General features: G+C 40.0%; 32 protein-coding genes (2 of these 32 cut by a window edge). 18 read left to right on the forward strand and 14 right to left on the reverse strand.

Features of this window, described 5'->3' with window-relative positions:
• A protein-coding gene (locus BLU80_RS13005; RefSeq protein ID WP_091399179.1) for a BspA family leucine-rich repeat surface protein crosses the window boundary here: on the reverse strand, positions 1–1,111 show its beginning. It extends 1,652 nt beyond the left edge of the window; the window shows 1,111 of its 2,763 coding nt (coding positions 1–1,111); it begins with the start codon at positions 1,109–1,111; the stop codon falls past the left edge of the window.
• 1,215 nt (positions 1,112–2,326) lie between these two features.
• Positions 2,327–3,544, reverse strand: coding sequence for a glycoside hydrolase 5 family protein (locus BLU80_RS13010; RefSeq protein ID WP_244518908.1), 1,218 nt, complete (start codon positions 3,542–3,544; stop codon positions 2,327–2,329).
• A 315-nt stretch (positions 3,545–3,859) separates the two neighbouring features.
• On the opposite strand from BLU80_RS13010, the gene BLU80_RS13015 reads away from it, so the two are divergent.
• Both BLU80_RS13015 and BLU80_RS13020 read left to right on the forward strand, forming a co-directional pair.
• Positions 3,860–7,177, forward strand: coding sequence for a ligand-binding sensor domain-containing protein (locus BLU80_RS13015; protein ID WP_262482929.1), 3,318 nt, complete (start codon positions 3,860–3,862; stop codon positions 7,175–7,177).
• A gap of 42 nt (positions 7,178–7,219) precedes the next feature.
• Positions 7,220–8,032, forward strand: coding sequence for a response regulator (locus BLU80_RS13020; RefSeq protein WP_091399185.1), 813 nt, complete (start codon positions 7,220–7,222; stop codon positions 8,030–8,032).
• Positions 8,033–8,213: 181 nt separating this feature from the next.
• Here the strand turns inward: BLU80_RS13020 and BLU80_RS13025 are convergent, their stop codons facing one another.
• Both BLU80_RS13025 and BLU80_RS13030 read right to left on the reverse strand, forming a co-directional pair.
• Positions 8,214–10,010 carry a RagB/SusD family nutrient uptake outer membrane protein gene (locus BLU80_RS13025; protein WP_091399188.1) on the reverse strand — a complete coding sequence of 599 codons (1,797 nt, stop codon included), beginning with the start codon at positions 10,008–10,010 and terminating at the stop codon, positions 8,214–8,216.
• A gap of 26 nt (positions 10,011–10,036) precedes the next feature.
• On the reverse strand, positions 10,037–13,102 hold the full coding sequence (locus BLU80_RS13030; RefSeq protein WP_211481839.1) for a SusC/RagA family TonB-linked outer membrane protein: 3,066 nt from the start codon (positions 13,100–13,102) through the stop codon (positions 10,037–10,039).
• Positions 13,103–13,684: 582 nt separating this feature from the next.
• Here BLU80_RS13030 and BLU80_RS13035 point away from each other — a divergent pair.
• The 7 genes from BLU80_RS13035 (at position 13,685) to BLU80_RS13065 (ending at position 25,469) form a co-directional block, all read left to right on the forward strand.
• Complete coding sequence (locus BLU80_RS13035) at positions 13,685–14,827, forward strand: glycoside hydrolase family 88/105 protein (RefSeq protein WP_091399194.1); 1,143 nt, start codon at positions 13,685–13,687, stop codon at positions 14,825–14,827.
• A gap of 389 nt (positions 14,828–15,216) precedes the next feature.
• Positions 15,217–17,637, forward strand: coding sequence for a TonB-dependent receptor (locus tag BLU80_RS13040; protein WP_091399197.1), 2,421 nt, complete (start codon positions 15,217–15,219; stop codon positions 17,635–17,637).
• A gap of 37 nt (positions 17,638–17,674) precedes the next feature.
• Entirely contained in the window at positions 17,675–18,448 is a 774-nt protein-coding gene (locus BLU80_RS13045; protein ID WP_091399200.1) for a hypothetical protein, read from the forward strand.
• Positions 18,449–18,729: 281 nt separating this feature from the next.
• Positions 18,730–19,272, forward strand: a complete 543-nt coding sequence (locus BLU80_RS13050) for an RNA polymerase sigma factor (RefSeq protein ID WP_091399203.1) — start codon at positions 18,730–18,732, stop codon at positions 19,270–19,272.
• A 58-nt stretch (positions 19,273–19,330) separates the two neighbouring features.
• Complete coding sequence (locus BLU80_RS13055) at positions 19,331–20,389, forward strand: FecR family protein (protein WP_091399205.1); 1,059 nt, start codon at positions 19,331–19,333, stop codon at positions 20,387–20,389.
• A gap of 80 nt (positions 20,390–20,469) precedes the next feature.
• Positions 20,470–23,646, forward strand: a complete 3,177-nt coding sequence (locus BLU80_RS13060) for a SusC/RagA family TonB-linked outer membrane protein (RefSeq protein ID WP_091399208.1) — start codon at positions 20,470–20,472, stop codon at positions 23,644–23,646.
• 8 nt (positions 23,647–23,654) lie between these two features.
• Complete coding sequence (locus BLU80_RS13065) at positions 23,655–25,469, forward strand: RagB/SusD family nutrient uptake outer membrane protein (protein ID WP_091399213.1); 1,815 nt, start codon at positions 23,655–23,657, stop codon at positions 25,467–25,469.
• 295 nt (positions 25,470–25,764) lie between these two features.
• Here BLU80_RS13065 and BLU80_RS13070 read toward each other — a convergent pair whose 3' ends face one another.
• The 5 genes from BLU80_RS13070 to BLU80_RS13090 all read right to left on the reverse strand — a co-directional run bounded on the left by BLU80_RS13070 (position 25,765) and on the right by BLU80_RS13090 (position 33,876).
• On the reverse strand, positions 25,765–29,016 hold the full coding sequence (locus BLU80_RS13070; protein ID WP_091399216.1) for an efflux RND transporter permease subunit: 3,252 nt from the start codon (positions 29,014–29,016) through the stop codon (positions 25,765–25,767).
• Between the two features lie 100 nt (positions 29,017–29,116).
• Positions 29,117–30,232 (reverse strand): efflux RND transporter periplasmic adaptor subunit, encoded by a 1,116-nt coding sequence (locus BLU80_RS13075; RefSeq protein WP_170831238.1) that lies wholly within the window; start codon positions 30,230–30,232, stop codon positions 29,117–29,119.
• Between the two features lie 128 nt (positions 30,233–30,360).
• Positions 30,361–31,656: a TolC family protein gene (locus tag BLU80_RS13080; protein WP_091399222.1), complete on the reverse strand. Its 1,296-nt coding sequence runs from the start codon at positions 31,654–31,656 to the stop codon at positions 30,361–30,363.
• A 118-nt stretch (positions 31,657–31,774) separates the two neighbouring features.
• Positions 31,775–33,169 (reverse strand): sensor histidine kinase, encoded by a 1,395-nt coding sequence (locus BLU80_RS13085; protein WP_091399226.1) that lies wholly within the window; start codon positions 33,167–33,169, stop codon positions 31,775–31,777.
• Positions 33,166–33,876 (reverse strand): response regulator transcription factor, encoded by a 711-nt coding sequence (locus BLU80_RS13090; RefSeq protein ID WP_091399229.1) that lies wholly within the window; start codon positions 33,874–33,876, stop codon positions 33,166–33,168. The genes BLU80_RS13085 and BLU80_RS13090 overlap by 4 nt, the downstream gene beginning before the upstream one ends.
• Before the next feature lie 370 nt (positions 33,877–34,246).
• On the opposite strand from BLU80_RS13090, the gene BLU80_RS13095 reads away from it, so the two are divergent.
• The 3 genes from BLU80_RS13095 (at position 34,247) to BLU80_RS13105 (ending at position 40,533) form a co-directional block, all read left to right on the forward strand.
• Positions 34,247–35,440, forward strand: coding sequence for an aminotransferase-like domain-containing protein (locus BLU80_RS13095; RefSeq protein ID WP_091399232.1), 1,194 nt, complete (start codon positions 34,247–34,249; stop codon positions 35,438–35,440).
• Positions 35,441–35,784: 344 nt separating this feature from the next.
• Complete coding sequence (locus tag BLU80_RS13100; RefSeq protein ID WP_091399236.1) at positions 35,785–37,794, forward strand: glycoside hydrolase family 97 protein; 2,010 nt, start codon at positions 35,785–35,787, stop codon at positions 37,792–37,794.
• A gap of 216 nt (positions 37,795–38,010) precedes the next feature.
• Positions 38,011–40,533, forward strand: coding sequence for a phosphocholine-specific phospholipase C (locus tag BLU80_RS13105; protein ID WP_244518909.1), 2,523 nt, complete (start codon positions 38,011–38,013; stop codon positions 40,531–40,533).
• Positions 40,534–40,986: 453 nt separating this feature from the next.
• Here the strand turns inward: BLU80_RS13105 and BLU80_RS13110 are convergent, their stop codons facing one another.
• Both BLU80_RS13110 and BLU80_RS13115 read right to left on the reverse strand, forming a co-directional pair.
• Positions 40,987–43,419 (reverse strand): TlpA family protein disulfide reductase, encoded by a 2,433-nt coding sequence (locus BLU80_RS13110; protein ID WP_091399241.1) that lies wholly within the window; start codon positions 43,417–43,419, stop codon positions 40,987–40,989.
• A gap of 548 nt (positions 43,420–43,967) precedes the next feature.
• The gene (locus BLU80_RS13115) at positions 43,968–44,672 is read right to left on the reverse strand and encodes a hypothetical protein (RefSeq protein WP_091399244.1); all 705 of its coding nucleotides are present in this window, start codon (positions 44,670–44,672) and stop codon (positions 43,968–43,970) included.
• A 392-nt stretch (positions 44,673–45,064) separates the two neighbouring features.
• Here BLU80_RS13115 and BLU80_RS13120 point away from each other — a divergent pair, with 392 nt between their 5' ends.
• The gene (locus BLU80_RS13120; protein WP_091399247.1) at positions 45,065–46,561 is read left to right on the forward strand and encodes an NAD-dependent succinate-semialdehyde dehydrogenase; all 1,497 of its coding nucleotides are present in this window, start codon (positions 45,065–45,067) and stop codon (positions 46,559–46,561) included.
• A 188-nt stretch (positions 46,562–46,749) separates the two neighbouring features.
• Here the strand turns inward: BLU80_RS13120 and BLU80_RS20010 are convergent, their stop codons facing one another.
• Positions 46,750–48,738 carry a glycoside hydrolase family 32 protein gene (locus BLU80_RS20010; RefSeq protein ID WP_091399251.1) on the reverse strand — a complete coding sequence of 663 codons (1,989 nt, stop codon included), beginning with the start codon at positions 48,736–48,738 and terminating at the stop codon, positions 46,750–46,752.
• 394 nt (positions 48,739–49,132) lie between these two features.
• Here BLU80_RS20010 and BLU80_RS13130 point away from each other — a divergent pair, with 394 nt between their 5' ends.
• Positions 49,133–49,813, forward strand: coding sequence for an MgtC/SapB family protein (locus tag BLU80_RS13130; RefSeq protein ID WP_091399256.1), 681 nt, complete (start codon positions 49,133–49,135; stop codon positions 49,811–49,813).
• Positions 49,814–49,815: 2 nt separating this feature from the next.
• Positions 49,816–50,541, forward strand: a complete 726-nt coding sequence (locus BLU80_RS13135; RefSeq protein WP_211481840.1) for a uracil-DNA glycosylase family protein — start codon at positions 49,816–49,818, stop codon at positions 50,539–50,541.
• Between the two features lie 105 nt (positions 50,542–50,646).
• On the opposite strand, the gene BLU80_RS13140 is transcribed toward BLU80_RS13135, so the two are convergent.
• Positions 50,647–53,244: a polysaccharide lyase family 8 super-sandwich domain-containing protein gene (locus BLU80_RS13140; protein WP_170831239.1), complete on the reverse strand. Its 2,598-nt coding sequence runs from the start codon at positions 53,242–53,244 to the stop codon at positions 50,647–50,649.
• A gap of 354 nt (positions 53,245–53,598) precedes the next feature.
• Between BLU80_RS13140 and BLU80_RS13145 the strand changes: the two genes are divergently transcribed.
• A complete protein-coding gene (locus BLU80_RS13145) occupies positions 53,599–54,342 on the forward strand; it encodes a carbonic anhydrase family protein (protein WP_091399262.1) in 744 nt (247 codons plus the stop codon).
• Positions 54,343–54,402: 60 nt separating this feature from the next.
• Here the strand turns inward: BLU80_RS13145 and BLU80_RS13150 are convergent, their stop codons facing one another.
• Positions 54,403–55,308 (reverse strand): DUF6624 domain-containing protein, encoded by a 906-nt coding sequence (locus BLU80_RS13150; RefSeq protein ID WP_091399265.1) that lies wholly within the window; start codon positions 55,306–55,308, stop codon positions 54,403–54,405.
• Between the two features lie 587 nt (positions 55,309–55,895).
• Between BLU80_RS13150 and BLU80_RS13155 the strand changes: the two genes are divergently transcribed.
• Both BLU80_RS13155 and BLU80_RS13160 read left to right on the forward strand, forming a co-directional pair.
• The gene (locus BLU80_RS13155; RefSeq protein ID WP_091399268.1) at positions 55,896–56,807 is read left to right on the forward strand and encodes an endonuclease/exonuclease/phosphatase family protein; all 912 of its coding nucleotides are present in this window, start codon (positions 55,896–55,898) and stop codon (positions 56,805–56,807) included.
• Positions 56,808–57,095: 288 nt separating this feature from the next.
• On the forward strand, positions 57,096–57,671 hold the beginning of the coding sequence (locus tag BLU80_RS13160) for a lipid A deacylase LpxR family protein (protein WP_091399271.1). The gene runs 726 nt beyond the window's last position; the window shows 576 of its 1,302 coding nt (coding positions 1–576); it begins with the start codon at positions 57,096–57,098; its stop codon lies off the right edge, out of view.

Below are 57,671 nucleotides of genomic sequence, written 5' to 3' on the forward strand. Positions count from 1 at the left end.
TCCAAATCATTGAAAACGCCTCAATTGGTAAATTATAGTTACTTGACGGTGCATCCAATAACTCCCCCTGAGCAACCGCTGTTCCAAAATCCGGCGTTCCATCTGAATTCCAGCTAAAGGGCTGAATCCTGACATTTCTTGGGTTATTGGATCCCCCATTGGGATTTGAACGTGCATGATAAACAATCCAGTCTTCTGTACCATCTGGCGACTTAAAAAATCCATTATGGCCTGGTCCATAAACCTGTCCCGCATCATTGCGACTAAAAACCGGGGTGGCATTCTTTGTCCAACTGGTAGCCACCATGGGGTCGGCTCCAGGGGTTAAAGTCAATAATCCCAAACAATAATTATCTGTGGAATACAAACTCGCTGAATAAGTAACATAGACATTCCCATCAGGATTAGTTATTGCTTCTGGTCCTTCATTTAAAGCCAATCCATGTCCTTCCCAATCATATTCGGGCGTGCTTATCAAAACACGATTACCGTCAACGGTCCAGGGATCGCTTAATTTGGCGATATAAATACTTTGCACGTGTTCCGTAGTTGAGGTCCACCCTGACCATAACATGTACAATTGATTATTATAGGCCATTACCGTTCCATCAATAGCCCAGTTATTTGTTGCATCACCTACCTGTCCCTTTAATGTCCAGTTACTAGTCGTTGGGTCTGTATCTGAATTTTCAATAACATACATTCTGTGATTAGCATTAGTTCCATCATCTGCAGCAAAGTATACATACCATTTACCATTAATCTTATGCAATTCGGGAGCCCAGATATCTTTCATCGTTGGAGGAGGCGTATATACCGTTGCGTAAGCGGGGGCAGAGGCCACAACATCTCCTAAATGGGTAATGTCTCCAGTACGGTAAATTACAATTTTACTTCCCTGAGTATAAGTAAAATAATAGAGACCTCCTTCCTGATAAATCCATGGATCTGCGCCCCCTGTTGCCCAAATTGGATTGGTAAATTGTGGCAGCGTCCCTGAAGTTCCCTGAGCCTCTAAGCAAGGTAATCTACCAGTTAACATAACCAATAAAATCAACATTAAACGCCACATTTGCGTTTTTGATTTTTTAAGTAAAATTTGATTATTCATACGCAATGATTTTTGATTTTGATTGTTGAATTTAATTTTAACGAATTAGTCCCTTGCAAGAAAGAATCTTACCAAGGAGTACCATCTATGCCACTTCCATTATCTCCGCCCAAGCTATTTTTGATATAACATTCAACTTCCTCAGTTACATTAGAAGACTGTAAATTAGACACGGGAATGCATATTATTCCAAAGAAGGTTCATCCTGTTTAATTAAGCGTAATGATATAATTGCCACTGGGGCTGCATATTGTTTACCTAGAAGATCCTGTGTCAGCAGCAAAATGCAATACGCCCCTCAAACAGCAAGATCTTCAGTGCACCCCTCTCCCCCATTACTCAAGATATTGGTCAATTCAGTTAATTGCTAATAGCCACTATATTCGATTGACCTATGAGTAATTAAATATGAAAGAAGCTATCAGGGCCATCCAGATTCGCTCCATTAGATACTGATATTCTCAAAAAGTAAAACCATCGCAAAACACCTACAAATCCCGAGGTTAGTATAATACAATTCTGACCCCTCTTTTCATAAGACTAGCATTTGTTTATTCGTTCCATAATCTGCCCTTGTTTTAAATCATGATGGATGGTAGAAAAAAAAACAGAAGTTGAATTGAAAATATCATAAACAATAGATTGTAAATCATTACGATATTTACCGCTAGGAATGACAATTGCCGTCGCAATTATCATCCGTCACGCTATTCTACTTCTTACCATCCATTACTATCAATAAAATTGGTATTAATTTAATTATATTAGACAAACTTGATTATCTAATGAGTTTTGGCAATAAAACCACTTAATGCCGGCTACTAAATCCTTACAGATATTAAGCCGTCTTCCATTTTTCCTCACCGGATTAAACATTTAAAATGTACTTGAACTTTTAGTCAATAAACTTAAGAGAAATTGACCTTTAAATATATACTAATTTAACTGTTCCATTATTTGGTATTTACGTTGGCAATGTATTTAAAGAGACATAAATCATTACCCAGCCCCATACAATTAGAATTAAAGCATATTGCCCAATGTAAGCAAAGCTCCATTTTAGATATTTAAATTGGGTGTGCTAATAATTTAGAACATCCAATTAATTACAACCTTTAAACCTAATCGTATTAAACAAGAGGCATACCTAAATACAACTTTTTATCTATTGTTTTAAGCGTATTTCAGGCCTTAAAATCAGTATAAACAATTTATTTAATTTGATTTTCCATTCAATTTCTTAATAAGCTCTACCTCATCTTGCTTATAGGGTGTAAAATTCTTTCTAAAAATCTCGTGGAACCAAACAGTCGGGTCTCCGCCATCAGGCATTGGTGAATCCCAGGCATATTTTGTATTAGTCTTCCCTTCAACAAATCCCCAGTTAATCGCACCCACATTTTCATCCTTAAGCATTGGAAGAGTATTACTAAATAAACTACCTCTAGTCCTAGCCATATATTCTGTACAAATTAGAGGTTTGCCAAAAGTCTTTAAAAGCTGCACCACTCTTTTATGCCACTCTGGTTTCTCATAATCGTGATAAGTAATGATGTCAGAATTAGTTATTTGGAATTTATTTAGATCCTCGAATCCCCAATCCCAAAGACCTGCTGTAATGGGCTGATCAGGACGCACTGTTTGAGCCCAGGAAAAAACGGCTTTTAACAATGGCAATGATTTATTCTTTTTTCCGCTATTCCCCGGTTCATTATATAAATCCCAGGCCAGAATACGCTGGTCATGCTTAAATGTATTGAGAATATCCGTGACATATTTTTCCAATTCGGGGAAATTGGTAGTATCTTCTGACGCTGGCTGACCTGGATCTTGCACCCACCCTGAATTGTGAACACCAACTTTGGGCTCAGGTTGTTTACCTGGATGTGCCTCTTTATTCCAACAATCATCAAAAAAAACAAACATCGGCTTTATATGATGTTTTTCTGCAATAGACAGGAATTCATCAATTCTCTTCTTAAAACCTTCTGCATCCTCTTTCCAGACCAGGCTATGTAAAAATACACGCATGGTGTTAAAGCCAATGCTTTCTGCTAATTGAAATTCTTTATCAATTAATTCAGGGCTAAAGGTTTCTTTTTGCCACATTTCCAATTGATTGATGGCATTACTTGGGATATAATCTGCCCCGGTCAACCACCCTTGTTTAGCGTACCATTCATTTGCCTTTTTAGCTGGCCATACAACTGAATTCATATCACCAGTTGCTACGTTACTACCAGTACTATCAGAGTTACTACTGGCAGCAGTTCCGCTTTGTTGACAAGAGGCAACCATTAAGCCCATTAAGACTATTAGGCCACTCAATTTCAGAATTCCAACGAATTTATTAAAGCTTTTCGTTCTGGGATTTTTTTTAGAAATTTCAAGCGTTTTTTTATTCATAGCATTATAAGTGTTTTCTCTGGTCATATTTACTTTATTTAATATATGTCTTTATTTATGATCGGGCATTTAAATTCCAACAATAAGTTTCCTGAATGAATGAACTTATTACAATCTACTATAAAAGTACTTATTAAAAGTTATAAGATGTAATTCCTTGATTCAGTTAAATCAATATTTGAAACAAATTTGATTGGACAAATATGTAACATTATAATATTTTAAATACTACAAATTGTCTCATAGATTCAACAAATTTTATCATTTTATTAATTTTTCAAATGCAAAACTGTTAAATCCCTAACTTCGTTAACAGCAAAATTTGTAATGAGCCATAACCAAATGAGGATATTTAAACCAATCATCAGAGCTACTTTCATTAAAAGTCTGCTCCAAACCCCCATTCCATCCACCTACAGATTTTGTTATTTAATAACCTACTACATCTGTTTCCTCTATCTTGTTTTATTTTCTTTATCAGGCAATTCACTATTTGCCCAATCCTATTATTTTCGTCATTATCAGGTCGAGGATGGTCTATCTAATAATACAGTATATTGTTCTGAATTGGATCGTCATGGATTTTTATGGTTAGGGACCAAAGATGGGCTAGACTGTTTCAATGGGTATAATTTTAAAGAATACAGAAGCGGTGATAGTACAAAAGCGCTCAAAGACAGTTACATCAGAAGTTTATATATAGATACAAGCTCTCAGCGCGATATCCTATACATTGGTACCAGAATCGGAGTTTTCCGATTTGATCCATTAAAAGAGGAATTTGATTACCTGCTTAAAACAAAGGCAGTCGTTAATGGTTTAACAAAAGATAATAATGGCAGACTATGGATGATTTCTAATAAAAAGGTCATCTGCCTGGATCTGGAAAAAAGAAAAGTATTGCCAATTGATGCCGTCAAACGACTGGAAGCAACCGCTGTATGCAATACACCTGATGGTAACATCTGGATCGCCACTGCCGCAGGAACCATACATAAAATTACCACTCATACCACTGGAAATATATCAATTGAAAATCATAATGTTTTTGAAAATAATCCACAATTAGGTCCAAAGTGGATTGAGCGCATTTTTTCTTTACGAAACGGGAAAATATTGATTGGAACATCAAATTTTGGTGCAAAATTATTCGACCCTGATTCTAATAAGTTAAAATCACTTATTACATACAATAGCGAACATAATGGAATTTTCGCAAGAGATTTCAAAGAAATCGGAGATTCAGTTATTTGGATGGCCACGGAGTCAGGTATCTATATATATAATATCCAGACAGGAACTTATCAGAATATAACGCAAAAGACTGGAGACTCCTATTCTTTAAGTGACAATGCTGTTTATACTCTTACCATAGACAAGGAAGGTGGCGTATGGGCTGGCACATATTCTGGTGGCTTGAATTATTATGCTCACCCATATAGCAATTTTGAAAAATATTACAGTGGACAACAAACGGATGCAATTTCAGGAAATGTAGTAAGAGAAATAGCACAAGATAAATATGGAGATTTATGGATCGGGACAGAGGATGGTGGATTAAACCGAATAAATTCCAGAACCGGGAAAATAAAACGATTCATTGCCACGGGAAAATCCACTGATATATCCTACCCCAATATCCATGCGCTATTGGCATTTGGAGACACTTTAATAATTGGCACATTCGAGCATGGATTGGATATTATGGATTTAAGAACTGAAAAAATCGTAGGACATTTCCCGGAAAAGACAAAAACGTCCGATGAGCAATCATCTTTAAAAAGTACTTTTATAGTCAGTCTTTGCAGAACTCCAGACAAAAATATTTATGTAGGCACAAGACTTGGAATCTACCAATTTTATCCGCATAAGGATGTGAATGGTAGAAATTTTGAACCTATTATACCAGAACTTTCAGGTGCATTTATACATACCATGATGTTGGATAGTAAAGACCGGATCTGGATTGGGACAATGGGAAATGGATTATATTGTTATACACCATCAACAGGCTCTTTACAAAAATTCACGCACGACCCCGACCGTGAAACATCAATAGGAAACAATTGGATTACTTGCACTTACGAAGACAATCTAGGAAGAATATGGATTGGAACAGAAGGAGGAGGTTTATGCCTACAAAACTTGAACCCGGATAGCACGGATGTATTTAGAAAATTTACTGTTCAAGATGGTATGCCAGCAAATACTGTTTATAAAATACTTCAAGATGATAAGGGGTTTCTATGGATTAGCACTTCAAGAGGATTGGTTCGCTGGAATCCTTTATTCACTAAAAAAGACATTTATACTACTGCAAATGGTCTATTAAGTGATCAATTCAACTACAACTCCGGATTTAAAGACGCATCAGGAAAATTATATTTTGGCTGTGTCAAGGGAATGATTTGTTTTAATCCAAATAGTTTTTCTGATTCAAAATTCACAGCGCCCCTCTATATTACTTCTGTCCAGGCAGAAGGAAAGGAAATCGCAAACTGGAATAATATTTTAGAAAATCAATTTCTGGAAGATAAAAATAGGGACAAAACACCGCATTATATTGATATTCCACATAAAAAATCTTCTATTACCATTGAATTTGCGGCATTGTCCTATACAGCACCAGAAATGATTCAATACCAATATAAATTAGAAGGATTGGATAAAAACTGGACATATCTAAGCAGCAATCGTAAGGTTTATTTCACAAATCTGTCTCCAGGCGAATATAAATTTAGAGTCAAAGCAACAAATGTCAGTGGAAAATGGAACGATAAAGAGACCACATTATATATTAGAATTTTGCCAACATTCTGGGAAAGTAATATGGCTATGGTCTTATATACGATAATCGGTCTTGCTATTGTTGGATTTTTGTTCAGAAGTTATCATGACCGTCAAAAAGAAAAGAATAAAAGAATTGTCGAACATATGGCATATATCAAAGAAAAAGAGCTTTACGAAGCAAAGCTTGATTTTTTCACTCATGTCACTCATGAAATAAAGACGCCCCTCACTTTAATTAAAGCTCCCTTAGAAAAAATCACTAAACAAATTGATTCATATCCAACAATTAATAAATACGTGAAAATGATACAGCGTAATACCGCCAGGCTAATTGCGCTCAGCGAGCAATTGCTGGATTTCAGAAAAACAGAAGTCGCTGGATATAAATTAAATATTAAAAAAATAGATATTAGACATCTTCTTAAAGAATTACAACCTGATTTTAAGGCCCTTGCCAAGGAAAAAAATATCAAATTCAAAATGATTCTTCCTGATGAAGAAGTAATTATTGAGGCTGACAAAGACGCGCTAACTAAAATCCTCACAAATTTATTAGATAATGGAACTAAATATGCAGAATTCAAATTGGAAAGCGGCTTAGAAAAAGACGAAGTTTCAAATAATATTATTTTCTATACCAAAAACGATGGTCCTCTTATTGATGAGGAAAACAAGGACCGAATATTTGAGCCTTTTGTCAGGATGGAAACTGCACAAAGTAGTTCAGGCGCAGGCCTAGGATTATCCCTATGCAGAAGGCTTGCTGAGTTACATCAAGGCAGCCTATATATCGACACCAAATTGCAAGGATTCAATAAATTCATATTAACTTTACCTATAACTCAAAAAGCAATACAGAACCAAATATAAAATCAATAATTTATTATAATTTTCAAAGAAACAAAAGAAGTCATGCAAGAACCAATAGACAATATTAATAATGTATCAATTGCCAATATTCACAAGCAGACTATTTTAATTGTTGATGATAATCAGGAGATTTTAGAGTTTTTGGCGGACGACCTGGAGGATATTTACAACGTCGTTACGGCTACTTCTGTAAAAAAAGCTTTACCCTGTTTTGAGATGGAAATGATTGCCCTGGTTATCAGTGATATTTTAATGCCAGAGACAGATGGCCTTGCCTTTTGTAAAATGATTAAAACAAATATGGAACTCAGCCATATTCCGGTCATTCTATTAACTGCCAAGAATGGCATTCCAGCACAAATTGAAGGTTTGGAACATGGAGCGGATGCCTATATTGAAAAACCATTTTCACCAGAATACTTACAGGTACAAATAGCCAATTTATTGAGTAACCGAAGCAGACTCCGCTCCTACTTTTCTAGTTTTCCACTTGCTACCATTCATAGCATGGCACACAACTCAGCCGACGAGGAGTTCCTGAGTAAACTCCATCAGGTTATCGTCCAACATCTGGATGATCCAAAATTAGACGTAGATCAATTATCGAATAAACTCTATATCAGTAAGCCTACCCTGTATCGAAAAATCAAGTCAATTACAGACATGACCCCAGGGGAACTCATTACTGTCACCAGGTTAAAAAAATCTGCTGAATACTTATCCGAGCAGAAATACAGCATTCTGGAAGTATCCGTAATGGTTGGTTTTAATTCAGCGACCCATTTTGGACGCTGTTTCCAAAAACAATTCGGCATGAGTCCCAGTAAATTTCTTTCCAAAAACCCAGTTGAATAATACGAACTCAGCCAATCCAAACAATAAGTTTAAAGTAGACGTATAATTAAGAAGCAACGAAAAGCAATATCATTTTCAAGACTACCAAACAAAAAGAGGAGCTCAAGGTCATTACCGGCTCCTCTTTTTTTAACAATGGCAATTTCTTAAATCAACTATTTTTCAATCAGTTGTATAAGTTTTACTGTTCAGGCGCAACATTATTTTCAGCACCCGGGTATCCTATATTCTGATTAATATGCCCTTCAGAATTGGCCAATATCCAGTTTTCCGGTATAGGCCAAAGTACATGATATGGTTTCATCACGTAAGAATTCGTTGAATAGAAATACTGGGTACCATAAAAATTATTTTTTGCCATTACTCTGTCATAATACCAGTTCTTTTCGCTAAAGTTACTTATAGAGTATCCATTCTTGCCTTCCTGGGCCATTAAAAATGCAACCCTTGTCAATTCTGATTTACGGTGCTCTTCCAAAAACAGCTCTCTGGCCCGCTCATCAAATATATCATCTATGGTGACATTTGATAAAAGAGGGGCATTGGCTCTAGCTCGGATAGTATTTACATCCTCAGTTGCTTTAGGGATATTATTCAGCCACCAATAGGCTTCCGCACGTATTAAATAGGTCTCTGCCAGTCTAAATACATAGGAATCAGTGTAGCCACCGGAAGGGCTTCCTCCAACATTAATATCATCCTTGTAAATCAACACTTTAACCGTTGGGAAAGAAAAATAGCATCTGATTGTATCACTAACAAATGCGGCCTGAATGGGTTTACCAAACCAAGTAGCACTCCCCCCCTTTGCCGCAGGACGGTTATAATATAATCTGGATTTATCAAACCAGTTATTGGAATTATGGCGCATATCCGTCCCGCTATTTGCCCAAACTTCATATTGATAATAATTGGATGGACGAATTTTTGCAATGCCGCGACCAAGCTTTGCAACTTCATCATAACCATCATAAGGAGAAACATCATAAGTGGTACCTTGCTTACCATCTGGCGTTTTTACAGAACTACCATTACTCCAGTAGGGAACCAAATTTCGCATTCTATAAGAGCCATTCTCTGATCCATTTCCTGTAATGCCATAGCGCTCTTGAACAACATATAGCCCTTCCTTATTTTCCGAAGCACTTATATTATCTGGATTAAAAAGATCATTAAATACATCTAAACTGTCTACGTTTGCATTTACACCAAATCTGGATGTCATCAAATGATTACCGTAATTTTCAATACAACGAGTCGCCGCATCAATAGCATCCTGAAAATCACCCAGAGCCAAATCAATTTTAGCAAGCATATGTTCCCCAGCAGCCCTGTTTACCTGTCCAGGCTGAACTGTTATCGGCAACCATTGAACAGCAAATTCCATATCAGATTTCATTTGTTTTAAAATCTTTGTTCTGGAAGCAGTCTTAAAATCCAACTTTGGAGTTGTGACTTCATCCAATGAAAGGGGAACATCACCAAATTCATTCACTAATAAATAATACCAATAAGCTCTATGGAAGTAACCTTCAGCCAGAATAGCATTTTTAGCTTCTTCAGATTCAAAAGTAGCATTAGGCACATTACTAATAACCGTATTGGCATAAGTTATCCCATCCCATCCCAATAACCAATAACGCATATACAAACTATAATTAGATGTAGGAGTGAGTTGTGTTTCAAGATTATGTATCTCCTTAGTTTCTGGGCTTCCTATAACATCCATATCCGAGAAAGCATACTCATAAACTATGGGGGTCCGACAGGTCCCTGCATCAAATGCGTCACCTACAAATTCCACTTTTTGTTGCTTTCTGCACGTTACAAGAGCAGATTCCAATCCGGCTTGATCTGTAAAAACATTTTCCGGTGCATAAAAAGAAAGGGGTTCCGGGTCAAGTTTAACGCAGCCGATGGATCCGGCTAAGACAAAAGTCGTCAATGATCCTAGTAAAAATTTATATCTAATTTTCATAATATTAATATTTTTTGAACTATTTTTTAGAGTGTCAGGTATGCGCCAAATGTAAAAATTCTAGGCGTCCGTCCCATTGTTTCCGGATCATAATATGACCATTTTGTAATTACGAAAGCATTATCTACGCTCGCCATTAACCTTAATCCGGGAATAGAATACTTTCGAAGAATCTTATCTGGAAAAGTATAGGACAAACTTGCATTTTGCATTCTTAAATAATCTCGTTTTACATAAAAATATACCGTTGGATTACTTGCATTTGATCCGAGCCTGCCATAACTGGTATTTGCATTCCAAGGAGTCCAGTAGTCATTCCAAATTGAGTTAGAGGACTCAAAATATCTGTTGTCTTCATTTCTACGGCTTGCGTCATTTCCATAATAGTCAAATTCTCCTCTAATCACAAATGACAAATTCCAGTTTTTCAAAAATTGCAGATCACTCCTTAAGGAGGCTCTGTAACGAGGAACAGATGATCCAATCCATACTTTATCATTATTATTTATAACACCATCACCATCTACATCCAGAACTTTAGGATCTCCCGGCAACTTTCCATAAACCGCCGCAGCTTCTTCCTCTCCTATTTGCCATATTCCAGTTATCTTGTAATCATGTATATCATTGATACCATGACCAATATACCAGCCATTTGAGACATCGTCCGCCTCTTTTCCTGTTGCAGAATCAGTTGTTCCGTAAAGATGAACAATTTTATTTCGGTTCAGACTAAAAATCAGGGAAGTTGACCACACCAGTTTATTTGGAATATTGACATTGACACTTGTAAGGGTTACTTCAAGGCCTTTATTATCTACCTGCCCCAAATTAGCTAAAACACTGGAATAACCTGTAAAACCAGGAAGTGCACGGTCTACTAATAAATCAGTTGTATAATTGTAATAGGCATCAATTGTCCCGGAGAATCGGTTGTTCAATATCCCAAAATCCAATCCTAAATCTATTGAATGTGTCGTTTCCCATTTGATATCCTTATTTGAAAGAGTTGTTTGGTATACTCCTTTAACCGTCTCGCCACCTTCAATGTTGTCAAGTGTATTTAATTTACCCAAAGCCGCATATCTGCCTATACTTCTATTCCCACTCGTACCCCATGAGGCTCTTAACTTCAAATCGTTAAATGCAGATCCTTTCATAAAGTTTTCTTGAGAAATTCTCCATGCAGCAGCAAATGCTGGATAAACACCATATGGATTATTTTGACCGAAGGCAGAGAAGCCATCTCTTCTAATTGAGGCCGTTAATAAATAACGATCTTTAAAGCTATAGTTAACCCTTCCTAATAGAGAATTACCAGTTTGTACCTCATCATCTGAATTAGTAACCGGATTGATTCCGGTATTTAATTGATGGAAAATCAAATCTCCATCAGGAGTAAACCCTTCATTCGATGCTGTGGTACTAAAAGTTTGGTACTTTTCTGCCCCAATAACACCAGTCACATCGATTTGATGAACTTTATTGAATCGATGGCTCCAGTTTAAAATATTTTCGATACTCCACTCATAATCAGAATATTCATTGCGGGAAGCCTCACCACCTTCTGCAACCCCAGCATTAAGATCAGATGTATAATTGTAGGTTTTAATCCATCCATATCGGTTATTCCAATTAGTTCTGAATGTTATTCCATAAGGTAATGTCAATTTGCTGTATAAGGTGGCATTTAAAGTCTGAACTTTATAAAAATAGCTATTGACACTTGCTGCATATATCGGGTTCGATACACGGGCATCACCTATCGGAAATTGTGCTAAGGTTCCATCCTCATTATACATATTCCCATAAGGGCTCATTACATCCGCATTACCAGGATTTACAGTCAGTGTATTATCTCCTCTATCCGCAAACTGAGTGGTGGTCCCTATTTGTAGCCATTTAGTAATATTAGATTCCAAATTAAATCGCCCATGCACTGACTTAAAATCATCACCTACGGTCGTACCTTTGTTATTGGTATAACCAATTGAAGTATAATAGGAAGTACTCTTACTTCTTCCTGAGACGGCCACATCGTGGTCCTGCCTGAATCCTGTTTGATAGACATAGTCTCTCCAATCAACGGTTTTTCCTGCTTTATAATTATTTATTTCAATATCCGTTAACTTCAACCTGGTTAGCCATGTTCCAACATAATCTCCATCAAAGCCATTATCATAACCAGCCCATTGTTCCTGAGTAACACCATCAGGAAGATCATCGGGGTTATCATAATACCCCTCTCCCTTTTGAGATGTCGCAGGATTAAAATAATCTACTGTTTTTAAATAATCCTTTCTTCGTTGAAGATATTGTTCCGGGCTGGCAGCAGGTGGTATTCCTAGCATATTTGACACACCTATTTTAGAACTAAAATCAACCCTTGGGGTCTCAGACATGCCTCTTTTAGTTGTAATTGCTACCACGCCGGCAGAACCTTTTGCTCCATAAATGGCGGTGGCGCTTGCATCTTTAAGTACATCAATACTAGCAATATCGTTGGGATTAATATCATTAAGATTACCATTAAAAGTCACGCCATCCAATATAATCAAAGGCGTAGTAGAAGCAGTCAGGGAAGCTGGTCCACGAATTTCTAAAGTACCACCTCCCGATGCTCCATTATTAATGGCAACGTTTACACCTGGAATCGTCCCTTTTAAGAAATCAACAAAACTTGTTGCCACCTTTGTTTCCAAAACTTTAGAATCCAAATGAGATACAGCCCCTGTAAGGTCCCTTTTTGTTGTTGTTCCATAACCGATTACTACTACATCGTTTAATGTGCTGTCACTGGTTGCATCCAGTACAACATTAATTATTGTATCCGTACTCAATAATTCATCTTTTGGAACATAACCTATCATGGAAAGGTGTAGAGTACTACCCGCCTCGGCGGATAATATAAACTGGCCGTTATCATTTGACATAGTACCAGTTTTAGAGTCTTTAATTAATACTGAAACTCCTCTAAGTGGTAAACCATCATTATTTCTGACGGTTCCAGAATATTTTTTTTGTTGTGAATACCCGGCCATTACTATTAGCATTCCAGGTACTAAAAAAAAGAGAAATTTAAATTGCTTCACGATTTAATTTTTTTGATAACCTAAATTTGATTTTAATATAATTCGTTCCCACACAATCAACCCACTAAAGCCATTATCAGCATAATGACAATTGACATAACCTCAAATAACAAGCATATCTTTTGATAATAAAGAAGTTATCTTAAGGAGTGTTGGATAACTCTTTTACAGAAGTGTTTACCTTTTAACTTAAATACCTTGACCACAAATTCTTTTTCAGATAAAAGATGCATTTCCCTTTTTATAATTCTTAAGCAAATTTGTAACATTTAGAAATTGTCTACGCATCAAATATTCTCATAGATTCAACTTATTTTATCATTTTTTTAATAAACGATTTGATTAATGTTAAAAGACCTATTTTCGTATTATTAGAACATTATTGACAATAGAATATTCAACAACAAAAAGCTATATTGATAATAAATATTTTATCAATGACATAGTTCGTTTTCCATTAAAAGCATCATCTTAAGAAGTATAAGACCAATTATAATTTGATAATTTTAAAAACTTTCAGGACAAAATCAATCAAAATCCTAAACAATTAATTTCATTTCACATCATTAAAAGGTATTAATTATGAAAAAACAATTTCTTACAAGTGCCTGCTTATTATTATTTTGTTTTTTTTGTAGCATAGTAAATGCGCAAAAAAATAAAAATTATCTGAAAACGTTTCCTGAGGGCAGTACCCCACAGGAAATAGGAAAAAGAATTGCGGACCATTTTGTTACTACCGTAAATAAATTCATAGGCGAAAATCAAAGGCCTCATTATATCCATTATCCAATCACTTGTACCTGGTTTGGCGCCTTGGAATTTGCCAAACTCACGAATGATAAAAATTTAAAATCCGAGCTCGCCAATGCTTACACACCTTTAGAAGGCGAAAGAAAATCTATGGTTCCTAAACCAGATCATGTAGACAATGCAGTATTCGGTATTGTTCCTTTTGCCTTGTTTCGACAAACCAAAGAGAAAAAATATCTGGAATTCGCCACAGATTATGCTGATAAGCAATGGGATAAACCTTTTGGCAAACACGTAAATCCAAGTTCTTATTATTATTATAATAATGGATTATCCTTTGAAACAAGAATGTGGATTGATGATATGTATATGATTACAGCATTACAAACTCAAGCGTTTATTACAACAGGAAATAAAAAATATCTGGATCGTGCAGCGAAAGAAATGGTTCATTACCTAGATTCGTTGCAACAACCTAATGGACTGTTTTATCATGCACCGGATGTGCCTTTCTATTGGGGCAGAGGCAACGGTTGGATGGCTGTAGGCATGACAGAAGTCTTGCGTTTACTCCCTAAAAATCATCCAGATAGACAAGCCGTAATGGAAGGTTACAAAAAAATGATGGCATCCCTGTTAAAATATCAGGATCAGAAAGGTATGTGGCATCAATTAATCGATGATCCGAATGCCTGGGAAGAAACATCTTCAACCGGCATGTTCACTTACGCCTTTATTACAGGAGTAAAGGCCGGATGGTTAGATAATAATAGTTATGGACCTGCAGCCAGAAAAGCCTGGCTGGCACTCATTACCTTTATTAATGCCAATAATGATATCACGAATGTCTGTGAAGGTACCAATAAGAAAAATGATCACCAATATTACCTGGATCGGAAACAAAATACAGGAGATTTACATGGACAAGCCCCGCTTCTATGGTGTGCCAATGCATTAATGAGAAAGAAATAACTCATTAATGGATACGCATATTTTTTAGAAGGGCAATCAATATTTACGCCAATACACCAGGAGGTCCTGGCTTACGATTATGGTAAGTCAGGACCTCTTTTTTTGAATAGGGTGGCTGATTTTACTCTTTTTCCGGATATGTAAAATATTTTTTTGCATCTAAGTTGCATTTATGGAATATTTCTATATTTTTGCAACATAGTTACAATAAATGCAAGCTGTTTTAAATGATAATCACATGAAAGAACATAAACAAATTGTAATTTTTTTTTAATATAACGGATACTAGACAGGTAGATAAATAATGTCCGGGAGTTTACTCATTGTATGCCTGAGAATCAACTACCAATAGTTATCACTAACAGTACTTATAAAGTACAAATAAAAAAATGATCCATAAAAAAAACACCAGTTTACTCCTTTTAATAATTCTATGCAATACTTTATTGGCTACCGGCCAACATACAATTTATACCTTATCTCTTACCATTAAAGATATTACCTCAAAAAAAGCCCTTACAGGTGTCAATTTAAAAATCGGATCAAACAGTTTTATAAGTGACAGCCAAGGTGTTATCAGGATAAGACGTTCAACATATAAGAGCTTCCATGGTGTGTTTTCTATGGCAGGATATAGTGATCTAAATGTCCAATTCTATCCACAAAATACTATAGAAAAGGATAGCATATTTTTAACCCGGACCACGGGAGAATTGCAAGCTGTAACTATCAGAAGTTATTTGAGACCAAATGAAATTAATTCAATAGTGCCCGCAATGACCCTTCACGCTAAGGACTTAAATAAAACCAAAGGTGCCAACCTAGCACAGATACTTGAAACTATCCCAGGCGTCAATATTCTGAAAACAAGCAATACTATTGGCAAACCTATTGTAGACGGATTATATGGAAATCGTGTTTTAGTCATTAACAATGGCGTCAAAATAGAAGGGCAGGCATGGGGCATAGAGCACGCACCTGAAGTTGATCCTTCAAATGCACAACAAATTTCTGTCACAAAAGGCGCTGACGCTGTCAGGTATGGCGCAGAAGCATTGGGTGGGGTAATTATCCTTTCCCCTGCTCCTCTTTCCTATAATGATTCTGCATTACATGGAGAACTTGTATTAAATGGTGCAACCAATGGGCGCGGCGGTTCTAGTTCTGCAGAAATAGGTAGCAGTTTTAACAGGATGCCACAACTGGCATGGCGTATCCATGGCTCTTACAAAAGATTGGGTAATTATAAAACCAAAGAATACTTTTTGGAAAATACCGGAATGGACCAAAAGAGTATTGGCGCAACTTTAGGATATCAGGGATCTCATTATGGAGGTCAGGTTTACTTTGATCAATATCAGACTGCTTTAGGAATTTTCATTGGTTCAGATATAGGAAGCGTAGCAGATCTGTATGCCAGAATACATTCTAAAGGACCCTTTGAAGAGGGTACATTCAGCTATAAATATAATGCCCCTTATCAAACCGTAAAACACCAACTTTTTAAAGTAAATACTTATTATAATACTAAAGACGGAAGTCACTTTGAAATCAAGTTTAACCTGCAAAAAGATTATAGAAAAGAATATGACAAGCGCCGCTCGACCAGAGCAACCATACCGATTACAGATCTGGAACTCAGCACGAACACTCTGGAAGGTAGCTGGGAAAAAGTATTTGCAAAAAAATGGCATACGACTGTCGGGGTTAACCTCAGAGGGCAAAGCAACTATAATGATACTATAACGCTTTCCAATCCGGTTATTCCCAATTATAGTGCAAACTCGGTCGGAATCTTTGGAATCGAACGGCTTACCTTAAATAAAAAAATAGAACTTGAGGCAGGAACCAGAATTGACTATCAGGCATTTAACGCAGCGGGCAGACGTTTCATCTATCTTTATTATGACGATCAAGGCAATATAATACCTAATGCAGATGTTCCTTATTATGACGGCCATTTAACCTTACATGGCGGATACCACAACTATGGAGGTGACCGCACCTTCCAAAACCTTTCTTTTATCTTAGGCGGTCTTTGGCGCTCGGATCATAATTTGCAAATTCGTTCCAATCTCGGACTTGCATGGAGGGCACCCAATGCCGAAGAATTATATAGCTACGGCTTACATCAGAGCGTCCATGCAATTGAATATGGGGATAGCACCCTAAAAAGCGAACAAGGCTTTAAATGGATAAATTCAATCACAAAAACAAGCAGCTTATTAGACTTTAATGTCAGTTTATATTTACAATATATTAAAAACTATATTTATTTAAATCCAACAAATAAATTTGAGCAAACCGTAACCGGAACCTATCCAGTTTTTGAAAACAAGCAGACCAATGCATTCCTGAAAGGAATAGATTTAGACGCAAAATACCACTTTGGTCAATCAGGGGAACTCTTCGAATATGAGCTAAAAGCATCAATATTACGAGCCTCCAACCTAACACAAAACAAATACCTTCCATTTATTCCTTCTGATAGATTTACCAATTGCATTCAATACAATATACCCGCTTCTGAAAAATTGACAGAAGAATATGTACAATTATCCTATCTATTTGTTCTACGTCAAAATCGCTATACAACTGGAAGTGATTTTTTAGCACCCCCACCCTCCTATGGTTTATTCGGAATATCTGCCGGAACTCGTATCACCTTAAAAGGGAATCGCACTCTTGACATTAATTTTTCAATTGACAACTTACTGAATGAATCATATCGGGATTATATGGACCGATTCCGGTATTATGTTGATGAAATTGGCCGAAACATTCAGATACGCGCCATTTATAAATTTTAAAAAGAATTTTTAAAAACCATCCAAAAAATCAAAAACAATGAAAAAAACAGTAACTGGATTAGTTATCCTTGTATCAGGCATATTCCTATTTGATGCCTGTTCAAAAACACCCGCAACAACAGGACAAAAAATTGCACCGCAGGAATTTATTTCTTCAACACAATTAACCATTACTCCAGGACATGCTTCGGGCATCGGAATAAATACCGTCTTTACCGCAGATGGTCAAGCCCAAACCCTGTATGTTGACGGAGCTACAGGGCAATATTTTACAATTCAGAATGGTGACACAATTAAAGCTGAAACTCCTACTGTGACCATGAAATCAGACCATGATTATCATTTTGAAATACAATTTCGCGGAGAAGATGGCGCACCCAGTAATGATGAGTACACTGAGGAAGGTAATGAAGAAGAAGGCGCAAATATCCATCAATTTTTCTTTATCCCCGTAGCGACAGGCTCCGTTAAGCCAATCGACCAGTTAAATGATGATGGAGACCCTTTATTAGGCTATGTCAATCTACAAGGTCTGGAAGATCACGGAGGTTTAGATTACCAATATGCAGATAAAAGTGCGGATGGATCTAAAAATTTAATGATTGGCCTGAATGGGTATTTTTCAATAGTTAAGGCAGGACAGTCTTTTGACCTTGTCGTGGATTTACGGCACGGAATACAAGATAAATTTATTAAAAACTATCCCTGGTATGATGCGGATTTTTCAAAGGCAGATAACGATGTAAATGCCCCTTACGGCGCTACTGATTTTGCCACTTTATTCCACCTGCATATTCAAACCATTGAATAAGAATCAATAACAGAGATTTGTCAAATTTAAAAAAGCATAAAACCCTAGTAGTTTTATGCTTTTTAATTTATAGGCTGATAAACTATATTAATAAAGCCTAAATATTGTCAATAGTTAAAATCTTCATATTTTATGTCAAAATCATACAAAACAAAACAATAAATATCTGTAATTTATTAAATGATAATATATTAATTGTGCCGTGCTTAATCAAGTGTTAAATAAAATAAAAAGCATTAATTTCACCATTTAAAATATACCTGATTTTGCTGGAAGAAATAATGAATGGTGACCAAAAAGCATTTCACGACTTCTACCTTTTGTGGGAGACGCGGATATATTCATATTTTCTAAATAGAACAGGAGATTACATGCAGAGCCAAGAATTAACTCAAAATACGTTTATAAAAATATGGGAGTATCGGTCTACTTTATCTAATGAACATAAATTAGAAACTCAATTATTTAGAAAAGCAAAACTTATTTATATAGATTGGTTGAGGCTTCAAACAACCATACAAAAACGGAAAGTAGCAGAAAAAAGCTACGCAGAAATAACTTCCAGTGATTCGATGAATGTCCAACAACCGTCATTAGAAACCTTGCCGGAGAAATTGGAAAAAGCAATCTGTCATTTGCCTCCCATGCGTCAAAAAGTATTGAGACTTTCACATATTCAAGGTTATGCCTATAAAGAAATTGCCAATGAACTTAAAATATCCGAAAAAACGGTTGACAATCATATTAATAAGGCTCTCAAGCAATTACGCCAAATATTAAGCGGAATAGTATTAGCTCTTCTTTTAATAATAAAATTTATTTAATTTTCTTTAACGAGAATAGGGGATTTTTTATTTCCAAACGTTACTACTCCTATAACAAATGAATAGCGTATTCACAACTGAAGAAATAAAAAGGTTTCTAAATAACGAGCTAGATGAACTATTAAAAGATAATAAAGCAGAAAAAATTGCTGAATACCTTAAGAGTTTATCTGATGAAGAATTAAATCAAATATTACCTGACCAGGAGTTTGAACAAATCCAACCTGCAATTATACCCAAAGTAATTCGGGTTAAAATGCATAAAAATATTAAAAGACAAATAAACGGGCAAGGTAACTGGTACAAAATATTATTAATAGCAGCCTGTTTGATAGGGTTAGTATTTGCCGGATATTATCTATTAAATATCACAATAAACCCAACCAGCAATTTGCCTTTGACTCAGGATCTGGCTAGAACCATTATAACCAATAAAACAAAATCAGATTCATACATACATCTACCAGATGGCAGTGGGGTATTATTAAAACCAGAGGCGCAAATAAGCTACTTAAGCAATTTCACACAAAACCGTTTTGTGTACATGCAGGGAAATGCAAGATTTGATGTACTTCATAATCCTAATAAACCATTTTCCGTAATTGCCAATGGCATTGGCACCTTGGATATTGGAACCTCATTTTGGGTAAATAACAATAAAAGCAAGGGAGAGGTAACCGTTACACTTCTAGAAGGAAGCATCGCAGTGAAATCTATCCAAAATAACATTCCAGAAAAAAATATATATTTAAAACCTGGGCAAAAAATAAAAATATCAAAAATAAAAGGGAACTATATAGTAAGCAATACGCAACAAAGGAAGGAATCGAAAATATTATCAGACTATGGCGCAATTACCTCAAATAAACAAGTACAAACAAATTGGACCAATGAAGCTTTCAGCTTTTCAAAATCTCCATTGCAAAATGTCTTTGAGCAACTATCCGCCAGGTACCATGTAGAGATAACAGTGAACCCCGCAATCCTTAAAGACAGAGAATTTACAGGAAAGATTATGTATGGAGATTCCTTAAATATCTTATTGGATGCTATCTGCAACTTAAACCAGTTGAAATATAATAGAAAGGGAAATAAGATTCAAATAACAAATAAATAATTTTAATTAAAAAAATATTACATCTGCCAAAAACAGATGCTGGCCATTTTATGTCCTATCACTCATAAAAATAAATATTCATGAAGTTCAAAGCAGGATTAGGATTTCTCCTAATGATTTGTTCAGGAGGATTGTACGCGCAGCAGTCCACATCAGTCAGGGGTAATGTTCTTACAGAATCTGGGGTAACACTAGAAGGAGTCTCTGTTAAGGTAATAGATAAGCAGACTCAAAAAACTGACCAAGTACTAAGTGACTCAACAGGTACATTTACTATTGATATGTTACCAGGACATCCATATAATCTATATTTCAGCTATATAGGTTATAATAATGACTCTATCATTAATTTTATAGTTTCAAATGGAGAGAAGAGCACTATTATGATGCGTTTGCAACATAATGATGCCGCCTTATCGGATGTTATAATTGTAGGTTATGGTACACAGAAGAAAATAGACCTATCCGGAGCTGTACAACAAGTTTCAGGAGAAGTGTTAGATAATCGCCCTATAAATAACCTAGGAGCTGGACTAGAAGGAGTCATTCCGAACTTGCAAATCACACAGAATAGTGCTGCACCCGGCCAAGGAGCAAGCTTTAATATTCGGGGCTATACAAGTATCAATGGAGGCTCTCCCCTCATACTTGTTGATGGAGTAGTTCAAGACCCGAACCTAGTCAACCCCAATGATGTAGCAAGTGTTACTGTCTTAAAAGATGCGGCATCTGCAGCTATTTATGGATCACGAGCTGCTTATGGAGTCATTCTGATTACGACAAAAACAGGAAAACATAATCAGGCTCCTACGATCAAGCTAAGTAGCTCTTATGCCACCAATAAGTTACTGGTGAATCCTAAATACATGAATTCCTTGGAATATATTAATTATATGGATACCGCCAGTATCAATGCAGGCAATGGCGCTTATTTTTCACAAAGAATCAGAGACGGTGTAACAGCCTATTACAATGACCCGGCAAACAATCCATATGTTTTATACGATCCAAGTATAGATATAAGCGGATATTATACATATGTAGGGAATACCGATTGGACAGATGCTTTATACAAATCTGGGAGTTTACAACAAAATAACATATCCCTTAGCGGAGGTTCTGAAAAGACATCATATTACATGTCGTATGGCGATTCCAGACAAAATGGAATGCTTGCATCCTATCACGATTATTACCAACGTCATAATATCAACATGAATATCGCATCTGATATTACATCCTGGTTAACTGTTTCTGGCAAGTTACGTTACACCTATACATATGAAGATCATCCCTCTGGAGGCAGTAATGGCAATTCAGGGATAACTGCAAGCAGTGGGCAACTTAAGAACGATTTGCGTCCTTTAATGCCAATAAAACACCCCGATGGGAACTGGGCCGGTCAAGGTTCATTCACCAATCCATTTGCCGTAGGCGCGGAAGGCGGACATAGCCAAACCAAGAAAAATGATCTCTGGTTAACTGCAGCAGTAGCTGTCCACCCGATTAAGGATTGGAACATAAATCTAGATTATACCTTTAATCCATATTCAAGTAATAACGAGTTTACAACAAGGTTATTTAAGGAATATCACGCAGACGGCACATTCAACTATTATCCCTGGACCAATCCCAATGAGATTAATCTAACCAATGATAATGACTATTATCATGCTCTCAACCTATATAGTGACTACAGCAAAAACTTTGGACTTCACCATTTTAAATTATTGGGTGGATATAATGAAGAGGTAAAACAATTTAAAAGCACTTATGCAGGACGAACTAATCTTATTGATAATGATCTGGCAGCTATTAATCGGGCTACAGGAGTACAAACCGTAGATGGCAGTATAGAAAGCTGGGCAGTACAAGGATATTTCGCTAGACTGAATTACGATTATGACAATAAGTATTTCCTAGAATTCAACGGAAGATATGATGGCTCCAGCAGATTCGAGCCGGGACACCGTTATGTCATGGCACCCTCCGTTTCTGGTGCATGGAGAATCTCTCAAGAAAACTTTTGGAAAAACAATTCCGGGTTAAACAATATTATAAATGAGTTTAAAATAAGGGGTTCCTATGGAACATTAGGAAACCAACTAACTGATAATGGAGATTACTTCCCTTATGTTTCAGACTATGCCATTAATACTGAGCTTGGCTACATATTAGGATCCGACAAAAGCTTACCAGTATCGGTAGCACCTGGTGCATTAGTTAATCCAAATTTTACATGGGAAAAGGTCAGACAATGGAATATTGGTGCTGATTTAGAGTTCCTGCAACACAGGCTATCAGCAACTATTGATGTTTACACAAGGTATACAATTGGTATGCTAACAGCTGGGCAATCCTTGCCTGCGATTTTGGGAGCATCTGTTCCTGTCGAAAATGCAGCAGATTTAAAAACAAAAGGTTGGGAACTAAATCTAAACTGGCACGACAAAATCAGTGAAGAAATAAGTTATCGTCTTGGATTCAATGTTTCTAATTCAAAAGCTTTCATAACCAAATACGATAATCCGACTAATTACCTTGGAGATTTATATGTGGGGAAGCAAATTGGCGAAATTTGGGGATTTAAAACAGCAGGCCTTTTTCAAAGCCAGCAGGATGTTAATAATTGGGTCGATCAATCACAGTTATACAGTGGCTCATGGAACCCAGGGGATGTAAAATACGTAGATTTAAATGGGGACGGCAAAATTAATAACGGAAATAACACTTTAGATTCTACTGGTGATTTAAGAATAATTGGAAATAGCAATCCACAATATCTATTTGGCTTTAATGGAGGCTTTACCTGGAAAAATTTAGACATTAGTTTGTTCTTCCAAGGAGTAGGCAAACAGGATTTCACGCCCGACAATAGATTTTACGGCATTAATAGTCAATGGGATGTTCCAATGGAATTAGCTTCCGACTTCTGGAGTTATGAAAATACAAATGCATATTTACCCCGGCCTTATATAGACGGAGGACACGGAAACCGAGGTAGTGGTTATGGTACACCGGACAGATATTTACAAAGTGCAGCCTACATCAGGCTGAAACAATTGACAATATCCTATAATTTAATCTGCCCTTGGATGAAAAGGGCTAAAATTGATAATGTCCAATTATATTTAACTGGTCAGAATATCTTAACCATTACTGGATTATCAAAATTATATGACCCAGAAAACCTGAACCTTATGGGATATCCAAATACAAAATCCTTTTCTGCAGGGATCAATATAACACTTAAATAATTTTTACCATGAAAAATAAAAAATTAATCTTATCCCTACTTTCTTTCTGCCTCATTATTGGATCAATTAGCTGTTCGAAGGTACTTGATAGACAACCGCAAGATGCCATTACGGACTTAAATTACTGGCAGACAACAGATGAATTAAAACTGTATTGTAATAACTTTTATCCAGATTTAGCTACGCCGTCTGCTACATCAGATAATCAAAGTGATAATTGCGTTCCCAATACACCTAATGATTACCTTTACGGTTTAACAACGGTACCATCAAGCGGCGGTGGCTGGGCTTATACCAACTGGACATATATCCGGAATGCAAATTACTTCCTAACACATTACCAGACAGCCACTGGCGAACAGGATGAAATAAATGAATACCTTGGAGAGATATATTTTTTCAGGGCTTACGAGTATTTCAATAAAGTAAAAACTTTTGGAGACGTTCCTTGGATAAACAAAGACTTAAATGTGAATGACAGTAGTTTTTTGTATGCCCCCAGAACAGATCGAAAAATTGTAATTGACAGTATAATAGCTGATCTTAATAAATCAATTGAATTACTACCATTGCCATCAAGCGTTGAACTAGGCAGGTTGCACAAATATGCTGCAGAGCAAATGCTAGCTCGTGTCTGTCTTTATGAAGGTACCTGGATGAAATATAGAAATCAATCAGGATGGGAGGAATATTTAGAAAAAGGCGTTACTGCTTCAAAAGACATTATGGATAATGGAGGATATTCTATATATAAACCAGATGCTGCCTATTATTTTAAGGATGGAGATTTGGTTGACAGCAAAACTAATACGGTGGCTAATAAAGATTATCCACTCTATTACAGAGAGCAATTTATCCAGGAAGATCTAACCACAAATCCAGAATGTGTATTACCTAAAATTTACAGGCTTGATCAGTTAACACATCAACTTTCAAGGTCGGTCAATGAGTCAGGTTCTGGTGTAAGTAAAGATTTAATTGATGATTTTTTGTGTACAGACGGCAAACCAATTGCGCTTAGTTCTTTATATAAAGGAGACGACTCCACAGCTATCGAATTTCAGAACAGAGATCCAAGACTTAGAAACGAAATAGACAATCGTTTTTTACCTTATTATTTAAATGGAACAATACCCGTGTCTAATTATTTATCAGACATCAGTAGTTCTTCTCCGACTGGATTTATGGCATCTAAATTCCGTAGTCCCGTTCCAGCCCAAAATGAAGCTAATCAGACAACTTATGACCTCTACATATTTAGATATGCTGAAGTACTTTTAATATATGCCGAGGCTAAGGCAGAACTAGGAACAATTACCCAAGGAGATTTAGATATAAGTATTAATAAACTAAGAAGCCGACTGGACGAACCATCCTTACCAGATGGTAAAATGGCAAGGCTAACTATCAATCCTCCAACAGATCCCAATGCCACGATCAACGGCACTCCCCGTTATGGCTACACAATATCACCATTAATCTACGAAATCCGTAGAGAAAGAAGAATAGAGCTAGCTTTTGAAGGATTCAGATGGGATGATATTGTTCGATGGAAAGCAGGTAAATTGTTAGAAAATCCAAATACCGTTTACGGAATAGTAGCAAGTGATGCAGTCCAAAAAGAATATGACAATTACTTTGGATCCAAAATATTCAGCGGTGTAAATATCACTACCTACGACGATTGGGATGGCACTAAAAAATTAATAGCTCCTTACACTGTTTCGATGCGTAAATGGAATGACAAGTTATATCTAAGTCCAATCCCAAGCGACCAGATATTACTTAGTAAAGGAAATATGGAACAAAACCCAGGTTGGTAAAAAGCTAATAATTAATAAATAAAATTAAAGAACTTAAACAAAAGGCAACAGCATTCGTAACAGCTGTTGCCTTTTGTTTTTTTACTGATAAATTCATACATACTCTTATCTGACAATTGCTATATAAAAAGGGTGAAGAAATAAATTCTTCACCCCAAAATCCAAGGTAGTCTAGATTGTACTCATCTCTCTAAACCGACCTCTTCTTTTTACTCCATAACAAGTTTTCATAAACTCAAAATCTCCTAAATAACACATATTATTTAATTGATATTCAATCAATTAAGATCTTACGTTAATTTGAGGTATCAGGAAAATCCATTCCTTTTCTACCTTCATCTGCATTCTCTCCTTTATCCTTTCTTTTTTGTTTATTTTTACCTGCACCATTACCCGGATGAGAATGATACGATTTTTTATAAGCACTGTTAAAAATCACCGGAAAGACTAATAAAGAAAATATGGTGGCGCATATTAGCCCACCAATTACAACCCTTGCAAGTGGCCTTGCACTTTCTGAGCCGATTCCGGTTGCCATGGCTGCAGGCAGAAGCCCAATAATGGCCATAAGTGCAGTCATAAGAACCGGGCGAGTCAAAATATGGACGCCTTTGTGCACTGCTTCTCCTAATGGCAACCTTTGCCCATTAACCTTATGTTCAAGGTTATCTTTAAAAGCTGATATCAATAGAACTCCTTCCAATATACAGATTCCAAAGAGGGCTATAAAGCCGATACCTGCAGAGATACTGAAATTAGTACCTGTCAATAATAGCATAAATATCCCCCCAACCAAGGCAAATGGAACATTCAAAAAAACCAACCCGGCGTCCTTGAAACTTCCAAACATTACAAAAAGTAATAAAAATATTAACAATAAGCTTATTGGCACCACTTGAGCCAGTCTATGCTGTGCTCTTTGCTGATTTTCGAAATCACCCTGCCAGACAAGGTCGTAGTCTTTATTAAGATGAATCTGCTTACCAACCTTTGCCCTAGCCTCTTCAATAGCGCTTCCCATATCCCTACCTCTCACAGAAAATTTTACTGCGGCATACCTTTCATGGTCATCTCTGAAGATTAGTGTAGGCCCAATTATGGTTTTTAAATTCGCGATTTCATGCAATGGTATTTGTACGCCCGACATGGAAGGAACCATTACATTGCTTATTTTCTCAATATCATTTCTATAAGATTCAGGAAATCGGATTCTTATATCAAATTTACGGATACCTTGATAAAGCTCCGTAGCGGCCTTACCGCCAATGGCCGTTTCAATAACTGCATTGGCCTGGGCAGTGGTAATTCCATAGATAGCCATTTTGGTCTGATCCAGATCAATTTGCAGTTGAGGTTGACCTATATTTTTAATAGCGCCAACATCGGCAATACCTGGAACAGTTTTAAGCATCGCTGCAATCTTTTCACACTCTGCTTCCATATAAGGCAGAGAATCACCATAAATTTTAGCAACGATTGAACCTTTTACCCCTGATACGGCCTCTTCCACATTATCCATAATCGGCTGGGAGAAATTCAGTTCAATTCCCGGAATAACTGACAAACTTTTATGAAGGCTATCAATAAGCTTATCAAGGGTAACTCCGCTCGGCCAGTCGTGCTGGCTATAAAGGGCGACATCACATTCGATATTATAAAAACCTGTTACATCTGTCCCATCGTCCGGCCTCCCCGTTTGAGAAACTACCTTTTTTACTTCAGGAAAAGTCAGTAATTTCTGACGAATTTCATCTGCGACTGTCTTAGATTTACCTAATGCAACACTATAGGGCAAGGAAGCGCGGATCCACAATGAGCCTTCATTCAACTCAGGCATAAACTCTGTTCCTAAAAATTTAAAGGAAAACAATCCAACTACCATTATTATCGCCGACAAAATAAATGTGAACCGTCTGTTTTTAAAGGTAAATTTAAAGGCGTGCATGACCCCGGAAGTTAACGTGTGCACGATCGGATTATGCCTTTCCCGCACATTTTTATTTAAAAGGACGCTTACCATGACCGGTACTAAAGTCAACGTAAATATTAAGGCTCCTACCAAGGCAAAGCCTAATGTATAAGCCAGAGGAGAGAACATCTTACCTTCTACTTTCTGAAAGGCAAAAATGGGCAATAAAGCGGTTATAATTATTAGTTTAGAAAAGAAAATTGCCTTACCCAGCTTGGCTCCTTTTTTCTTAATCAGACTCATTTTAGCCAACTTATTAAATCTTTCCATCCCCATTGTTCGGGCTTGATGATCCATAATTACAAATAAACCTTCCACCATAACAACGGCCCCATCGATAATTATTCCAAAATCAATGGCTCCCATAGACAAAAGGTTAGCGGGCATTCCCATAAGCCTTAAACAAATAAAGGCAAACAATAAAGATAATGGAATTATTATGGATACAATTAAAGTGGTTCTCCAGTTAAACATAAATAGGGAAACTATAATTGTCACAAGTAGCATACCTTCAATCAGATTATGTAAAACTGTATGTGTTGCCAGATTCACCAGGTCTTCCCTGTCATAAAAAGGATTGATTTTAACCCCAGCTGGCAGTTTTTTGCTATTTAATTCCTCAATCTTACTTTTTAACAAAGGAATCACGGCCTCTGGATTTTCGCCCCTGCGCATCAGCACAATCCCTTCAACCACGTCATCATTATTAGTAGTGCCCAGTCTTTTACCAACAGAATCGATAGCATCTGTTCTGCCAACTGTCCCTAATCGTGGCAAATGCGAGACCACCACATCTGCGATATCGCCAATAACAACAGGCACACCGTTTATATTAGTGACCGTTACATTTTTAATTTCATCAATACTATTAAGCAATCCAATTCCCCGGACCACATAAGCCTGGTCATTTTTCTCAATCATATCCCCACCAATATTAATATTGGAATTCGCCACAGCGTCGTATACATCCAGCAAATTGATCCCGAGACTTTTAATTTTTTCTGGTTGCACCTGAATCTCAAAAGTCTTAACCATGCCTCCGAATGCAGTTACATCAGCCACACCAGGCACGGATCTTAATTCACGGTCCACAATCCAATCCTGGATAGTTTTCAACTCCATGGGACCATAAACATTACTTTTTAGCGTATACCGAAAGATTTCACCTGTTGGGCCAGTAGGAGGCTGAATATCCGGTTTAACTCCATTTGGCAGATCGGCATTGCCAATCAGGTTATTAATTTGTATTCTGGCGTCTTTATCCGTTACATGGTCGTCAAAAGTCACCTTTACAGTCGAGAGTCCAAAAATACTGGTACTTCTGATATGTGCTTTTTCCTGGGCTGCATTTAAAGCGATTTCAATGGGAATAGTTACAAACTTCTCCACCTCCTCTGCGCTCCTGCCCGGCCATTGGGAAATGATGGTAACACTGGTATTAGTCACATCAGGAAAGGCGTCAATAGGTGTATTTTTAAAGCTGATTATTCCAGCAATCGCTAAGAGTCCTACAAGGAAAAATGTAAAATATTTATATTTAAGAGAGACGCCTATTACGCCTTTGATTAATTTATTCATGTCACTTGATTATAGATAAAAAAGATCCAGACAACAACCCCTTGCTGTTCAATAACTAAATTCTGAAATGCCGTTAGATTACTTTAATTAAAAAATCTACTTATTGCAACAAGGCATTATATAACAATAGCTGATCTTTTGTCACCACGGCCTCACCTGCATGTAATCCAGTCTGGATATACGTCATATTTCCCTCAGAGGTGGTTGGCAGAACTTCTCTGACAGACAGGCTATCTCCCCCACCTCGTACCAGAACATAATGCGTATTATTGTCAAAAATGATAGCCGATGAAGGAATAGCAATTAAGCTATCTTTACCAGGATAATGAATCTTCACAGAAGCAAACATTTCAGGTTTTAAAAGACCATGGTTATTTTCTATTTTAATGCGCGCCTGCATGGTTTTACTAACCGGATCTAAAAAGTTATATACCTTATCAATGGTTCCATGAAAAACAGAATCCGGATAACTGATGGAGGTTATATCTGCCTTATAACCTTCCTTGACCTTTGGAATATCTGTTTCAAAGATATTGGCCACCACCCAGACATCATTGATTTCGGAGATGGTAAACAAGCTTTGATTATTATCACTGGTAATGGCCATTCCATTATTGATATTTTTTTGGATAATATATCCAGAAATCGGTGCCAGTATTTCATAAGTTGACCCAGAACCTTTTCTATAAATCTGAAATAGATTTTCAACCTGAATAATGGCGGCTTGCGCTTTACTTACCTCGCTTTGAGCATCTGTAACATCTCTGTCTGTTGCCAACTGAGAACTTTTTAGATCTTTTTCAACTTTTAAATGCTTTTGAGCCACCAGCAAATTGCTTCTGGCATCTGAAAGCTGGTTTTCATAGGACGCAATTTCTCCGCTATGAACTACAGCCAGCAATTGTCCTTTTTGGACAAAGTCTCCTAATTGTACTTTTATCTGTGTGGCATACCCTGTTAAAGTCGGAAAAACCTGAATCAGCTTGCTGTCATCTACAGTAACCTTTCCGCTTACAGTAAATACCCCTGCCACCTTTTCATAATGCACTGTATCTAACTGTGCTCCCGCCAACATATTACGGCTTATAGGAAGTTTAGCTTCTCTTTCAGCAGTACTTTCTGATTCAGATTTGGCATCCTGCAACCCTGTTTTATCTTTGCCATTATGACCTGTACAGGCAGCAAAAACAATCATGCAGCTTAATGCCAAATACATTATAAAAAGATTTCGACGATTCTGCCCTAAATGGGATTTATTTATAAAATTCAAAAAACAACTATTCATTTTAAATTTTTTCAGTTTTCTTATTTATCGATGGGGTATTATATATTAAGAGCAATGCGTTATTCCTCTGTCTGTAAGGAACTCCCTACAGCGTATTCTAAATCATTAAAAGCATTTAATAATGCACTGTAATAACCATTCTGGTCATTGTAATTATCGCTATAGCTATTAAAAAAGTCAATAAATTGAAGTAAAGTGATATTTCCTTTGGTAAAATTATCAGCCACCTGACTTATCAGTGTGTAAAAATTTTGCTGAAAATCATTTAGTTCTCTTGGCTTGAAAGCCTCTTTATAATCTTTGTATTTTCGATAAGCCCCCGAGACTTCAGTTATCACTATGTTTTGTTGCTGCTCCCCTTTAATTCCGGCCTGATCTACCAGTAAACGGGCACTGCGAATATTCCCTTGATTTCTGTTCCAAAAAGGCAAATCAATTCCTAATGTTAATCCCATATAATTATGCACCACTCCAGAGTTCTGATCATAGGAGGCCCCCACATGTAAATCAGGTACCGCAATTGCCTTTTGTAACTGATAATTCGCAACTGCTGTTTTTTTATCCAGCACGCTCATCTGCATATCCGGCCTTACGGTTAACGCTTTTTGGATTAAACCGCTCAACATCAGGTTACCAGGCAACCGACTGGATATTCCCACTTCCTTATAAACAGGCAGAATCGGAGTGGTAATTCCTAATAATTGCTGTAAAGATTGTTGCAGATCATTTAGTTGACTTAATGCAGAAAGCACATCATTTTTCAAACTAATCTGCAGTTGTCTTAAACGCATATAATCTCCGTGAGCCACACTGCCGCTGGAATCTGCCTTTTGATAAGCCGCGACGATTCTATCCAGAATCTGTTGCTGTTCTTTAAGCACCTGGATGCTCCTGTATTTAAAATAATAATCGGTAAAGCTGGCATGAAGCTGCCATTTTAAAGTGCGCATTAGATTCATAAAACTAGCTTCACTATAATCAGCGTTAAATGTTGCCAGGGCCACTGATTTACTTCGCTTACCTGCCAATTGTATAATCTGGTCAACTGTATAAGCAGTCTCACCTGATTTGCCAAAATTTGGCTTCAGGTGATTTATACTATTCATGCCTAATTCTGCAGTAAAACTTGGATTATCCCATAAACGGGCCTGACGAATCAGCGCCGAATCAGAGCTGACCTGATAACGACTTACCAGCAGATCAAAATTATGGTTTAAAAATAGGCTGTCTGTCTGTTCTAATGAGAGCATCAGCGTATCATTATCAGCATCCTCCTGACTTACTAATTGATGCGGAATCGGCCTAGGCAAGCTCCTTTGTTGCGCCTTTAAACTACTGCCCCCAAACCAAATCATAACTGCTATTATCCACCATTTCAGGTATTTTGTCCTTATTTGCACGCTTTTCTTGTTTGATTTACAGGCGGCAAATGTTGTGTTTAAGACCTTAAAAAGACCTTAAGGCAGATAAAAATCAACTTAAAGGCAATTTTATTGTGAAAATATTAGCTAGCTCAACACCTTGAGAATTCTTATTAGAAACCGTTGTAACCTCCGTATGGTAGCTTATAGAGCCTTTATGCAATTGAATGATCTTGTGCACCATTACAAGTCCCAGTCCGAACCCTCCTTTATTCTTACTATTTTCACCACGGAAAAAATAATTAAAAAGATAAGCCTGTTCTGCTTCATTTATTACAGGGCCATCATTTTTAAATTCCAGATATATATGGTCCTGTTCGGTTTTAATTGTAATGGATGCCTCCGGACGCATACTATAGCGAATACAATTCATCAATAAGTTCGTTATAGCAATGCTGATAAGTTTTGGATTACACAATACCTTCAACCCGCCTTCATTCTCCAGTTCGCCAAATGTCACTTTAAACTGATAATTTGGTGCTAATACCTGAAGCTTCTCAATCACATCAAAGAGTAGTTCGTCCACCCTGTACCGCATTGTCAGGGCCTGATTGCCTGTTTCCAGTTTAGAAATTTCTAAAAGAGCATTAATCGTTTCTCCTAGGGAGAGTGTGTTTTCTTTCTGGACGGTGATAAAAGATTTAATAATTTCAGGATCCGATTGCTTTTCCATTTGATCAAAATTGGAAACTAATATAGCAATGGGGGTCTTTAGTTCATGAGATATATGATGAACCGCATGCATTTGAAAGGCAAAAGCATTATCCAATCTTCTCATTAACTCATTAAAGCGAATAGCCAGGTAATTAATTTCGTCTTTTGTTTTGGGTACTGTAATGGATGCGTTACCTAATTCCAGGCTAATATGGTTCATTTCCTGGGCCATTTTATTGATAGGGGAGGAAATTTGTCTGGAAAGATAGAAGGTTACAATCAGCGTCACAACGCTAATAAAAGCAAATGCCCCCCAAAGGATATAAGCCAGAATTTTTTTTTGTGTATAACCAAACCGGTCATAAGCTTTATAAATCCCGTAAAAGCTTCGCCCATCCATATTAATATAAACCCCGACAACATCAAATTTCCCCTCCTTGGTTTCAATCCAGGTTTTATGAGGCCCCAGGATACTCAATATATGGGTTGATTGATGAATTTTAGTATCATCCAGGCTGGCATAGATCAAACGCTTATTGCCATCAAAAAGAAGCATTTTCTCATCATAAATATCGTTGATGGTTATTCGGTCCAGATTATTCAGCAAGGTCTGGCTAACGTGCTGAACTTCCCCCAGAAATTTTAAGGAAAAAGTAATTTTTTCACTAAGTCTGTCCTGAAACTCCTCTCTTCTGTAAATTCCAAAAAGGGCATAAATCAAATACAGCACGATAGCAGTAAGCGCAATCGTCGTCACAGAAAAATAAAGCAGAATTTTCTTTCTGATTTTCATGCCCCTTCAATTTGTTGCGTCTCTATATAATAACCATAACCAATCCTGGTTTTAATTAGTTGATAACCAAATGGTTTATCTATTTTATTGCGAAGAAAATTGACATATACCTCAATCGTATTGGTATTATGATCAAACAGGCTCCCCCAAATTTCTTTTACCAGGTCTTTTTTAGATACAGAAGCTCCGCCGGCTTCCACCAACTTTAATAATATCTGGAATTCTCTTGGTGTCAGATCGATATTATGACCAGCCCTATTAACCCTTTTATCTTTTAAATCTAGCACAAGATCATTAATTCTTAAATACTTGCTTTCGCCTTTGTTCCCTTTGTTTACCTCTCCCTTCCCTTTTCTTTTAATTAAAGAATTCACCCGCAAGGACAATTCTTTCATATAAAAAGGTTTGGTCACATAATCATCAGCACCACTCTCAAACCCCTGGACTTTATCCTCTAATTCATCAAATGCGGTCAGTAGTATTATTGGTGTAAGGTTATCCGCATGTCTGATTATTTTACATAACTCAAACCCGCTTTTACCCGGCAGATTAATATCTAGTATTATACAGTCAAAGCTGCCTGTTTTAATAGCCTCCTCTCCCGCCAATCCGTCACGACATAACAATACCTCAAAACCATCTTCTTTTAGAGCGATTTCTACATTTTTACCAATTATCTGATCATCCTCAACAATCAATATATGCATAAAGTCCCTTTCATTTTAAAGCTCAATAATTATCCTTCAACCCGGTTTAATCCGTGCTTGCAGGTAATTGCACAACAAACTTCCGCTTTTTTTCTGAACCTAAGGCCAAATTTAGCATAATAGCATACTTATTTTACCTTCCTTTATCCCGGCAATATTTTTGTATGCCTTTCAAAAACAAGGGCAGATGGAAATACCATAGATGCTCCCATGAACTTACTAACAAATGGTAACTAATTGGCTATAAGGTAAATTTACTTAAATACCGGATAAATTATTGCCTCCGGTTCCGGGCATTAGTTATACATTTGAATAAGCAAAGCATCTACTAATCAAGTGTAAAAATCATTACACCACAAATTAAACCAGTATGGCAGTCCAGTTGGCTCATCGTATGGCCAGTATCAAAGAATCAGAAATCAGAGAGATTTTAAAAGTCACCCAACAACCCGACGTTATTTCCTTTGCAGGAGGCCTACCGGCCCCCGAACTATTCCCTATTGAAGCCATTGACCGGGTACAGCATTTAGTATTACAGGAGTCTGGCACCCAAGCGCTGCAATACACTACTACCGAGGGATATCCTCCTCTAAGGCACTGGATTGCAGAACGCATGAACAGCAGACTGGGAACAGATTTTGATGCAGATAACATTCTGATTACCCATGGCTCTCAACAAGGTCTGGATTTATCGGGCAAGGTCTTTTTAGATCAGGACGATATTGTGCTCTGTGAAAGCCCAACCTATCTGGCAGCCATCAGCGCCTTTAAAGCGTACGGATGCAGGTTCATAGAAATTCCTACTGATCAGCAGGGCATGGACATGGAGGCGCTGGAAGCAGCCTTAGCGTCAACAGAAAGGATAAAACTAATCTACGTTATCCCGACTTTCCAGAATCCGACCGGTAAGACCTGGAATTTAAAAAAACGTCAGCAGTTAGCTGAACTTGCCAGCAAATATAATGTAGCAGTCATTGAGGACAACCCATATGGCGAGTTAAGGTTTGAAGGCGAAGACCTCCCCTCTGTCAGAACTTTTGACAAAACAGGTCAAATACTTTGCACCGGAAGCTTCTCTAAGATCTTCTGCCCGGGTTTCAGGATCGGCTGGATTGCAGCCGATAAGGAACTGATCCGTAAATACGTCCTCATCAAACAAGGAACAGATCTGCAATGTAACACCATTGCACAGATGGTGATCGCTAAATACCTGGAACTATATGATATTGATGAGCACATTCAAAAGATAGCGGCACTCTATAAAAAACGGCGCGACATAGCGCTACAGGCTATCCAGCGTTATTTCCCCGAAAACATAAGCTATACTTATCCACAGGGAGGCTTATTTACCTGGATGGAATTACCGGAAAATGCCAGCGCCAGGCACTTACTTGAATTAGCCCTGCAATCAAAAATTGCCTTTGTACCCGGCGGCTCATTTTTCCCCAATAACCCCAAAGAAAACACCCTAAGGCTTAACTACTCTAATATGTCAGAGGAACGTATTGATGCGGGCCTTCAAACTCTGGGCGGCATTTTAAAAGAATACCTGGCAAGACTATAAAAGGGAAAGCATTACTCACCTAGTTTTCAGCCCCTTATCTATCCTTCTACTAACAATAACCACTTGTGAAAGAATGTTTCAATCACAAGGGGTTATTGTCATTTAGCCAGTCATCACATTCCTCCTGCCTGCAACTAAACAGCTTCCAGCCAGCCTGCTAACCGAAGGCAATTTCAACCGCAATGTTAATAACCGGTACACCTGATAAAATTTTCATATTTTCATAACGGTTTTGATGGGGAGTGGCAAGATGGTCTGAACTGGCTACTTTAAAACTTCGTCCCTATTTAAAGGCTATCCCTACTTGCTTCATCACCTAAATTTTAAACTATAAAAAATTGTCTATGACTTTAGAAAACCTGAATGGCATCGCTGCTTTTATTAAGGCAAGGACTGACTGGTCTCCAAATCCCTCTGTTCAACAGGTGAATGACTTTCCTGCCACTGCCAACAACACAAAAAACCAGGTTTTTCTGGGCTACCTTCTGTTGATGCTCTTAAGTTTATGCTTTTTTACCAACCAATGTCTCGCCCAGAGCAGTGCGACGCTTCAAAGTCCCGACGGACAAATCAAGATGCAGTTAACAATCGGCAAGACGCAAAGCAGGCCATCCTTACAATATAATGTTTATTATCAGGCACAGCAACTAGCCTCTGGCAATATCCGTTTCGAGTTAGGTCATGATCAGGTTTTGGATTTTGGGCCCTCCGTTAAATCCATTCAACAAACGGCGTTTCATAAAAAAGAAAAAAGGACCATTGAAACCAGAGGTAACCACAATGAGGCAAAAATCATCAAAAACACCTACCAGTTTCTAATAAAATCAGAAGACGGGTTAACGGATTTCACCTTAGCCGTAAATATGTATAATAACGGCGTCGCCTACAAATACGCTTTGCCGGCAGACGGCAAAACCCTCACCCGGACTACCAGTCAGGTTACGCTTCCCGCTACTACCACCCTTTGGTGGCAGGGCGATGTCCACACGTATGAAGCCAATTACCAGAAAGCCGCCTTTAATCAGCTGGCAGATAGCCTTAATCTTGGCATGCCCCTGACATTACAATACCCGAATGGCATATATGCCACCCTATCAGAGTCGAATATCTTTGGCTTTGCAGGTAGTTACCTTACCCATTATAAAGGCGACAATTATTTAAACTACACACTGGCCGGTCCGGTACATTCAGATAATAAGACCGGACTTTCCAGTGGCTGGGAACTGATTACTGTAGCCAGAGACCTGAATGGTCTTGTAAATAATGATATCCTTAGAGACGTAAGTGCAGATCCTGACAAGCAACTATATCCCAAAGGCCTACATACTGACTGGATTCAACCGGGAAAATCCATCTGGACCTGGATGAGTAATAAAAGAGCCGTTACTCCGGAAAATATTCAGCGTTTCACTGATTATGCCGCCAGCCTCCAGATTCCATATAATCTGGTAGATGACGGATGGGTTAAATGGCAGGCACCGGGCAAGGATCACTGGCAGATATTAAAAGAACAGATTGACTACGCAACAAATAAAGGTGTTGGGATCTGGGTCTGGCAGGCCTACCCCCCGCATAATGGCACTCCGGGTTTAAAGGATACGGCTTACCTACGGAGCTTCCTTGAAAAATGTGCCGCTCTAGGCGTAAAAGGCTTAAAAATAGATTTTATCAATGCAGAGACTCAGGAAAAAATAGACTTTTACAGAAGGGCAGCCAGCCTAGCGGCATACTACCATCTGATGGTGGATTTTCATGGAGCCAATAAAGGTACCGGCATGGAGTACACCTACCCCAATTTACTCAGTCAGGAAGGAGTCCGGGGACTGGAGCAAAAAGACAATCAACACTGGCCAGTACTCAATACGACTCTTCCCTTTACCAGGTACCTTGCCGGCCCTGCTGATTACACGCCGGTTAGTTTTGCGGATTACGCATCTTCCACCACTTTGGCCCATCAGGTTTCGACGGCTGCTATTTTCACTTCTCCGTTTTTATGCCTGGGCGCAGACCCACAGGATTTAAGCCAGAGCATCGCTCTGCCTTTTATCCAGCAGCTTCCGGTAACCTGGGACGAAACCCTTGTTTTACCCCAGAGTAAAATCGGAGAAATCGCCGTCTTTGCCAGAAAAAAAGGAAAAACCTGGTACCTGGCCATTCTAAATGGACCTGATGCCAAAAACATTACCATCAACTTATCCTTCCTGGGCAAAGGTAAATACAAGCTTACGGCGCTCCAGGATCAGACCAATGCCCGCAATACGAAAATTATCACTCAGGATCAGATCACAAAAAATACCGCCGTCCAACTGGACCTTCAGGCAGGCGGAGGCTATTTAGGCGTATTTCAGCCTTAAAGCAGAAGGATATGCATTAGGAAACTTATAAGTTATCTGATGAGACTATTTTTTTGCATTCACCTGAAAATCCATTACTTTACATGACCGGTTTTCCCTGTGTATTTAAAAGCGCAAGGGAGTTCCGGTCATCTTTCTAATACCCTTATCCCGCATCTGTTATATAAACAGGCACAATTAATTACTTACGCAGCAAAAAACACAGATTACGATACTATGCAAGCGAACAAAAAAGACCTCTCAAATACTAAAGCCAGGGATAATAACCAACAAGATAGTATGGATAGTAGCAGCAATAGAAACGCCTCCTCCTATAACAGACGCAGCTTTTTAAAAGACGCCGCTATTCTTTCTGGCGCTGCGGGCCTAAGTAGTGTGCTGCCTTTTTCCATTCAAAAGGCATTTGCGATTAATGCAGATCCAGGCACAACCTTTATGGACGCCGAGCATATCATACTGCTTATGCAGGAGAACCGTTCCTTTGACCATATGTTCGGCACCCTGCAGGGCGTGCGCGGCTTTAATGACCCCAGAGCTAAAAGACTGCCTTCAGCAGACAAGGTCTGGATACAGAAAGATAAAGAAGGTAAGGCTATTTGTCCATTCCATATCGACATAGAAAAAACGAAGGTCACCTGGCAGGGCGGACTGCCGCACAGCTGGGATGACCAGTCTCTTGCCAGAAATGGCGGCAAACACGACCACTGGATCATCCAGAAAACACCGATGACCATGGGCCATTATAATAGACAAGACGTTCCTTTCTATTATCAACTGGCGGACTGTTTTACCATCTGTGATCAGAACTTCTGTTCCTCTCTCACAGGCACAACCCCTAACCGGCTTTTTTACTGGACAGGTAATATCCGGCCAGACAAAAGCTGGGGCTCCGTAGCTGCGGTTGGTAATGAGTTTGCCGAGTCCCGGGATAACGCCTATGTGGACTGGATGACTTTTCCAGAAGTGCTGGAAGATGCGGGTGTCTCCTGGAGGATTTACCAAAATGAGCTCTGGACACCGCACTTGCAACCTGATAATAAAGACTACTGGCTGGGCAATTACGGGGACAACTCCATTGAGTATGTCAAAAGGCATCAGGTTAAGCTGTCTGCCTATTTTAGAAAAAACGGTGACCATACTGCAAATCCCGCCCTTAGTCCCTCAGAAGTGCACCGCAAATATGACCAACTCAGCCAAAAACAAAAGAACCTGATAGACAATGCCTTTACTACAAATATAGATGACAGGGATGAATATCTTAAGCTGGCTCCACTCTCCTATACCGATGACCAGGGTAAAAACTGGACAGTTGAACTTCCAAAAGCAGATATTTTTAAAAAGTTCAGGGCTGACGTAGACCAGGGTAGTCTGCCAACTGTGTCCTGGCTGGTCGCCCCGCAGGCCTTTTGCGACCATACCAGCTCGCCTTTATATGGCACATGGTACGTATCAGAAGTGCTGGATATTTTAACCAAAAACCCGGAGACCTGGAAAAAGACCATTTTAATTATCAACTACGACGAAAACGACGGCTATTTTGACCATATACCCCCGTTTGTAGTACCCAGGCCAGGTGACCAGGATGCAGGCAAGGTCTCCGAAGGCATTGACACACATAGTGATTATCATAAAACAGATGATCGCCCTATTGGGCTTGGTTACCGGGTACCTATGATCGTGGCCTCACCCTGGTCTAAAGGGGGCTATGTCAACTCCCAGCTGAGTGACCATACTTCTGTCTTACAATTTCTGGAGCACTTTCTCACCAAAAAGACCGGTAAAGCCATTGAGTGCCCTGGCATTAGCAGCTGGCGCCGGGTTATTTCCAGCGACCTTACCTCAATATTCAGACCTTATAACGGCGAGCAGTTCCCGCTGCCGGCATTTTTAAACAGAGACCAGTCAGTTATCCGGATCAGAAAGGCGAAGGATAAGCCCAAACAGTTAACACCCAGTCCGCTTACCGGTCAGCAAATCCAACTCATTAACAATAACCCCAGTTTTGCAACAGCGGTAAAAGACATGATGTCCAGCCAGGAAAAAGGGACCAGGCCGGCCTGCGCGCTTCCTTACCAGCTGTCAGTAGGCAGCAAGCTAGATAAAACACATAAAAAACTTCAGTTAATATTCAGCTCATACGCAGCCATAGCTCACACGCAAGACGAAAGTTCAAAAAAAGGCGCCCCTTTTAATATGTACACCGGCAAAACCTTTCAGGGCGAACTGGGCAAAACATGGTTTTACACTGTATCTAAAGACAGCAAATTAACGGATGAGATTGACCTGACAGGTTTTGTTCAAGCAGACAACAGCCAGGCAAGTGTCCATCTCCATAGCGATAATCTTGAGTACGATCTGCATATAGACGGCCCTAACGGCTTTTATAGAGGTCTTACCGGTAGTTTGCAGGACCCGGAGCTGGATATCAATTGGCTAGCGCCTGATCAAGTACAAAAAAGTACAGCTAAAAACAGGGAAGTCGTCCTGGCATTTAAAAACAGAGAGCACAAAGCACTTGAAATTGTCCTGACAGATAACTTATATGGGATGGGGACTAAAACAATAACTATCCTGGCTAGTCAGCATAAAACTTTACATATCCCGCTAGATAAACAATACGGCTGGTATGACTTTACCATACGCGTAAAAGGCTACGCTCCATGCCAAAGACAGTACGCCGGACATATTGAAAACGGGGAGTCCTCCAGAACGGATCCTTTTATGGGAATGGAAGTGTAGTCACTTTTTACGACTTGAACTGTGAACATTCAATTAATGAAACTACTATTACAATTAGTGACATCCAAAATACCATTATGAACTAAAATCATTGAAATTGAAAGACCAAAGACATTCTGCCATGACATCATTAATTGAGACGAACAAATCACACAGTTTGATTGATGTTTTTAAAATAATCCAGCTATCAATTATCAGATATGCACCCAAATTACACAACAATAAGAAAAAAAATTATATCTAGCGCAAATATTACTGTAAACGACATTAAACAAATGAGTAAACTGTCTTTGAGGTAGAACGGGAAGTACTTATGTCTCAGCAAAACGAACAACAAGCACTGTCATTCGTAATCCCTAAAATCTACGCACAAGTTTATATTGCCTGCCTGCAATTGTATATATAACAGTAAATTAGCCGTAATCAAGGGCCCCAACTTTACATCATCCTCTTCTACAATAATCCTTCTATTTTTGCCTTAATATCCTGGCCAAAAAACGCATAATGTGGGTCTATAACTTTACTATCTTTATCCACCAGCACTACATGTGGAATCCCTGTAACATTAAACTTCGTACATAAGTAATTCCACTGATCCTCATTGAGTCTATAATGCTCCCCTTTAATATCCCGAATAAAGTTTTTCCAGGTTCCTAACGGTGAACTCTCATTGGTGAGATAGATAAATTTAACAGGCTTTCGTGAAAACGTCTCCTTAAGGGGTTTTATTTCTTCGATTGCCTGACGGCAAGGACTACACCAGGTAGCCCAAAAATCAATATAGAGCAAGTTCCCCTTGTAAGCACTTACAATGCTGTCAAAAATCTGATCCGCCTTTATATCTTCACTGTTTCTGACATAAAAGCCTGTGTTATTTTTACTGCGGGCAATTTTATCCAGTACCTGGTTATTGATGACCGCCATCTGACTTTTTAAAATCGGACTCTTAATCTCCATCTGCATGCGCCTTAGTTTCCCGGAATCTACTGGCGTTAATTGTGACCAGACTCGGCTGGCATAATCCTCCACATACATAATCTCATTTGCTACACCGTGGGCTATACCATAGGTCTGCATAATACTGTCTCTACTATGCGCATCCCACCCCATATTGCACTCCCAGGCATAACGGCTCAAAAATTCTTTGGCTTTTTTACCATTTACTAACCGTTGAGCAGAATCCACTACCTGTCCGTCTTTCTGCCTGTAATTAATCACACTCATTTCATCAGGGGAGAACTGCACGCCTTTAGCAGCTAGCGCCTGATACATCTTATCTATTGTTAAAACAGAGGTCTTTGCAAACCAGGGAGACCTGAATTTCAGATAATTAATAAATATGAAACCAAAGGAATATTGCAAGATATCCGGATTATCCATCAGATCAGCCGTCAAAAAGTCATAATATTCAACTGGTATATTGGCTGGCGGCACTTTAGCCGTATCCGGCAGATGCTTGTTGGCTCTATAATTTTGTTCATATTGCATTTCATAAAAAAGTAATATGGTGGCAATATCATACTTAATCATCAGTTTTTTCTGCTCATAGGCCTTTGCAGATATTTCCCCTGTCCTGTATACAGAATCCAAGCGCGCATTTAAAAGGCCTTTTTGACTAAGCACGTCGCATTTTATTTCTAATGCATCCTTAATGCCTACTTGTTTGGAAACAAGATCCCAGTCCACCTTATTATTTTTATCCAGTAACTTCATGTCATTATTAAGTTCCGCCAGTGGTCCTAAATAAGCAGGCTCCCCTAGTCCAAGTACCATAACCAAAGTCTTCCCGGGCTCCAGATACAAATAACCATTGCAATACATTGAGCTAACCATTGGTTGAATAGGACCATACACAGGGAACTTTACTTCAAATATTCCATCTGGCTGCACTTCTGCCAGATAATTTACCTGCATACCCAATATTGGATCGCTTACAGTAAAATGTAAAGTCTTTTTTCCCTGACCAGTACGCTTATAGCCTATAATATAACCCTTAATGGCACTGGTATCTGTCTTAAACTGCTGTCCATGATAGCCCGCCGTAGCTACCACCCTGTGGCAAAGACTCAAATCCTGTACATATACAACACGCTTTTCAAGACCCGGTTTACTGGCCCCGATTCGCAGGGTCCCTTCTTTTAAGCGGTAATATAAAACTTGTACCTGGCCATTATTCACAACACTAAGCACACCCTCTTTGGCATTACCGCCAGTAATTGAATCAATTTGACCGTCCGCACTAATCACAACATCAGGCCGGATAATATAGGCTAAATCCCCCGTCGCTTTATTATACCAGCGCCCGATCAGCTCCTTGGCCATGGGTCTCCCCTGCCAGAGATAATCTATCCCATATACCTGTTTACCATCCGGCAAATCCTCCCCAAAATGCAGTTTTAAGCCGTTATTATTAATAGTTTTGTTAGGTAACTTGAGCGGAAAATTAAGCGTGTATTGCAAGACGCCAGAAGCTGGCATATGATTCTTATTGCCGATTTCAACTCCAGCAGTTGAACTGACAAAATATTTGCCAGTATCTGCTCCCTTGATACTGCCTGCATCCTCAAAACTGACATACGACTCTTTAGGTATATTGAGCCGGTGCCCGGGGATATATTTAGCCGTAATTTTAAGGCTGGTTACGCTACCCGTCAGGATAACGGCATCTATATGCAGCGCTACATCACTACTGATGACATCTACCACTGGATTTTTAAAAACCACCGCCTTAACAGGTTGAGCTAATAGCGATATATGTCCTAACTGACTTCCTAAAAACAGGCAGACAAACATAAGCAGCCTGACACCTGGTCTTAGCTTTGACGCATGCGGCCTGTACATCCCACTCATCCGGGTACGATTTCCAGTCTCAGAAAATAATCCCATGCTTTATTTATACTTGGTTTCTACAGTTGATGGTCTGGAGGCTTCCCCCAATGAAGTCTCAGGCGACACATTTAAAATATCTTCTCACAATACCTGCTCTCCATGCCTTCGCAAATTGTGCCCCACCTCTGCCTCCGGTAATACAACTCCGTGCACAACCCGGTTAATCACTCAGTTCCACACGCTGGTGTAAAGCGATTTCTTTGACACTTGACCTGCTTCAGGTAACCAAATATAAGATTATTCAATGGCTTTTGGAACAAAAGCAAAAAAATACCTGCTAAAATGCCCCCTCAATCTCTTTAATAATGCACGCTCCAACTGTTTTCAACAAAAAATCCCTGCAGTTTTGGCCTGATGGCCTACGCTGCAGGGGTAGTACATGAGAAAACCTTAAAGCCAAATCTTCAAAGGTCAAGATTATTCTGAAAATACAGAACTATTCCTATGGCAAGTACCCGAAGCTTTGAAAAAATGATGACACATCATGATTAAACAAAATCCCTGTCATTTAAATAAGGCAATACAAATACGGTTGTTACGGTCAACTATTTTACATCCAGTACATAAGTATGACAGTGGTAATTGACGCTGTATTCTTTACCGTTAAATGTGCCCTTGTTTTTATCGGTCACGGTAGTCTCTACCAGGTATTTACCTGGCCAAATCGGTGTAAAGCTGGCAGCGGCCTCTTTATCCAGATACAGTTTTTTAGTCCAGGTATTGGGGCTGATAACGGTAATTTCCTTTTCACCGGCCAGATCCTGATCAATTAAAACAGATAAATCTATGGGCTGACCGCTCTGATAGCCAGCGGTAGCAGGCCGCACAGCGATGGGCAGGCTTTGCTTGCCAAAACTCCGCTGATCACCGACCTGCACATGTGCAGTCGCCATATAATCCAGTTTATAGCCAAAGTAAATTTCACGGGAGACTTTATGCAGGGCTATCTGATAGAGGCCATCTGAGCCAGGCGTAAAATGGGCTAAAAAATGATCTTCATTAGGCTTAAAAGGCAAAATCGTCTTTTTACCGTCCGGATGGGTCAGTTCTAGTTCAAATTGACTCAGATCTGCAAACCAATCGCTGGCTTTACTGATCTCATCGGTACCAAACTCTCCAAAATAGACTTTTACGTCTTGAGCCACTCCCTTTTTGCCCATGTGCGAAGTCTCTATCCAGATGGCATGGGCAAAGCTTAGCGTCAGCCCCAGCACAAATATACTTAATACGGTAAGGATAACTTTTTTCATGATCCTGCTCTTTATTGTTTTATTATTTAATAATGGTTTTAGGTGTTTTAATCAATAGTAGCGCAAAATTAAGCCTGGCTTGCCTGGTTTATTTATCAGTTCGGGAAAACATACAACGCTTTTGGGAAATTCTCTAAATCAGTACAACCGGTCGCAGCACTTACCAATTTAACAGTACCAGCTATCTGTTTCCAGCATTTTTATTGTAATTTGCAGACAAGCATGTAAAAAGATACAAAACCTTTTGTAACAGGAATACCGCCACGAGGTTATATGATGAAGGAAGAACAATATGCGGAGGCATAAGCATGACAGTTGCGCTCAGCTTACCAGCGTTTAATTCTCCAAAAAAGAGTTCCAACCGGGCACCATTCCCCTAAAATTAACCAGCAATGGAATCTATCAATCCTGCCAATAACCAGATTTTAAAAAAATATAAAAACGATAAGCAGCCTGCTGTTCAAGCAAAAATAGATAATGCCGCCAGGGTGTTCCCCTATTGGCGCAAGACCAGCTATAGTTCCCGGGCTAACCTGTTAAAAAAGACCGCAAACGTACTGCTTAATAATAAGGAGCAGCTGGCTAAACTGATGGCCCTTGAGATGGGTAAGCCCTTAAAAGAAGGCGTAGGGGAGATTGAAAAATGTGCCTGGGTTTGTAATTATTATGCTAAAAACGGTGCTGGTTTCTTAAAAGACCTACCCGTTGAGACAGATGCGGCTAGTAGTTATATCAGTTATCAGCCTATAGGAACGATCCTGGCTGTTATGCCCTGGAATTTCCCCTTCTGGCAGGTATTCAGGTTTATTGCCCCTTCGATATTTGCGGGCAACTGCGGTCTGCTAAAACACGCTTCTAATGTACCGGGGTGTGCTATCGCTATTGAGAAAGCCATGCTGGAGGCAGGCTTCCCGGCAGGGGTATTCCAGACCTTGCTGATTGACAGCAAGCAAGTCGCCAAAGTCTTGGAAGCGCCCAGCGTCCGTGCAGTAACGCTTACCGGCAGTACTGCTGCAGGCCAACAGGTGGCGGCCAAGGCCGCCTCCCTGATCAAAAAATCTGTCCTGGAATTAGGCGGCAGCGATCCGTATCTGATACTCAAAAATGCCGATTTAGAACTGGCTGCCACCGTCTGTGCCAACAGCCGGTTGATTAATAATGGCCAGAGCTGTATTGCCGCTAAACGCTTTATTGTGGATAGATCCGTCGCTGAAAAATTCACCCAACTGCTGAAAGAGAAAATGTCATCCAAGGTGATGGGCGATCCATTAGATCCGCATACCGATTTGGGCCCCATGTCCAGGATTGATCTCAGAGATGAACTCCATGAGCTGGTCCTGCAAAACAAAAAAGCCGGCGCACAAGTTTTATTAGGTGGCGAGCTCCCTGAGCAGTCTAAGAACAACGCCTTTTATCCCCCTACCATTCTTTATAACGTCAAAAAAAGCATGTCTGCCTATACGGAAGAAATTTTTGGCCCGGTCGCATCCATTATCCTGGCGGCAGATACGCAGGATGCTATCGCCATTGCCAATGACACCAGCTTTGGCTTAGGCGCCGCCGTATTCACCAAAAGTAAACGAGAAGGGGAAAGAATCGCCAGAGAAGAACTGGATGCCGGCGCCTGCTTCGTCAATAGTCTGGTTAAATCTGACCCCAGACTTCCCTTTGGGGGTGTTAAAATGTCTGGTTATGGCAGAGAACTTGGTCTACATGGCATCCATGAGTTTGTCAATATTAAAACCGTGTATGTAGCGGATACAGAAAAAAACAATACACCTAAAAAAGCGAAAGTGACAAAAGTGACCAAAGCAGGTAAAGCAGCGCCAGCAAAGAAGACAGCTGGAAAAGCGAAGGCTAAAACAGCAAAGCCGGCCCTTAAGAAGTAGCCAGTAAACAGGCTGCCACTAAATGCACCTATACGTATAAGCCACTCAATAAGTGGCTAAAATCCTATAGCCCTGCGAACCATATATATTCGTTGTAAAAATCAAAAAGGGGCTGTCCGCATAGCTAGCTATGCGGACAGCCCCCACTCATTACTAAAAATAGTCTATAGCTAATTTTCTACAAAGTTTCACCTGCCAGGCTTAAGTTCCCGGATATGTACCCTTAACCGCTGACTGTTAGCTTTACTTTTACTGAAATTTTGCAGGCTACAATCCACCCGGTCAAAATAAGCCCTTGGATAAATAAGCGCTGTCATTACGCTCAGTCCCCCATCTGCAAATAATTCCACACTGTTTCTGTCTAAAATAATCTGCACGTGGCGTTTACTACCTGGCTTATTATGCGGCTTTCCGGATTTTCTCTTAGGTAGCTCAGACGGATGATTCGCATGTACGCCCCCTACCTCGTCCATTGCACCGGCAGCCTGCTTTGCGGCAAAATCCAATACGGGCCCGTATAGCACTGTGTTCATATCTCTGGCAAAAGCCATATCTCCGGCTCCGCCCCGGTTAATATAATATCTGCTGCCGCTCCCTCCACGGCTGCCAATACTTTTAGTGGGCTCCAGCCCTACTACCAGGCTATCCCCCTTAGGACTCCTAAATACCAGCTTAAAAGAGCTGCTGTTTATACCATCCATCTCTATCAGCAAGGGGCTGCCTTGCGCAAGCGGTGTTGACATAGTGGCCTGTTTCCCAGGGCTGTCTCCAGCTCCGCCCAGTTCAAGCGTAGCCCCCTTTGAAGCAATTTGCTTTTGTAACGTACCAACAGGGGTTTGCCGCAGATAATACCTATCATACGTTTTTTCATCAGCTCGCTTATCAGCATTTCCAGCAGCGGCGCTTACTTTAACCAATGAGAGTATTCTGGGCAGCGTCATTTCTCCTCTCCAGGTCGTGGCAGGCACACTACCTGCATACATCAAATTAGTCATCCAGCCAATATAAGATCTTGAGCCGGGTCCCTCACCTCGTTTTGTTCCTTTTGCTTCTTTTCTCCCTACCCGAGGCTTGCCAGCTGCCACCATCTCCAAGCGGCTAAGTCCTGCCAGCCCGTTCCAGGTATTGCCCGCATAATCATCCGGTCCGTACTCCAGCCAGCGCACCTCTTTTTGAGGACTGATAAAATTTGTCCCGTCAAAATCACCGACAAAATACTGTATCCCTGACCCCTTATTGGGTCCGCCATTTCCTTCAGACACCGTCAGGACCCATTTTATGGCTGGTGAGCTGGCTCTATTATGCTTTGCGGAAGTTTTACCTGATCGCTCCAACGGCTCTACCAATAATGGAAACAAATCCGGGCATTCCCATACTGATGCGTGCGAACCGACATTACTCCCGAATTCAGACAGCGGCTGCCACCGGGTCAGGTTTTTTGAGCTATAAAGCCGCACTCTGTCGGAGGCTGCTACGACCATAATCCATTTTTTATCCGGCGCATACCAAAAGACCTTGGGATCCCTAAAATCCCTGACCCCTGGATTTTGCACGACCGGATTACCTGGGTATTTTATCCAGGTCAGGCCCTCATCCAGACTATAGGCGATGCTTTGCCTTTCTACGTCTTCTCTGCCAGCGTCAGCCCTTTTAGGATCATGATGGGTAAAAATAGCTACCAGGGGAGGCCTGCTTTTACTGCCTAGTCCACTGGTGTTGTCCTGATCGTAGACTGCACTACCGGAAAATATATAACCCAGGCTATCGGGATAAAGTGCGATGGGCAGCTCCTGCCAGTGGATCAGATCCCGGCTAATGGCATGCCCCCAATGCATGGGGCCCCAGTTAATTGCCTCGGGGTAATATTGATAAAACATATGATACGTTCCTTTAATATATACCAGCCCGTTGGGATCATTGATCCAATGGGCTTCAGGCGTAAAATGGAGCAGCGGCCGAAGTCTTTCTGCACGGCTGTCCTGAGACTGGATACGCTGCGCATGTAATCCCTGAATGCCATCACTAAGGCAAAGACCTCTCAGCAACCATAAGATGAGTAGCAGCGCCGTCCCCTTACGCAAACTACCTCCAAAACTGCATGGAAACGGGACGCCACTGCCGCCTTGAGGGTCTGTATGACTGATCAGGTAATTGACTGAATGTTTGCGCTGTTGCATGTTTTGTATAGATGTAATATATTAAAAAAGCGCCTGTCCTTTTACGGAATTCAGGGGAGGGATTTATGTAAAACGTCCCAACTAAGTTAGCTCATTTAATGCTCATATTTCTGGTCTTCACAGTGCGTTTAGGATTTAGGCAGGTTCGCCAGCGGTGACTGATGCGGCTGTCACAACCCAAAATTGGCGGTACGCTGCTTTTGCGTCCGGTTTCTGACGCCGATCTACGCCGCCTGCCTTCAACATCCGGCCCCAGTGCCCCGCCCGCTGCCCGCTGCTACTTCCCTGTTTTAACACCGGAATTCAAAAAAATGCACTAATTTAGAAAAAGCTGCCCCACGGGCAGCGGTTCGGCGCTTAAGCACCGCTCACAAAATAAATACGAGAAAAGACGATGATCAGTAAAGAAGAAATTATAGGCAGACTGACACTGGCCGCCATACTGGGGGCAGCCATCGGGCTGGAAAGAGAAAGAAAGGACTGGGTGGCAGGCCTTAGGACGCATATGATGGTCTGCGTGGGAGCCACGCTGGCCATGATTGTGTCCGCTTTTGGGTTTTCTGATATCCTGGGCACTACAAACGTGACTTTAGACCCCAGCCGTATTGCAGCGCAAGTTATCAGCGGCATTGGTTTTCTGGGGGCGGGAACCATTTTATTTTTAAAACCGGGGCTGATTCGGGGGCTGACGACCGCCTCTGGCCTCTGGGCTGTATCCGCTATAGGCCTGGCTATCGGCAGCGGCATGTATGTAGCGGGCGTAGCCGCCACCGTACTGGCACTCATCATCCTATGGGGCCTGCAACCCTTTGAGCAGCGTTTTGCCAAACGCTTTAAAAGAAAATACCTGAAAATTACGATTGACACCAATGCCAACCCGGCAGAGATTATTACCCAGTTATTTGGCCAGGAGGCCCTGGATGTTGCCAGCTTCTCCTTTGATAAGAACAGGGAATATTGTACCATTGAATTCCATTTTGATCAGATGGACGGCATCAAAATGAAAACGGTCCTCTCGAAGCTCCAAAAAGAAACAGCGATCAGAGAGATTTACTGGAATAAAGACAACTACTAAGCATGGCTACAAAAATTACTGCTGATAAATTGAATCCCAGTTTTGCAGACAGGGTGCTGCAATTTCATAAGGAGCTCAAGTACTCAGCCCCTTTACCCCCTGGCTTTGGTGTCTTAAACCCCATGCAGGAGACCCCCGGTGTGTTAGATCTTATGGAGCAGTTCTATAAAAAGTTTTACGAGGATCATCAGCCCCGCAAGTTTATCGTAGGCATTAACCCTGGCAGGCATGGAGCCGGCACGACCGGTATTCCTTTTACGGATTCTAAAAGACTGCAGTCAATTTGTGGGATTAAATCTGATCTCCCCAGTACCCATGAGGTCTCTGCCCTCTTTGTCTATGATATGATTGAGGCTTATGGGGGTGCAAAGGCTTTTTACGGGGACGTATATATACAAAGCATGTTTCCCCTGGCCCTGGTCAGAGAAGGTAGCCGGGGGGGCTGGGTGAACTGTAATTATTATGATGACCCAAGATTAATAGAGGCACTCATGCCTTATATGATAGGGCAACTAAAAAAACAGGTGGCTTTTGGGGTAGATACAAGTGTCGCCTATGTGCTGGGCAAAAAAAACGCCAGGTATTTTGAGCAGCTCAACCAAAAAGCGCATTTATTTGAGCGCATGATCGTCCTGCCGCATCCGCGCTATATCCAGCAGTACCGCTCCAGGGATAAAGACCTGTTTATTGATGAATATATCCGGGCGTTAAAGGAAGGCTACATCTAAAACACATACAAAGACGCCTCTGCTGTTCAGCTGAGCAATACCGCGTTTTTCCATACGGCTATAACTATTACTATTAGTTCCGCTCCTTTTTCTTTTCCCTGGGCATTACCGGAACTTAAATACGATTAGCTGACTGACCGTTCTGCCCGCCATAGGTTTTTCAGGTAAGTCAACTGTCAGTTCTTTATTTACCCAATTATTTTTGCCATTTTCAACCGCTATCTTAATATGAATCTTGTGTAATTGTTGGCTCGGGTCAGCGACCGATAGCTTGTAAGTCTGAACCTGGGACGGACGGAGTCGTTGAGTTTTTTTCTTCTGCCCCTTATCAGCTCTGCCGGCTACCCGCAAATCAGCTTTCACTTTTCTGAGCATCATCAGACAAGGCGCATCAGCCTGTACGCGCAGATTCCAATGCGCATACCACACCTCAGGCTTATAAAATGCCACCTGCTCTATCCCTCCACCTGCGGCAGGCAGATCCTGATAGACCGCCTGGATACTATCCGTATTCACAACCACCTCAGAATAGCTTTGACTCATATACGAATACGCAGCGTTTACTGACTTTGGCTTTACCAACCTTTTTTCAGGGGTCCCCGGATGTAACACATAACTATAGGCTGCGCCTTTAAGATTGGAGCCATGCTCCAGGCTCAGCTCAAACACCCTGCCACTGACCCCAGGATACGCTCTTGAACCAATCCCCTGCCAGTCAGCAGCTCTTTTTTCAACCTTCAACCTTAAGGGTGTGGTATTTAAAAGATTGCCTGGACTTCGGTACCCTTTTTCTGGCAGCAGCTTATATTTAATCCCCCCGTGAAAAATAGCATCTGGCATGGTAGCTGCTGTAAACAGGGTATCTATATCTCTGTGAATAGGCGTCTGTTTGCCCTGTCTACTAATAATTACGCCTCCTATGCTATCATACCAGCATTGATTTAAGGTGGTGGTTATTTGCCCCTTCTGGCTGCTATCTGTTGTAATACCTGTCCCCAGGCAGTATATCCGGTCCACCGCCATAAACCAGGCCTTATGATAAGAGAGCCCCAGGTCATTTTTAACGGTATATACACTCAGCCCGCTAATAGAGTCCGACACCCCGCCACAAAAATCACTGGTCCCTTTTCTATCCCCCTCACCTGGCGCTTTGTCTTTAGCTATAATAAGGGTATCGGGCAGGGTAGCACCTGGAAGGCGCTTCCAATCCCAGGCCGGGAATATATTGACATATTCCTTGCCCGTGACCATCAGGTCCATCACACCCTCTGCTCCCCAGTAGCCTTTTAGATTCTCCTGATTGCCGATCTCCTGCGCGTGATTTCTGGAAGAATTACCATGTAGTGACAGATAAAAGCCCGGATGACGCCAGACGGTAAAATCCGTGCACCAGTAATGAGATAGGTCATAGGGCTCATGATAGCCGGGCGGTTTAGCACCTGTCATCCTTAGATAGCTGTCCCGGTAACTGTTTTTATGGATAGAATCAATCAGCTCCAGCCGCTTTAAGATGGTGGTAAAATCTGGCCGGGTGGCGTCATATCGACTGATACCTCTACCCAGAATATTCCAGTCCATGGAGCCGCCCCGGATCTGCCCCAAAATAGACCTTCTGACAAAACCGGAGAAAAATGCCAGTTTCTCACCGGGGAGGCCGTAGGGCGTTCCTCTTAAGTACCAGGCACCTGACGATATGGAGCGCATCAGTACCGCTCCATAGGCCCCGTTATAAAGATACCCGTAATGCATATCAAAAGACTGGTCATACTGGATACCTTCGCCTGTCGTGTAATGAAGTGGCAAATACAGTTCTCTGGCCCCTACGCCCAGCATATAGTCGCTATGGAGTAAAGCGCCAATATAAATCCAACCCAATGCGATCTCCGATTTATTGGCACCCGAATTATACTTGTGCATGGGATTATTCCTGCCAGGACTATTAACGGCCGTATCCTTACAAATTGCTGCTATCGTTAGTCTTAAAGTGCTGTCCGGCAGTAAAGATCCGCTGCTACTATTCCCACTACTACCAATGCCACTTGTGCCACCCTTCGTTGCCACAGCCATTTGCATATTAATTAAACATAAGGCCAGGGTCTGTGGCCGGGTAATGCCCTGATGATACCAGTTGCTGCAATAAGGCAGCGGCTTACACCCTGAAAAATAACTGAGGGCCTTATTTACCGCATTAAATAATGCGGGGCTCTTATAATAATGACTTTTCCCCAGCCCATAAACTAAAGTCATGCGGCGCATCCTTTCCATGGCAGGCATCCAGTCCACTCCGATCCGCTTATGATCCTTATAATTTAAATCTGTGTATTTACCGGTCGTAGTATCCAGTAGCCGTAAATCTGCCTGCACCTGACCATCCAGTTGCTCAATAGCGACCTTTACCGCAGCCTCCCCTGCTGCGCCTGCCTGCTGATTATCTACCTGCACAAAAGGCAGCAACTGATCCTGATAGATCCTGCGTAAGATCATTTCATAGTTCATGGTAGTAGTAGCTGTGGCCGCAGCTTTATTACGTCCTTGCGCTGATGTATTAATATGACAGCTGGCTAGCATTGCCAAAACAATAGCGACCCTGGCTACACCAACAGGATGCTTAAAAGCAGATCGTAGAGTCCCCTTCTGACTGCTCGCCCCATTGCTTATCTTATTGACGCTGCGGTTATTCCCCGGTCTACAGCTACTGGTCATTTCAGTCATTGGTTACATTATTGTTTTATCCTTTTGTCCTTTTATCCTTTCGCATACTACCTAATGTCATCCGTTACCTGAATGAAATGCCTGCAAATAATAATTGATAATCAAGTAGCTTACAAAATCCCTGGTTTAAATCAGATGCAAAATTTATTGAAATAAAGATAGTAAACAGCCGTCTTAAAACAATAAAATAAAACGGAAAATCAACCCGCACTCTTTCCACACAACCAGGTTTCAATCAGTTCCATATCGTTATACTATTTTATCTAAAAATGCCACATAATCAATTTATTTTTCAATTGTCCGGCCTTTGACATAACTTTATTCTATAATACAAACGTTATCACCATGAAAAAAGCTGTATTATTCTTAGCCATAAGTCTCGCCTTATTCTCTTGTAATGAACAGCCGGAAGGTGGAAATTCCAGCGCTGACACGTCCAATACTGAAGTAAGTCAGCCCGCCCTCCGAACAAAAGTGCTGACAGCAGCGCAACAGCAAGCCTTGACACCAGATCAGGTCATCAATGAATTAAAAGAGGGTAATAAACGCTTTATCCGCAATGATCTAACAAAAAGGGATCACTCTGCCATGGTCAGAGATGCTGCAAAGGGGCAATTCCCTAAGGCTGTGATCTTATCATGCCTTGACAGCCGCATCCCGGTGGAAGACGTTTTTGACCGCGGCATTGGCGATATTTTTGTCGCCCGCGTGGCAGGCAATTTCTCCAACACGGATATCATAGGTAGTCTGGAATTTGGGTGTAAAGTTTCTGGCGCTAAAGTCATACTGGTACTTGGCCATGAGGCCTGCGGTGCCGTGAAAGGCGCTATTGATAACGTGGAGCTCGGCAACATTACGCCCATGCTGGCTCATATTAAACCTGCCATTGACAGCGTAAAAAACTTTTCCGGCGAAAGGACTTCTAAAGATGACGCTTTTGTAGAAGCAGTGGCAAAAGAGAACGTACTCAACACGATTGATAATATCAGAAGTCATAGTCCGATCTTAAAAGAAATGGAAGCTAAAGGAGAAATCAAAATCATTGGCGGTTATTATAATCTACATACGGGGGCAGTAGAATTTTTATAGTAGATTTGTAAAAATCATCAAATAATAACGCCCAATTGAAGATGCTTGGGAGGTATGATGTTACCGCTTTACCGGATCAGTAACCCACCTTTTAAGCGTACGATCATAACTCTTCTGGGTTCCGTAAATTTGTTTTTTTCCCAAATAGATCTGCCTTCTATCTAGGTACATTTCAAAAAGACTTTTAGATAATTGATGATCCTTATAGGCCTTTTTTACCATGGGATAATATTTTAAAAAACACGCTTTATCACCATGATGAATCGTAAAGAATTCTCCCATCATGGCTTTAACACCAACATCCTTGGGTCCAAGCCAACCATAGTGATCAATAATGCGAGAGACAGTGGCAATGTTCATAGAATCAATTCTCCCTATACTGTCATTTATCGCGTCAGGAACATTCTGCGGCGCATCATTTTTATTAATCAGAAGTTTTCTGAATTGTTGATCCCTGTCATATACCTCTTCTAATATCTTTTTTTGAACTCCATATCTCCCTCCATCACCAAAGCCAGTTAGGCTTTTAAAATAAGCTGTATACTTTTTATCGAATGCAGGATTATGCGGATAGTCTGAGTTGCTTTCAGCGAAATTCCACCAAATTGAGTTAACGATACGGAAATAACCTGAATAGAGGCGCATCACATTGTTTGTAAAGCCCTCTAATTTATTAAAATCTCCAATGCGATAGTACAGTTGGGGCAGCCAACAAAATGCGCGTTCTTCATCCCTACTTAGTGGATGATATTTTACCAGGTCTTCTCCCAGGTATTTCTCAAAATAATATATCGCTGTATCTATCTGACTTGCGGTTTTATTGGCTATTTCCCAATACTGCTTACCCCGGAGAAAATAAATTTCCCTTGGATCCAGATATGGATTGATATTATCAGTTACGTTTTTAGTATTATGACAACCTAAAAAAAGCATACTGCCATATAAAAATAATATCCACCTTCCCATTTTATTGTATTTATATTACCGCTAAATCATTCAACAAATTTAATCAATATTACATAATACAGGTTTGGACACATTTTGCGGGTTAGGCTACATCTATTTTTCCTGGTCGCTTAGCACCTCAAAAATAGATTTAGCCGCGGGAGCTACCTGCTGATTAAATTTATCTTTTTTTACCCGATCCTGTCACTTATAATGTCACCTGCTTGTTTTTTTGGCTCAGGTACCGTCCATAAAATCCTCAAAAAATGGCCCGTTTTTGTCCCTTGTTCTATATATTTGTTTAAACTTACTCGTATCCAAAATAAGATCTATGCGGTAAAATAAGTAATCCAAAAAAATTGAAAGAAGCCCCGCATCTGCCTGCTTTTAGTTTCAATAAAAATCTACGTGTGTGCTCCGCTGTATTTAATGCGCACTTATTTTAAAAGGGCACACTTGCGGGCGTAATTAAATAGGTGAAAAAAACAAGATCCTGTCAAAGCAGTAAGAAACTCCGTTTAAGAGGGCTTAATGAACTTTAATGCGCTTAAAATTTCTTCAGTGATCACAAAACCTAAAACCGCTTTAAACAGAATAGTTCAATAGTCATGAAACAAATAAAAAAAGTAAACAGAAAACAGTCCCCAAATACCTTTACCAGCAGTTTTGGTTTTCTATTGACTTCAAGTATAGGACTCTTCCTTGCCATAGCGCTCCTGCAACCTGCATCTGGTTACGCTCAACAGCAGCACCTGTCGCAGCAACAAAAAACCAGCACGCTCAAAGTCATGACTTATAATATTCTGCACGGTGCACCTCCCGGTCTAGCGGGGACGAGTCATGAAATAGACCTGACTAAAGTAGCGGAGGTGATAAAAGCGCAAAACCCAGACATTGTAGCTATCCAGGAAGTAGATAGTCTCTGGTCCAGATCTGACAATCAGGACCAGACGAAGGTGCTATCTGAACTAACCGGGCTCCATTATTACCACTATAGCGATTCCAGAAGCTTTACTGATACCGCTGGCTGGGGCTATGGTATCGGCATTCTCTCTAAATACCCCTTAAAAGACACCTTAACGGTATTTTTAGACCATAACAACCACCCGGGATCGGAGATCTGGGTCAATAGTGTAGCTACTGTAACATTACCTACAGGCAAGGATATCCGCTTTATCTCGGCGCACTACGACTATCTGAACGAGGACAATCGCATTTTAGAGGTTAAACAAACCAGCCTCATGGCCGATACCTCTTCCATCCCAGTCATCCTGGCAGGCGATCTGAATACAGAGCCCCATGAACGTCCGATTAAAATTCTAGCGCAAAGCTTTAATCGCAGCTGTGCTGACTGCCAGCTGAGCTGGCCCAGCGATAAGCCCAGGATGAAACTGGACTACATTATGTCCAGCAAGAAATCTGGCTTACAACTTATTTCCAGTGGCCTGATCCAAGGCGAAGCAGCGGTATTTGCCTCCGATCATCTGCCTTACGTAGCAATTTACAGCTATAGCTATTGAGTTTTGAGCGGACAAGACCCAATATAAACCTCTGAAAATCAATTTACAAAAATTTTAGCAGCGCTTAAAATTGTACCATTTAAGCTTAAGACCGATATTTGCCTTAATTTAAAACTTTTAAAAGCGGAAAAGGCAGTAAAGTTGAATGCTAAGTCGTCAAAAGCAAACAGTGTACGTAAGCCGGGGACGGGTAGCGTATTAGAAGCTGACAGCAAGTAACTTCATAGCAGACTGCCTGCAGGTCGAACTACAGGTATCCATCCGCAATATCTTGAATGTTTAAATATAGTGACTAAAAGGCGCAAGCTATTACATAATATAAAAAAGTGGTTTAAAGGGCCGCATCAGCCCTTTATCAGTAAGGCCCAGGGGTTAGCGCTGCGCTATGGCTGTGGCCATAGCTATCAGCCAAAGCCTAACTTAAGCCTGCCTTTACTACTAACGATTCTACTCACCTTTACGTTAAGCCTTTATAGCACTACCATACTACAGGCACAAGTAAACAATACAGATGTAGTCCCCCCTGTCAATATGGAGCAGGCTACCAGGATGCAGCAAGATCAGCATTATCAAGATAGTCTGGCTAGCGCAAGACGACAGCAGAGACGTAACGGCCTCTACCGGACCCAGCGGCACCACTTTTTCCAGATTATTAATGACAATGACAGCTATACCCTGACTGCCAATGACGGCTATTATACCAACGGCTTGAAACTGATTTTTGGCTGGACTAATATAAATAAAGCAAGCGACGCTTACTTGAATCAACCAGCTGAAGCGAACAAAGATACCAACAGCGACAAAGACAATATAGACTCCGTCAACCAGACAGAACGTGGCCTTAAGGGACGCAGTCAGACCATC

This window comes from Arachidicoccus rhizosphaerae (assembly GCF_900107765.1).
GTDB classification, from domain to species: Bacteria; Bacteroidota; Bacteroidia; order Chitinophagales; family Chitinophagaceae; genus Arachidicoccus; species Arachidicoccus rhizosphaerae.

Bases quoted from the DNA above. Each gene is read 5' to 3' on its own strand.
- BLU80_RS13080 (WP_091399222.1), bottom strand. From the start codon at position 31,656: ATGATTTGGTTTGGGGGCAGTAGTTTAAAGGCGCAACAAAGGAGCTTG.
- BLU80_RS13075 (WP_170831238.1), bottom strand. From the start codon at position 30,232: ATGTATTTGGCATTAAGCTGCATGATTGTTTTTGCTGCCTGTACAGGT.
- BLU80_RS13090 (WP_091399229.1), bottom strand. From the start codon at position 33,876: ATGCATATATTGATTGTTGAGGATGATCAGATAATTGGTAAAAATGTA.
- BLU80_RS13020 (WP_091399185.1), top strand. From the start codon at position 7,220: ATGCAAGAACCAATAGACAATATTAATAATGTATCAATTGCCAATATT.
- BLU80_RS13055 (WP_091399205.1), top strand. From the start codon at position 19,331: ATGAATAGCGTATTCACAACTGAAGAAATAAAAAGGTTTCTAAATAAC.
- BLU80_RS13095 (WP_091399232.1), top strand. From the start codon at position 34,247: ATGGCAGTCCAGTTGGCTCATCGTATGGCCAGTATCAAAGAATCAGAA.
- BLU80_RS13035 (WP_091399194.1), top strand. From the start codon at position 13,685: ATGAAAAAACAATTTCTTACAAGTGCCTGCTTATTATTATTTTGTTTT.
- BLU80_RS13120 (WP_091399247.1), top strand. From the start codon at position 45,065: ATGGAATCTATCAATCCTGCCAATAACCAGATTTTAAAAAAATATAAA.
- BLU80_RS13070 (WP_091399216.1), bottom strand. From the start codon at position 29,016: ATGAATAAATTAATCAAAGGCGTAATAGGCGTCTCTCTTAAATATAAA.
- BLU80_RS13140 (WP_170831239.1), bottom strand. From the start codon at position 53,244: ATGACCAGTAGCTGTAGACCGGGGAATAACCGCAGCGTCAATAAGATA.
- BLU80_RS13065 (WP_091399213.1), top strand. From the start codon at position 23,655: ATGAAAAATAAAAAATTAATCTTATCCCTACTTTCTTTCTGCCTCATT.
- BLU80_RS13085 (WP_091399226.1), bottom strand. From the start codon at position 33,169: ATGAAAATCAGAAAGAAAATTCTGCTTTATTTTTCTGTGACGACGATT.
- BLU80_RS13050 (WP_091399203.1), top strand. From the start codon at position 18,730: ATGAATGGTGACCAAAAAGCATTTCACGACTTCTACCTTTTGTGGGAG.
- BLU80_RS13105 (WP_244518909.1), top strand. From the start codon at position 38,011: ATGCAAGCGAACAAAAAAGACCTCTCAAATACTAAAGCCAGGGATAAT.
- BLU80_RS13155 (WP_091399268.1), top strand. From the start codon at position 55,896: ATGAAACAAATAAAAAAAGTAAACAGAAAACAGTCCCCAAATACCTTT.
- BLU80_RS13015 (WP_262482929.1), top strand. From the start codon at position 3,860: ATGAGGATATTTAAACCAATCATCAGAGCTACTTTCATTAAAAGTCTG.
- BLU80_RS13115 (WP_091399244.1), bottom strand. From the start codon at position 44,672: ATGAAAAAAGTTATCCTTACCGTATTAAGTATATTTGTGCTGGGGCTG.
- BLU80_RS20010 (WP_091399251.1), bottom strand. From the start codon at position 48,738: ATGCAACAGCGCAAACATTCAGTCAATTACCTGATCAGTCATACAGAC.
- BLU80_RS13010 (WP_244518908.1), bottom strand. From the start codon at position 3,544: ATGACCAGAGAAAACACTTATAATGCTATGAATAAAAAAACGCTTGAA.
- BLU80_RS13040 (WP_091399197.1), top strand. From the start codon at position 15,217: ATGATCCATAAAAAAAACACCAGTTTACTCCTTTTAATAATTCTATGC.
- BLU80_RS13110 (WP_091399241.1), bottom strand. From the start codon at position 43,419: ATGGGATTATTTTCTGAGACTGGAAATCGTACCCGGATGAGTGGGATG.
- BLU80_RS13135 (WP_211481840.1), top strand. From the start codon at position 49,816: ATGGCTACAAAAATTACTGCTGATAAATTGAATCCCAGTTTTGCAGAC.
- BLU80_RS13045 (WP_091399200.1), top strand. From the start codon at position 17,675: ATGAAAAAAACAGTAACTGGATTAGTTATCCTTGTATCAGGCATATTC.
- BLU80_RS13025 (WP_091399188.1), bottom strand. From the start codon at position 10,010: ATGAAAATTAGATATAAATTTTTACTAGGATCATTGACGACTTTTGTC.
- BLU80_RS13060 (WP_091399208.1), top strand. From the start codon at position 20,470: ATGAAGTTCAAAGCAGGATTAGGATTTCTCCTAATGATTTGTTCAGGA.
- BLU80_RS13145 (WP_091399262.1), top strand. From the start codon at position 53,599: ATGAAAAAAGCTGTATTATTCTTAGCCATAAGTCTCGCCTTATTCTCT.
- BLU80_RS13130 (WP_091399256.1), top strand. From the start codon at position 49,133: ATGATCAGTAAAGAAGAAATTATAGGCAGACTGACACTGGCCGCCATA.
- BLU80_RS13150 (WP_091399265.1), bottom strand. From the start codon at position 55,308: ATGGGAAGGTGGATATTATTTTTATATGGCAGTATGCTTTTTTTAGGT.
- BLU80_RS13100 (WP_091399236.1), top strand. From the start codon at position 35,785: ATGACTTTAGAAAACCTGAATGGCATCGCTGCTTTTATTAAGGCAAGG.